Source organism: Thermosulfurimonas sp. F29, from assembly GCF_019688735.1.
Taxonomy (GTDB): Bacteria; Desulfobacterota; Thermodesulfobacteria; order Thermodesulfobacteriales; family Thermodesulfobacteriaceae; genus Thermosulfurimonas_A.
Window position 1 is genome coordinate 115,344 of record NZ_JAIFYA010000001.1, and the last position, 55,859, is coordinate 171,202.

At 61.8% G+C, this 55,859-nt stretch carries 56 protein-coding genes (2 of these 56 cut by a window edge); 26 read left to right on the forward strand and 30 right to left on the reverse strand.

Annotated features, from left to right (window positions below):
* The 9 genes from murD to mltG form a co-directional block, all read right to left on the reverse strand.
* Positions 1-142, reverse strand: partial view of a UDP-N-acetylmuramoyl-L-alanine--D-glutamate ligase gene (murD, locus tag K3767_RS00560; protein WP_221171616.1) — the start only. 1,265 nt of this gene lie to the left of the window's left edge; the window shows 142 of its 1,407 coding nt (coding positions 1-142); the start codon lies at positions 140-142; the stop codon falls past the left edge of the window.
* 3 nt (positions 143-145) lie between these two features.
* The gene (gene mraY / locus K3767_RS00565) at positions 146-1,225 is read right to left on the reverse strand and encodes a phospho-N-acetylmuramoyl-pentapeptide-transferase (RefSeq protein ID WP_221171617.1); all 1,080 of its coding nucleotides are present in this window, start codon (positions 1,223-1,225) and stop codon (positions 146-148) included.
* Positions 1,226-1,230: 5 nt separating this feature from the next.
* A complete protein-coding gene (gene murF, locus K3767_RS00570) occupies positions 1,231-2,610 on the reverse strand; it encodes a UDP-N-acetylmuramoyl-tripeptide--D-alanyl-D-alanine ligase (protein ID WP_221171618.1) in 1,380 nt (459 codons plus the stop codon).
* Positions 2,597-4,048, reverse strand: a complete 1,452-nt coding sequence (locus tag K3767_RS00575) for a UDP-N-acetylmuramoyl-L-alanyl-D-glutamate--2,6-diaminopimelate ligase (RefSeq protein ID WP_221171619.1) — start codon at positions 4,046-4,048, stop codon at positions 2,597-2,599. The genes murF and K3767_RS00575 overlap by 14 nt, the downstream gene beginning before the upstream one ends.
* Entirely contained in the window at positions 4,038-5,195 is a 1,158-nt protein-coding gene (locus K3767_RS00580) for a PASTA domain-containing protein (protein WP_221171620.1), read from the reverse strand. Before K3767_RS00580 ends, K3767_RS00575 begins: the two co-directional genes overlap by 11 nt.
* On the reverse strand, positions 5,192-5,515 hold the full coding sequence (locus tag K3767_RS00585; RefSeq protein ID WP_221171621.1) for a hypothetical protein: 324 nt from the start codon (positions 5,513-5,515) through the stop codon (positions 5,192-5,194). The genes K3767_RS00580 and K3767_RS00585 overlap by 4 nt, the downstream gene beginning before the upstream one ends.
* The gene (rsmH, locus tag K3767_RS00590) at positions 5,506-6,381 is read right to left on the reverse strand and encodes a 16S rRNA (cytosine(1402)-N(4))-methyltransferase RsmH (protein WP_221171622.1); all 876 of its coding nucleotides are present in this window, start codon (positions 6,379-6,381) and stop codon (positions 5,506-5,508) included. Before rsmH ends, K3767_RS00585 begins: the two co-directional genes overlap by 10 nt.
* A complete protein-coding gene (gene mraZ / locus K3767_RS00595; RefSeq protein WP_221171623.1) occupies positions 6,365-6,820 on the reverse strand; it encodes a division/cell wall cluster transcriptional repressor MraZ in 456 nt (151 codons plus the stop codon). Before mraZ ends, rsmH begins: the two co-directional genes overlap by 17 nt.
* A gap of 195 nt (positions 6,821-7,015) precedes the next feature.
* On the reverse strand, positions 7,016-7,996 hold the full coding sequence (mltG, locus tag K3767_RS00600; protein WP_221171624.1) for an endolytic transglycosylase MltG: 981 nt from the start codon (positions 7,994-7,996) through the stop codon (positions 7,016-7,018).
* 66 nt (positions 7,997-8,062) lie between these two features.
* Here mltG and K3767_RS00605 point away from each other — a divergent pair, with 66 nt between their 5' ends.
* The 3 genes from K3767_RS00605 to K3767_RS00615 are packed head-to-tail and all read left to right on the forward strand — an operon-like array spanning position 8,063 to position 10,343.
* The gene (locus tag K3767_RS00605) at positions 8,063-8,662 is read left to right on the forward strand and encodes a tetratricopeptide repeat protein (RefSeq protein ID WP_221171625.1); all 600 of its coding nucleotides are present in this window, start codon (positions 8,063-8,065) and stop codon (positions 8,660-8,662) included.
* A complete protein-coding gene (locus K3767_RS00610) occupies positions 8,659-9,726 on the forward strand; it encodes a DVU0298 family protein (RefSeq protein ID WP_221171626.1) in 1,068 nt (355 codons plus the stop codon). The genes K3767_RS00605 and K3767_RS00610 overlap by 4 nt, the downstream gene beginning before the upstream one ends.
* Positions 9,723-10,343 (forward strand): tetratricopeptide repeat protein, encoded by a 621-nt coding sequence (locus K3767_RS00615; RefSeq protein WP_221171627.1) that lies wholly within the window; start codon positions 9,723-9,725, stop codon positions 10,341-10,343. The genes K3767_RS00610 and K3767_RS00615 overlap by 4 nt, the downstream gene beginning before the upstream one ends.
* Here K3767_RS00615 and K3767_RS00620 read toward each other — a convergent pair.
* The 3 genes from K3767_RS00620 to K3767_RS00630 are packed head-to-tail and all read right to left on the reverse strand — an operon-like array spanning position 10,272 to position 11,762.
* The gene (locus tag K3767_RS00620; RefSeq protein WP_221171628.1) at positions 10,272-10,862 is read right to left on the reverse strand and encodes a YkgJ family cysteine cluster protein; all 591 of its coding nucleotides are present in this window, start codon (positions 10,860-10,862) and stop codon (positions 10,272-10,274) included. The two genes, K3767_RS00615 and K3767_RS00620, sit on opposite strands and share 72 nt — an antisense overlap.
* Positions 10,852-11,511: an HAD family hydrolase gene (locus K3767_RS00625; protein WP_221171629.1), complete on the reverse strand. Its 660-nt coding sequence runs from the start codon at positions 11,509-11,511 to the stop codon at positions 10,852-10,854. Before K3767_RS00625 ends, K3767_RS00620 begins: the two co-directional genes overlap by 11 nt.
* Entirely contained in the window at positions 11,511-11,762 is a 252-nt protein-coding gene (locus K3767_RS00630) for a zinc ribbon domain-containing protein (protein WP_221171630.1), read from the reverse strand. Before K3767_RS00630 ends, K3767_RS00625 begins: the two co-directional genes overlap by 1 nt.
* A 72-nt stretch (positions 11,763-11,834) precedes the next feature.
* Here K3767_RS00630 and K3767_RS00635 point away from each other — a divergent pair, with 72 nt between their 5' ends.
* The 3 genes from K3767_RS00635 to K3767_RS00645 are packed head-to-tail and all read left to right on the forward strand — an operon-like array spanning position 11,835 to position 13,989.
* Entirely contained in the window at positions 11,835-12,182 is a 348-nt protein-coding gene (locus tag K3767_RS00635) for a gamma-glutamylcyclotransferase (protein WP_221171631.1), read from the forward strand.
* The gene (locus tag K3767_RS00640) at positions 12,170-13,183 is read left to right on the forward strand and encodes a hypothetical protein (RefSeq protein WP_221171632.1); all 1,014 of its coding nucleotides are present in this window, start codon (positions 12,170-12,172) and stop codon (positions 13,181-13,183) included. Before K3767_RS00635 ends, K3767_RS00640 begins: the two co-directional genes overlap by 13 nt.
* Complete coding sequence (locus K3767_RS00645) at positions 13,180-13,989, forward strand: DUF72 domain-containing protein (protein ID WP_221171633.1); 810 nt, start codon at positions 13,180-13,182, stop codon at positions 13,987-13,989. The genes K3767_RS00640 and K3767_RS00645 overlap by 4 nt, the downstream gene beginning before the upstream one ends.
* On the opposite strand, the gene K3767_RS00650 is transcribed toward K3767_RS00645, so the two are convergent.
* From K3767_RS00650 to K3767_RS00670, 5 genes are all read right to left on the reverse strand, one after another.
* Positions 13,965-14,618 carry a hypothetical protein gene (locus K3767_RS00650; protein ID WP_221171634.1) on the reverse strand — a complete coding sequence of 218 codons (654 nt, stop codon included), beginning with the start codon at positions 14,616-14,618 and terminating at the stop codon, positions 13,965-13,967. The genes K3767_RS00645 and K3767_RS00650 overlap by 25 nt on opposite strands.
* Positions 14,591-16,183, reverse strand: coding sequence for a lipopolysaccharide assembly protein LapB (locus K3767_RS00655; protein WP_221171635.1), 1,593 nt, complete (start codon positions 16,181-16,183; stop codon positions 14,591-14,593). The genes K3767_RS00650 and K3767_RS00655 overlap by 28 nt, the downstream gene beginning before the upstream one ends.
* A complete protein-coding gene (locus K3767_RS00660; protein ID WP_255592105.1) occupies positions 16,140-17,072 on the reverse strand; it encodes an RNA polymerase factor sigma-32 in 933 nt (310 codons plus the stop codon). Before K3767_RS00660 ends, K3767_RS00655 begins: the two co-directional genes overlap by 44 nt.
* 75 nt (positions 17,073-17,147) lie before the next feature.
* Positions 17,148-19,034: a tRNA uridine-5-carboxymethylaminomethyl(34) synthesis enzyme MnmG gene (gene mnmG, locus K3767_RS00665; protein WP_221171637.1), complete on the reverse strand. Its 1,887-nt coding sequence runs from the start codon at positions 19,032-19,034 to the stop codon at positions 17,148-17,150.
* Positions 19,035-19,037: 3 nt separating this feature from the next.
* The gene (locus K3767_RS00670) at positions 19,038-19,610 is read right to left on the reverse strand and encodes a BON domain-containing protein (protein WP_221171638.1); all 573 of its coding nucleotides are present in this window, start codon (positions 19,608-19,610) and stop codon (positions 19,038-19,040) included.
* Positions 19,611-19,664: 54 nt separating this feature from the next.
* Here K3767_RS00670 and K3767_RS00675 point away from each other — a divergent pair, with 54 nt between their 5' ends.
* Positions 19,665-20,030 carry a hypothetical protein gene (locus K3767_RS00675; RefSeq protein ID WP_221171639.1) on the forward strand — a complete coding sequence of 122 codons (366 nt, stop codon included), beginning with the start codon at positions 19,665-19,667 and terminating at the stop codon, positions 20,028-20,030.
* Here K3767_RS00675 and K3767_RS00680 read toward each other — a convergent pair.
* Genes K3767_RS00680 through K3767_RS00690 form a run of 3 tightly spaced genes read right to left on the reverse strand, consistent with a single transcriptional unit; the run spans position 20,027 to position 25,953 of the window.
* Complete coding sequence (locus K3767_RS00680) at positions 20,027-22,870, reverse strand: PD-(D/E)XK nuclease family protein (RefSeq protein ID WP_221171640.1); 2,844 nt, start codon at positions 22,868-22,870, stop codon at positions 20,027-20,029. The two genes, K3767_RS00675 and K3767_RS00680, sit on opposite strands and share 4 nt — an antisense overlap.
* Entirely contained in the window at positions 22,857-23,402 is a 546-nt protein-coding gene (locus tag K3767_RS00685) for a PD-(D/E)XK nuclease family protein (RefSeq protein WP_221171641.1), read from the reverse strand. Before K3767_RS00685 ends, K3767_RS00680 begins: the two co-directional genes overlap by 14 nt.
* Positions 23,403-23,445: 43 nt before the next feature.
* The gene (locus K3767_RS00690) at positions 23,446-25,953 is read right to left on the reverse strand and encodes an exodeoxyribonuclease V subunit beta (protein WP_221171642.1); all 2,508 of its coding nucleotides are present in this window, start codon (positions 25,951-25,953) and stop codon (positions 23,446-23,448) included.
* A gap of 78 nt (positions 25,954-26,031) precedes the next feature.
* Between K3767_RS00690 and K3767_RS00695 the strand changes: the two genes are divergently transcribed.
* The gene (locus tag K3767_RS00695) at positions 26,032-26,445 is read left to right on the forward strand and encodes a hypothetical protein (RefSeq protein WP_221171643.1); all 414 of its coding nucleotides are present in this window, start codon (positions 26,032-26,034) and stop codon (positions 26,443-26,445) included.
* Here K3767_RS00695 and K3767_RS00700 read toward each other — a convergent pair.
* A complete protein-coding gene (locus tag K3767_RS00700; protein ID WP_221171644.1) occupies positions 26,442-27,704 on the reverse strand; it encodes a cation:proton antiporter in 1,263 nt (420 codons plus the stop codon). The genes K3767_RS00695 and K3767_RS00700 overlap by 4 nt on opposite strands.
* Before the next feature lie 67 nt (positions 27,705-27,771).
* Between K3767_RS00700 and K3767_RS00705 the strand changes: the two genes are divergently transcribed.
* Positions 27,772-28,572 carry a hypothetical protein gene (locus K3767_RS00705; protein ID WP_221171645.1) on the forward strand — a complete coding sequence of 267 codons (801 nt, stop codon included), beginning with the start codon at positions 27,772-27,774 and terminating at the stop codon, positions 28,570-28,572.
* 9 nt (positions 28,573-28,581) lie between these two features.
* Here K3767_RS00705 and K3767_RS00710 read toward each other — a convergent pair whose 3' ends face one another.
* The 3 genes from K3767_RS00710 to K3767_RS00720 are packed head-to-tail and all read right to left on the reverse strand — an operon-like array spanning position 28,582 to position 31,767.
* A complete protein-coding gene (locus K3767_RS00710) occupies positions 28,582-30,003 on the reverse strand; it encodes a cobyric acid synthase (RefSeq protein ID WP_221171646.1) in 1,422 nt (473 codons plus the stop codon).
* Between the two features lie 4 nt (positions 30,004-30,007).
* A complete protein-coding gene (locus K3767_RS00715; protein WP_221171647.1) occupies positions 30,008-30,520 on the reverse strand; it encodes a hypothetical protein in 513 nt (170 codons plus the stop codon).
* Complete coding sequence (locus K3767_RS00720; RefSeq protein ID WP_221171648.1) at positions 30,511-31,767, reverse strand: DUF1015 domain-containing protein; 1,257 nt, start codon at positions 31,765-31,767, stop codon at positions 30,511-30,513. Before K3767_RS00720 ends, K3767_RS00715 begins: the two co-directional genes overlap by 10 nt.
* 366 nt (positions 31,768-32,133) lie before the next feature.
* On the opposite strand from K3767_RS00720, the gene K3767_RS00725 reads away from it, so the two are divergent.
* Positions 32,134-32,547, forward strand: coding sequence for a phosphatidylglycerophosphatase A (locus tag K3767_RS00725; protein WP_255592231.1), 414 nt, complete (start codon positions 32,134-32,136; stop codon positions 32,545-32,547).
* Between the two features lie 43 nt (positions 32,548-32,590).
* Here K3767_RS00725 and K3767_RS00730 read toward each other — a convergent pair whose 3' ends face one another.
* The 3 genes from K3767_RS00730 to K3767_RS00740 are packed head-to-tail and all read right to left on the reverse strand — an operon-like array spanning position 32,591 to position 39,763.
* Positions 32,591-35,692, reverse strand: coding sequence for an efflux RND transporter permease subunit (locus tag K3767_RS00730; RefSeq protein WP_221171649.1), 3,102 nt, complete (start codon positions 35,690-35,692; stop codon positions 32,591-32,593).
* Complete coding sequence (locus K3767_RS00735; RefSeq protein WP_221171650.1) at positions 35,673-36,956, reverse strand: efflux RND transporter periplasmic adaptor subunit; 1,284 nt, start codon at positions 36,954-36,956, stop codon at positions 35,673-35,675. The genes K3767_RS00730 and K3767_RS00735 overlap by 20 nt, the downstream gene beginning before the upstream one ends.
* Positions 36,953-39,763 (reverse strand): UvrD-helicase domain-containing protein, encoded by a 2,811-nt coding sequence (locus K3767_RS00740; RefSeq protein WP_221171651.1) that lies wholly within the window; start codon positions 39,761-39,763, stop codon positions 36,953-36,955. The genes K3767_RS00735 and K3767_RS00740 overlap by 4 nt, the downstream gene beginning before the upstream one ends.
* Positions 39,764-39,895: 132 nt before the next feature.
* Between K3767_RS00740 and K3767_RS00745 the strand changes: the two genes are divergently transcribed.
* A complete protein-coding gene (locus tag K3767_RS00745; protein ID WP_221171652.1) occupies positions 39,896-40,639 on the forward strand; it encodes an ATP-binding protein in 744 nt (247 codons plus the stop codon).
* Here K3767_RS00745 and K3767_RS00750 read toward each other — a convergent pair.
* Positions 40,608-41,189, reverse strand: coding sequence for a TVP38/TMEM64 family protein (locus K3767_RS00750; protein WP_221171653.1), 582 nt, complete (start codon positions 41,187-41,189; stop codon positions 40,608-40,610). The genes K3767_RS00745 and K3767_RS00750 overlap by 32 nt on opposite strands.
* A gap of 214 nt (positions 41,190-41,403) precedes the next feature.
* On the opposite strand from K3767_RS00750, the gene K3767_RS00755 reads away from it, so the two are divergent.
* From K3767_RS00755 to K3767_RS00800, 10 genes are read left to right on the forward strand one after another with little or no spacing between them, the layout of a single operon-like run.
* Positions 41,404-41,766 (forward strand): zinc ribbon domain-containing protein, encoded by a 363-nt coding sequence (locus K3767_RS00755; RefSeq protein WP_221171654.1) that lies wholly within the window; start codon positions 41,404-41,406, stop codon positions 41,764-41,766.
* A 3-nt stretch (positions 41,767-41,769) separates the two neighbouring features.
* A complete protein-coding gene (locus K3767_RS00760) occupies positions 41,770-42,042 on the forward strand; it encodes a DUF1844 domain-containing protein (protein ID WP_221171655.1) in 273 nt (90 codons plus the stop codon).
* Between the two features lie 9 nt (positions 42,043-42,051).
* Positions 42,052-42,906: a 4-(cytidine 5'-diphospho)-2-C-methyl-D-erythritol kinase gene (gene ispE, locus K3767_RS00765; RefSeq protein WP_221171656.1), complete on the forward strand. Its 855-nt coding sequence runs from the start codon at positions 42,052-42,054 to the stop codon at positions 42,904-42,906.
* Complete coding sequence (locus tag K3767_RS00770) at positions 42,888-43,835, forward strand: ribose-phosphate pyrophosphokinase (RefSeq protein ID WP_255592108.1); 948 nt, start codon at positions 42,888-42,890, stop codon at positions 43,833-43,835. The genes ispE and K3767_RS00770 overlap by 19 nt, the downstream gene beginning before the upstream one ends.
* Positions 43,836-43,855: 20 nt before the next feature.
* Positions 43,856-44,467: a 50S ribosomal protein L25/general stress protein Ctc gene (locus K3767_RS00775; protein ID WP_221171657.1), complete on the forward strand. Its 612-nt coding sequence runs from the start codon at positions 43,856-43,858 to the stop codon at positions 44,465-44,467.
* A 1-nt stretch (position 44,468) separates the two neighbouring features.
* Positions 44,469-45,068, forward strand: a complete 600-nt coding sequence (gene pth / locus K3767_RS00780) for an aminoacyl-tRNA hydrolase (RefSeq protein ID WP_221171658.1) — start codon at positions 44,469-44,471, stop codon at positions 45,066-45,068.
* Positions 45,058-45,555 carry a phosphate-starvation-inducible PsiE family protein gene (locus K3767_RS00785; RefSeq protein ID WP_221171659.1) on the forward strand — a complete coding sequence of 166 codons (498 nt, stop codon included), beginning with the start codon at positions 45,058-45,060 and terminating at the stop codon, positions 45,553-45,555. The genes pth and K3767_RS00785 overlap by 11 nt, the downstream gene beginning before the upstream one ends.
* Positions 45,545-47,092: a glutamine-hydrolyzing GMP synthase gene (gene guaA / locus K3767_RS00790; RefSeq protein ID WP_221171660.1), complete on the forward strand. Its 1,548-nt coding sequence runs from the start codon at positions 45,545-45,547 to the stop codon at positions 47,090-47,092. Before K3767_RS00785 ends, guaA begins: the two co-directional genes overlap by 11 nt.
* A 4-nt stretch (positions 47,093-47,096) precedes the next feature.
* The gene (locus K3767_RS00795; RefSeq protein ID WP_221171661.1) at positions 47,097-47,648 is read left to right on the forward strand and encodes a Uma2 family endonuclease; all 552 of its coding nucleotides are present in this window, start codon (positions 47,097-47,099) and stop codon (positions 47,646-47,648) included.
* A complete protein-coding gene (locus K3767_RS00800; RefSeq protein ID WP_221171662.1) occupies positions 47,645-48,151 on the forward strand; it encodes a hypothetical protein in 507 nt (168 codons plus the stop codon). The genes K3767_RS00795 and K3767_RS00800 overlap by 4 nt, the downstream gene beginning before the upstream one ends.
* On the opposite strand, the gene K3767_RS00805 is transcribed toward K3767_RS00800, so the two are convergent.
* Together K3767_RS00805 and trmB are read right to left on the reverse strand one after the other, a co-directional pair.
* Positions 48,135-48,824, reverse strand: coding sequence for a DUF429 domain-containing protein (locus K3767_RS00805; protein ID WP_221171663.1), 690 nt, complete (start codon positions 48,822-48,824; stop codon positions 48,135-48,137). The genes K3767_RS00800 and K3767_RS00805 overlap by 17 nt on opposite strands.
* Positions 48,821-49,714 (reverse strand): tRNA (guanosine(46)-N7)-methyltransferase TrmB, encoded by an 894-nt coding sequence (trmB, locus tag K3767_RS00810; protein ID WP_221171664.1) that lies wholly within the window; start codon positions 49,712-49,714, stop codon positions 48,821-48,823. The genes K3767_RS00805 and trmB overlap by 4 nt, the downstream gene beginning before the upstream one ends.
* 104 nt (positions 49,715-49,818) lie before the next feature.
* Between trmB and K3767_RS00815 the strand changes: the two genes are divergently transcribed.
* The 5 genes in view from K3767_RS00815 to K3767_RS00835 are tightly spaced (at most 31 nt apart) and all read left to right on the forward strand, a layout consistent with a single transcriptional unit that may run on beyond the window.
* Positions 49,819-50,544 (forward strand): hypothetical protein, encoded by a 726-nt coding sequence (locus K3767_RS00815; RefSeq protein ID WP_221171665.1) that lies wholly within the window; start codon positions 49,819-49,821, stop codon positions 50,542-50,544.
* Positions 50,545-52,980, forward strand: a complete 2,436-nt coding sequence (locus tag K3767_RS00820; RefSeq protein WP_221171666.1) for a TIGR03960 family B12-binding radical SAM protein — start codon at positions 50,545-50,547, stop codon at positions 52,978-52,980.
* Positions 52,981-53,011: 31 nt separating this feature from the next.
* Positions 53,012-54,649: a GspE/PulE family protein gene (locus K3767_RS00825; RefSeq protein WP_221171667.1), complete on the forward strand. Its 1,638-nt coding sequence runs from the start codon at positions 53,012-53,014 to the stop codon at positions 54,647-54,649.
* Positions 54,649-55,854, forward strand: a complete 1,206-nt coding sequence (locus K3767_RS00830; RefSeq protein WP_221171668.1) for a type II secretion system F family protein — start codon at positions 54,649-54,651, stop codon at positions 55,852-55,854. The genes K3767_RS00825 and K3767_RS00830 overlap by 1 nt, the downstream gene beginning before the upstream one ends.
* Positions 55,829-55,859, forward strand: partial view of an ExeA family protein gene (locus K3767_RS00835; RefSeq protein ID WP_221171669.1) — the 5' end (the start) only. The gene runs 905 nt beyond the window's last position; only the first 31 of its 936 coding nucleotides appear in the window; it begins with the start codon at positions 55,829-55,831; its stop codon lies off the right edge, out of view. Before K3767_RS00830 ends, K3767_RS00835 begins: the two co-directional genes overlap by 26 nt.

Here is a 55,859-nt window from a genome sequence, read left to right on the forward strand (position 1 = left end):
CGCCCTGGGGAAGCTCCTCGGCGGGCCGGGACTCGGAAACCACCACCTCGGCCCCGAAAACGGCCAGCAGCCGCGCCGCAGCCCGGCCGCTTCGCCCGAATCCCAGAACCACCGCTCTGGCTCCCCGCAGTTCCTCAAGCATCCCTCACCTCAACTTCAGAGTGGAAAGGGCCAGAAGGCCGCAGACGACCGAAACGATCCAGAACCGAACCACCACCTTGTTTTCCGGCCAGCCGGAAAGTTCGAAGTGGTGGTGGAGCGGGGCCATGCGAAAGAGCCGCCGCCCCCCGGTGAGCTTAAAGTAACCCACCTGGAGCATCACCGAAAGGGCCTCGGCCACGAAGAGCCCTCCGGCGACGACCAGGAGCAACTCCTGACGGACCATGACCGCCACGGCCCCCAGGGCCGCACCCAGCGAAAGTGACCCCACATCGCCCATGAAGACCTCGGCGGGATGGGCGTTATACCACAGGAACCCGAGACCGGCCCCGAGAAGCGCCCCGCAGAAGACCGCAAGTTCCCCGGCCCCGGGCACATAGGGCACCTGCAGGTAGTGGGCGAACTTCACATGCCCGGCCACATAGGCGAGCAGCGCGTACACCCCGGCCACCACCATGAAGGGCACGATGGCCAGCCCGTCCAGACCGTCCGTGAGGTTCATGGCGTTCGAGGTGCCCACCACCACCAGATAGATAAAGGGAAGATAGAACCAGCCCAGTTCCGGACGAAAGTTTTTGAAGAAGGGGAAGGTGAGCCGCGGCTCGAGTCCGAGCCCCCGGAAGAGGGCCAGCCAGAGCAGGACCACCAGCACTCCCTGCACCAGAAGTTTCTCCCGGGCCCGGAGGCCCAGGTTCCTTCCCCGGGAAAGCTTGAGGTAATCGTCCGCAAGCCCCAGGGCCCCGAAGGAGAGAAGGGTTCCCAGGGCGAGCCAGAGGTAGGGATTGGTAAGATTCCCCCAGAGGAGGACCGAAAGGGTTACGGCCGCGAGCATCACCACCCCGCCCATGGTGGGGGTGCCGGCCTTGTCGCGATGGGTCTCGGGGCCCTCCTCCCGGATGACCTGCCCCAGCCGCCTCCGGCGCATGTATTCGATAAAGAAGGGCATGAAAAGAAACACGAAGAGACCGGCGGTAACCGTGGCGTAGAGGGCCCGAAAGGTGATGTAACGGAAGACATTGAGGGGCCCCAGCCATTCGTGAAGCGGATAGAGCAGATGGTAAAGCACCCTTCTCAGACCTCCCTGAGTTTCTCAACCACCCTTTCCAGGGCCAGCGCCCGCGACCCTTTGACCAGCACCGCCGCGCCCTCGGGGATCTCCAGCTCGGAAAGGAGTTCCTCCACCGTGGAATAGGCCCGGGTGCGGGCCCCGCTTCGACGGGCCGCCTCGGCCACCACCCCGGCCTTATCCCCCACGGCTATCACCAGATGGGCCACCTGCCCGGCCTGACGCCCCACGGCCTCGTGCCACCTCTCGGCCTCGGGACCCAGCTCCAGCATATCCCCCAGAACGACCACCCTCGGCGAAAACTCCTGCCCCGCTTCCCAGAAGACCCGCAGGGCCTCGTACACGGAACCGGGATTGGCGTTGTAGGTGTCGTCCAGGATAAGGTACCGGGGGGTGCGCACGGGACGCAGGCGCCCGGGCAGGGGGCGCAGCTCCGACAGCGCCGAAAACGCCTCCTCCGGGGGTACCCCGAAGACCAGCCCCGCGGCCACCGCGGCCAGCGCGTTGCGCACGAAGTGGTCCCCCAGAAAGTGAAGCCGCACCGGCTCCAGACGGCGTCCCTCCACCCAGGGGGTGAACACCGTGCCCTCCGGACGCACCCGAATGTCCTCGGCCCGCACCTCGGCCTCGATGTGCAGCCCGTAGGTGATGCGGGGATGAGGAAGGTCGCGGGTCCGCCGGTAGATCTCCTCCTCGTCCCGGTTCACGATGAGGTGGGCCGTTTCCGGAAGCTCCGCGTAGAGCCGGAACTTCTCCTCGAGAACCCTCTCGAGGGACCCCAGCCCCTCCAGATGCGCGGGACGCACATTGGTGAGAAGCGCCGCGTCCGGCTCCAGGATCTCCCGCAGGCGGCTCATCTCGCCGGGCACGCTCACCCCCAGCTCGAAGACCCCGGCCTCGGTGCCCTCGGGCACCGCAAGGAGCGAAAGGGGAAGTCCCACCAGGTTGTTGAAGTTTCCGGGGTTCCTGAAGACCCGAAAGCGCCTGGAAAGCACCGCGGCACACATCTCCTTGGTGGAGGTCTTCCCGCAGGAACCGGAGATGGCCAGCACCCTGAGACCGCGTTTGACGCGCAGGTAACGGGCCAGCTCCCCCAGCGCCAGCAGGGTGTCCCTGACCAGGATTACGGAGACGGTCCGGGGACAATCCTCGAGACGCATCCCCTCGGGTATGCGGGAGATCACCAGCCCTTTGGCCCCCCGATCCAGGGCCTCGCGCCAGAAATCGTGCCCGTCAAAGCGTTTTCCCTTAAGGGCCACGAAAAGCTCCCCGGGACGCAGGGTCCGGGTGTCGGTGGAGACCCCGGAAAAGGGAATCCCCATGTCCCCGTTCATGAGGATGCCCCCGCAGGCCTTTATCACCTCTTCGGTGTCAAGATAGCTCATGCACCAGCCTCCGAATCTCCTCGGCGTCGGAAAAGGGAATCCTCCGACCCCGGACCTCCTGATAATCCTCGTGGCCTTTTCCGGCCACCAGCAGCACATCCCCGGGCCCGAGGCTCCGCAGGGCCTCCCGCAGGGCCTCCCGCCGCTCGAGCACCACCCGCCGGGGAGCTCCCCCGTTCATGCCGGAAAGTATGTCCCGCACGATGGCCTCCGGGTCCTCGAAGCGGGGATTGTCCGAGGTGACGAAGACCAGGTCGGCCAGCCTCGAGGCCACCCGCCCCATTTCCGGCCGTTTTCCCCGGTCGCGATTGCCCCCGCAACCGAACACGCAGACGAGCCGCCCGGAGGTCAGGTGCCTGAGACTCCGAAGGGCCGCGGTGAGGGCCTCCGGAGTGTGCGCGTAGTCCACGAAGACCCGGGCCCCCCGGAACTCGGCCACCGGCTCGAGCCGTCCCGCCGGGGCCGAAACCCCGGAGAGGTGCTCCACCAGCTCCTCCGGCGAAAAACCCAGGCCCCGAAGCACCGCCCAGGCGGAAAGGAGGTTTTCCGCCTGAAAGTCCCCGAAAAGAGCGGTTCGGACCTCAAAGACCCCGGCGGGATCGAGGATCCGCACCAGAAGACCCTCCCTCCGGCGCGAAACCGCCTCGATCCGGAAGTCCTCCCCGACCCGGATAATCCGTCTCCCGGGAGGGATCTCCCCGGCGAGCCGGCGCCCCCAGGGACACCGGACATTCACCACGGCCACACCGTCTTCCCGGAGGTGATGGGTAAAGAGCCTTCTTTTGGCCGCGTAATAGGACTCCAGATCCCGGTGATAGTCCAGGTGATCGCGGGAGAGGTTGGTGAACACCGCCGCGAAAAACGCAAGCCCCGCTACCCGGCGCTGATCCAGGGCGTGCGAGGAGACCTCAAGCACCGCGGCCTCCGCGCCGTGTTCACGCATCTCGGAAAGCAATTCGTACAGACGGACCGGAGGAGGGGTGGTCTCCCGGGCCTTTTCCCGGCGCCGGCCGGTGTCGTAGAGCAGGGTTCCGACGAGTCCGGCGATTCGACCGGCCCGCCGAAGGGCCCGATGCACCATCCAGGTCACCGAACTCTTTCCGTTGGTTCCGGTGATTCCGATCAGGGTGAGGTCCCTTTCGGGGTGGCGGTAAAGGGCCGAAAGCAGGAGGCCCAGGGCCTCCCCGGACTCGGGCACCCGGATCTGGGGCACCGTAAGGGCCGGATCAGGGGGATCCTCGCGCACCACCGCCACGGCCCCGCGGCGCACCGCCTCGCCGATGTAGCGGTGTCCGTCGGTGCGCGTTCCCCGGCGGGCCACAAAAAGGGCCCCGGGACGCACCCGCCGCGAATCCTCCTCCACCGAGGAGACCTCCACCTCGATTTCCCCGCGCACCTCCAGGGCCTCTATTCCACAAAGAAGCTCTCTAAGTTTCATCGTCCAGGTAAAGCTTGCAGGTCTTGACCTCTTTCCACGGGGTGCCCGGGCGCGGCCACTGCCGCACCACCCGGCCCACCCCCTCGAATTCTATCCGGAGCCCCTTGCGGGGAAGCCTTTCCAGGGCCGCCCGAAGCGTTAAGCCCCTGAGATCCGGAAAGCCCCGGAACCTCTTCTCCCCCGGGGTCCCTCCGGGAAGCCAGCGATAAAGCACCCGATAAAGTGCCTCGAGAAATCCCTCCCGTGGAGGCGAGACATCCTCTCCGGCCAGGACGATGGCAAACCGCGGCCTCCGCTGCGGCCAGATCCTAAGCCATAACCACCGATTTCGGTCCCTATAAGTATACTCCGTCCTGAATTTCCTGTCTCCGGAGTAGCAGAAGGCGGAACGGGGGGTCTTGAAGAGGTGCAAACGCGGAGCCCGTCCGCAAACCCTTTCCGCGAGGGCCCGAACCAGCTGGAGAGGGGTGGCCAGGATCTCCCCGGAAGGCCAGTAAATCCCCGGGGAGTCCCGGAGCTCGATCCCGGTCCTTTCCCCGAAGACCTTCGCCCGGGAAAGATCCCGTACCGGAGGGTAAAGGGCGGTAAGGAGAAGGCCAGGGGCGTCGTCCGGAAGATTCACCAGCGCGTAAACCTCACCGGTGGCGAGATCCACCACCCCGCCCCCGAGTTTCCCTCCCCGTTTGAGATCCTTCCTGAGGGCCCGATAGAGGACCTCCTGGGCATCCCAGTCTAGGGCAAGGCGCGGAATCGCGGAGGGAGGGATGCGGGGTAAAATCCGCCTGAGAAGGGAGGCGAAGGCGGGTCCGGAGGTGAAACGCGGAGCCCAGTATTCCTCCGCAAGCACTCCGGAAAGACCGGCAAACCGGGTGACCTCCCCCGGGGAAAGGCCCTCGGCCAGAAGATAGGGAGGCCCGTCGGAGCTCTCTATCTTTCGGAGAAACGGCCTCAACGCTTCGGGAGGGGGCAGTTCTCCGGTGTAGTAAAGGCGATAGCGTCTTTCCATGCGAAAGATCACCCGCCCCTCGCGATCCCGGATCTCCTTGCGGAGGAAAAGGTGCTCCGGGCTTCCCGAACCCGCGATGGGTTGCCACACGATTCCTCCGAGAATCAGGCTGATCGGTAAGAGAAAAAACCATTTTCTCATGGCAACCTCAGGATCTCCCTTTCGGTGGGTTTAAAGAGCCCCATCGGGGCTACCACTTTACGCACCCGATCCTCGGCGGTGAGGCGGTTCCATTCGGAAAGAAGCCTTTCGTGCTCCCGGCGTGCCTTCATCAGAGCCGCGGAGGCCCCCCTCCACTTCATCAGACTGTAGGAGGCCCATGCCCAGGGAAGCACGAGAAGAAGCACGAGAATCAGCCAACGGATAGAGGTCGAGACGGGGAGGACCCGCTCCCGGTGCACGGTTCTTCTACGGGCCTCCCGGGCAGGTCGATAGGTGTATCCCGCGGTCATCACGCGCATCTCTCCGCCACCCTCAACCGGGCGCTTCGGGCCCGGGGATTTCTTCTCACCTCCTCCTCCGAGGGACGGATGGGTTTTTTGGTGAGGACCTTAAGCCGTGCGTCCTCTCGAAAGGCCTTCTTGACCAGGCGATCCTCCAGGGAATGAAAGGAGATCACCACCAGTCGTCCGCCGGGTTTGAGCACCTCCGGGGCTCCGGTGAGGAAACGCTTGAGGTTTTCGAGTTCGCGATTCACGGCGATGCGCAGGGCCTGGAAGGTAAGGGTGGCCGGGTGCTCGCCCCGTTTGCGTGGACGCACCGCCCGGGCCACTATCCCGGCAAGTTCGGCGCTGGTCTCGATCCTTTTCCTCCTGCGGGCCTCGACTATGGCCCGGGCGATTGCCGCGGCCCGGGGTTCCTCTCCGTAGGTGCGCAGGAGATCCACCAGCTGGGGATAGGAGAGTCGATTCACCAGATCGGCGGCTCGCATCGGAAGACGGGTGTCCATGCGCATGTCCAGAGGCTCCTCCCTCAGGAAACTGAACCCCCTTCCCGAGCCCTCCAGGAGAAAGGACGAAAGGCCCAGATCGAGGAGTATTCCGTCCACCCGTATCCCCTCCCGGGCGAGGATCTCCGGGGCCTCGGCGAAGTTGGCGCGGAAGAGTTTGAAGCGCCCGGAGAAGACCGAGAGCCTCCTTTCGGCCCGCCGGAGCGAGTCCTCATCCCACTCGAAACCGTAGAGGAAGCCGTCAGGGGCCGAGGCCCGAAGAAGGGCCTCGCTGTGGCCACCGAGCCCCACGGTGCCGTCCACATAAATCCCCCCCGGGCGCACGGAAAGCCCCTCCAGCACCTCCTCCAGCAGGACCGGTTCATGTCTGACTTCCAAGACCTATTTCCGCCACCTTGCGGGACAATTCGTCAAACTCGGCCTCCACCGAGGCCTGCTGGGCCTCGAAACGCTCGGGATTCCAGATCTCGAACCGATCCAGCAACCCCACCAGGATGGCCTCCCGGGTGATCCCCGCGACTTCGCGCAGGTGGGCGGGAAGGAGAATGCGCCCCTGGCGATCCAGGACGCACTCCTCCGCCGAGCCCAGCACGAAGCGCAGGTACCGGCGCACCTCCGGCATGTCCTGGGGAAGGGCAAGCAGTCGCTCCTCCAGCCTTCGCCATTCCTCCCAGGGGTAGGCCACCAGACACTCCGGAAGCCTGGTCACCACCAGGGCCGCTCCCCCGTAGCGCTCCCGCAGGAAGTCCCTGAACCGTCGCGGTACGCTCAACCGCCCCTTCTCGTCCAACGCATGCCGGAACTGACCCCGAAACATTCCCCACTTTCTCCCACTTTTTCCCACCCTGTAGGCTACTAGGAAGGGAATTCATCTGTCAAGTTTATATTTTTTGCGTAAAAATAGGAAGTTATACAATAAGGCCTTTTAGGCCCTTTAATAGGGAGGTTACGCATAACTTACTGATTTTTTGCCGAAAAATTGAGGTGGTTTACTAAAAAACAGGATCGGATCCTATTTTCTGGGGTGGCGGAAGCGGCGTACGGCCCGGAGGTGTTCCCGGTAGGTGGTGGAGAAGTAGTGGGAGCCGTCGCCCCGGGATACGAAGTAGAGATAGGGAACTTTGGCCGGATAGAGCACCGCCCGGATGCTTTCCTCCCCGGGATTGGCGATGGGGGTGGGGGGGAGTCCGGGGTAACGATAGGTGTTGTAGGGACTTCTCACCCGCAGGTGCTTGTAGTAAAGGCGTCCGTGAAAGCGCCGCAGGGCGTAGCGCACCGTGGGGTCGGCCTGAAGGGGCATCCCCCGGCGCAGGCGATTCCAGTACACCGCGGCAATGAGGGGTTTTTCCCGGGAAAGCACGGCCTCCTTTTCCACGATGGAGGCCAGCGTCACCACCTCGTAGACCGAAACCCCCAGTTCCTCGGCCCGCTTCTCGTATCTGGACCACACCTCCCAGAACCGGGAAACCATTTTCCGGATAATTTCCTCCGCCGAGAGCCCCTTCACGAAGTAGTAGGTATCCGGAAACAGGAATCCCTCCACCGAGGGACCGGGTATGCCCAGGGAGTGAACGAAGTTCTCGTCAAAGGCCTTTTTCAGGAATTCCTCTTTCTTCAAAAGTCCAGCCCTCTCGAGAAGGGCGGCCACCTCCCACACATTGTAACCCTCGGGGATGGTCACGATGTGGGTAATGACGCGACCCTCGGCGAGCATCCGCAGGATCTCCGCCGGACTCATGTCCGGTGAGAGTTCGTATTCACCGGCCTTGAGCCTGTCGAGAACCCCGAGCCGCCATCCCTCCAGAAAGAAGGCCCATTCGCTCCGGATGAGTCCCTCGGCCCTGAGGATTTCCGCCACCTCCTTTACCGGGGTTCCCGGGGGAATGAAGACCGCCCGGGGAGCAGGGAGGCGGGAGACCGGAGCCGTAGCCTCGAGATACCACCCCGCGAGATAGAGCACCCCTATAAAAAGGACCAAACAGGCCTTTTTCATCTTAGCGTCTGGACAAACCGGCAACCCACTTTAGAATAATTTAATCCCGAAAGGAAGGAGAATTCCATGGACGAAGGCATCCTGGAAACGCTGAAAAAGGAGGCGGAGGAAAACCCCCGCTCCATATTCGCACATCATCGTCTGGCTCTGGCCTATTTCCGGGCCGGGCGCCTCAAGGAGGCCAAGGAAACGCTCAAAAAGATCCTTGAACTCGATCCGCAGAACTTCGAGGCCCTTACCAATCTGGGAACGATCCTGGCCCGGGAGGGAGAGCTTGAGGAGGCCCGCAAGGCCTTTGCCCTGGCCCTCAAGATCTATCCCGCCTCTCCGGAGGCCCTCACCAACATGGGCCTCATTTCCTTCGAGATGGGGGATCTCGAGGCGGCGGAGAGGTACTATCGGGAGGCCCTGCGCGTGAAACCGGAACTTCCCGCGGTGTGGGTTAACCTCTCCACGGTGCTCATCGCCCGCGAGGCCTATCAGGAGGCCGAGAAGGCCTGTCGCCGGGCCCTGGAACACGACCCCGGCTTCTCCATGGCCTACAACAACCTGGCCGTGGCCCTCTTCTACCAGAACCGGAGGGAGGAGGCCCGGGAGGCCCTCCATCGGGCCAAAGAATTGGGCTACCCGGTAAATCCGGAATTCGAAAAAATGGTCCTTTCATGAACCGGATTCCCAGCTGTCCCTTTTGCGGACAACCCGTGGCTCCTCCCCGGAATCTGGGTTTCCAGTTCGCGGATCTTGACGCCGGGTTCTGTGGGTGTGGCGCGGTTTATGTAAGTGATGTCACCGGATACAACCGCGGAGCGGCCTTCGCCGAGGCCCTCTTCCTGGCCACCGGGGGACGATGGGAGCTGGCCTGGGACCTCATGCCCGGAGAGGACTACCAGGAGAGCGTGCTCGAAAGATACGATCAGGTAACGCATCAGATCGTCCCCGAGGGACACCTTGAGGGAAGAAGGGTCTCCGGAGTGCTTTATTTCGTGCGGCTGGCCGAGGACCTGCGGAATCTCGGAAACGAATCCCTGGAGGCTGTGCGCCGACGCCGAAGACAGAGCATACCCGCCGCCAGAGCCCGCAAGTTGCGTCGGCCGGAGGCGGAAACTCTCGTAGCGGAGGGACGCTTCGAGGAAATCCTGGAACTCTGTCGGGCTCAGCCCCTCAATCTGCGCGTCCTCCAGAAACTCCTCTACCATCCGGATCGGGCCCTGCGTCTTCGCACGGTAAAGTATCTGGGAGAGCTCGCCCGGAACCTGGCCGACGAAATTCCCGAGGCCCTAGCCGACCTGGTAAAGAGATTGCTTTACGCCAGCGCCGACTCCGCGGCCTCGGCCTGGGGGGCCCTTGAGGCGGTGGGGGAGATCGTGCGGGCTCTTCCCGAGCGCTTCGGTCTTTATGTGCGAAACCTCATGGCCTTCCTCCCTTATCCCGAATTTCGTCCCGCGGCCCTCTTCGCCCTGTGGCGCATAGGAGAAAAACATCCCGAACTCCTCCGCCGGGAAAAGGCCTTCGGGCTCCTTCGATATCTCTCCGACGAAAATCCCGAGGTGCGCGGCCTTACCCTGCTGATCCTTAGAGCCCTCGGCCTAAGAGAGGCGGCCCCGGAAATCCTTCCCCTTTCTCAGGACGAGTCCGAATTCGAGGTCTATCTCCCGGAAGAGGAGCGTTTCGTCACCCTTCAGGTAGGGAGGCTGGCCCAGGAAATATGTTCTTCAGGAGAAAAAAAATGATCAGGAAGGAAGCGATGGAGGAACATCTTCATCCCGAGGTGCAGGAAGCCCTCAAGTGGTATCAGGAGGCCAGGGTCATGTGGGCGCAGGGGCGCAGTCTCGACGCCCTTTCCCGCTACGAGGAGGCCTATCGGGTCTTCGTGAAACATCGACGGCACAGGGAAGCGGCCAATGCCGCCGAGAAGATGGGCGACATCTACTTTAATCGCGGAAACTTTCAGAAGGCCCTCAAGCCTTACCGGATAGCTCTGGACATATGCGAAGAGTACGAGGACGAGCTGGGTGCGGCCATCCTTTCGGAAAAGATCGTGTATGTGTACAAGGAGCTGCGGGAGCCGGAAAAGGCCCTGCCCTATCTTTACCGGGCCCTGGAGATCGCCGAGAAGTACAAGGATGCCCATCGGGCCGCGCGGATGCTCGCCGGCATCGGGGATGTCTACAGGGGACAGGGGCGTCATCAAGCCGCCCTCGAGGCCTACGAGCTTGCCGCCAGGATCTACCGGCGCATAGGTTCCAGGGAGCAGGCCCGGCTGGTGGAGGAAGCCTTAAAGACCCTCCGAGAGGAGGTAGGCGCCGGGGAACTCCCCCCGAATCACCCCGATGAGGGAAACCCTTAGGTTCCCGCCCCTGGGCATAATTCTTTCCGACATCCCGGCCAGCCGGCGCAGCACCTCGGAAAAAATCACCGTGGGATAGGCCCGCCCCGGCTCAAACCCGGAACGGGGGCACACATATGTTTCCCCCTCAATGGAAAGGGGAAGCCCGTAGATGCGACAGGTTACCGGGCGCCACTCGTACACCACGCAAAGCCCCCTATCGTCGAGGAAGGGACACCGCAGCCTCACGGTGGAAAGCACAAAGGGAGTTACGGGCTTGGGAACCTTCCTCTCCCAGTCCTTCTCGTACTTTGCAAGCCTTCTTTCCACCTCCCTACGCTCGCGGCGGGGAAGCCGGCGAAAGGCCCTTCCCAGATAAAGGGCCTCCACCAGCGAGAGGTCAAAGGGGGCGTAGCAACAGTCCGTACACCCCTTGCGGCATCGCACCTGCCGGGGATACCTCCGGCGCACCTCGGTAAAATTGCGGTCCACCTCGGAGAGAAGCTCCTCAAGCTCCCTAAATTCTCCCTTACGGGGCACCTTCGTCCACCTCCTCTTTTATAATCCGGAAAATATCCTCACCCCGATAAAGCCTGGCGCGCAGGCCGACCCGCAGAGCCGCCTCACAATCCAGCTCCGGATCGTCCCCGATCATGAGAGCCTCACCGGGCTGAACGGCCATTTCCGCACAGGCCAAAAGATAAAACTCCGGCTCGGGTTTGCCGAAACCCCTTTCACAGGCCACGAACACCCGCTCGAAGTATCGGTCGAGACCAAAGGCCTCAAGCACACGGAAAAGCCTTTCGTCCCAGTTGGAAAGAACAGCCGCCTTTACGCCTCGTTCCCGCAGAAATCTCAGCCCCTCTTCCGTGCCGGGGGCCAGGCGGAAGGAGTCCGGACGGGCAAAGGCCTCGTAGACCGCGGAAAACAGCTCTTCGCCCGGATCCGCCAGCCAGGGCTCTACGGCCTCCCGAAAGATCCGGCGCCAGGTTCGGCGGCAGATCTCCGGAGAAAAGTCCCGAAAATACCTTTTAAATTCCGGCCACCTCTTACGGACGCGCCGCTCCAGTTCCTCCTCGGGCACCGGATGACCAAACTCCGCAAGTACCCGTGCGTACACCGCTCCCACCGAGGGATAAATGTGGAGCAGGGTTCCCTCGGCATCGAAGAATACGGCCCTGATCCCCATCAGCGTCTATACCCCGGAAGCTCCAGGTGGGTACAGGTTCCGGTCTCGCACCGATGACTTTCAGCCACCCGGGGACGCTCCGTCCCCTCACCGCCTCCGGAGTCCACCAGCGGGGTAATGGTGCTCATGAGTCTCCGCACTCTGCCTCCGCCGCACTTCCTGCAGGTCACCCCATCCATCTCGTTCCGGCTCTTTAGGAGGACCTCGAATTCCTCCCCGCAATCCTCACAACGAAATTCGTAAATGGGCATCTTGTCGCCTCCCCGACAAAGCGTTTTATTTAGAACACGCTCAAAAAATAAAGGAATGGGGGCCGCCGGTCAATGGAGCGGCTTTTCGTATACGGAACGCTCAGACGGGGACAACCCCTGCATTACCTGCTGGAAGGAGCCCGCTTCTTGGGAGAGGGGACCGTTCGAGGCTTCACCCTCTACGATCTGGGGGAGTATCCCGCGGTGCGGCCGGGTGCGGAGGAATCCCGCGTCCGGGGTGAGGTATACGAGATCGATCCCGGACTTTTCGAGGTCCTCGACGAGGTGGAAGACGAATACGAGCGCCGCACCGTGCCGGTGGAGCTTTCCGACGGACGGGTGCTTGAGGCCTGGATGTACATCTACCGGAAACCGCTCCCCGAAAATCGACGTCTCAAGAGGGAGGAATGGGCAGGCTAACCGTAGGCCTTACTCCCCATCGGCTGGAATTCCTGCCCGCGAGCCTCCGGTTCATGAAAGACCACCACCTCATTATCCTGGAGGAACCCCCGCACCCTCACTTTGAGGAGATGCTTTCGGGGCAAAGGGACATAGAGGATTTCGTCCTGGAGAGCGAGGCCGGATTCCCGGAATATGCCCGCGAACTCTACCGGGCCCTGCGCAAACTTCACGCCGGAGGGAAAAGGATCCTCCAGGTGGAGCCCTATCTGGAGCGCTGGGTGAGGATTCAGGAGGCCCTGGCCGCAGGGGCAAGGCCCGAGGAATTGAGGAAAGACCCCGAACTCTCGCGGGTCTACGAGATCGAACACGAAACCTTCGGACGGCTCCTGGACTTTTACGGTGCCATGAAGGCTCCCTTTGAGGAACTGGTAACGAGGATAAAGGCCTTCGCCCGGGCCGATGCCCGTCGCCTGGCCTTCCGGGACGAACTCCGGGCTGAGGCCATCCTGAGGTTGCTGCGCGCACTCCCCCCTGAAACCGATGTCTATGTGGAGGCCGGCTACATCCACCTCAAACTGGTCCACCTCCTGGCCCGGGGTAGGCCGCCGGGGGTGAAGATCAGGGTGCGAAACCTGGTCCTTTGTGCGGCAGGATCCCCGGGCCTGAACGGCCTGTGGCCCTCCCCGGGAGACGGACTCACGGCCTACTACCTTTTCGGCGGAAGACATCGCCGGGTTCCGGAGGACCTGCTGGCTGCAAGGAGTCTGATTTACATTCGTCTCATCGAAAAGGAGGAACTGAGGCCTTCCCCAGCCGATCCCTTCCCCCATCTGAGAAACGAACTTTTCTGGCGGGCTTTCGTGAGGGCCCTTTCCTATAGCGCCTGCCGGGAGCTCGACGCCCGCATCCGTCTGCTTTCCACCCGGAAGGCCCGGCAGGTGGCCTGCAGCCTTTATCCCGAGCTCTGCCGGAAGGCCGCCCGTACGGTTCCCGCATGGCTCCGGGGGAATAGACCGTGAGGATCTACCTGGGCACCTGCGGCAACCGGGTGGGGCTGGAGAAATACCTGGAGCTTTTCAACGCTCTGGAGATAAACGCCACCTTCTACCGGTTCCCCCCGGAAAAAACCCTGCGCCGGTGGGAACGGGTCTTTCGTTCCCGTGAGGGCTTTGGCCTTTCCCTCAAGGTCTTTCAGGGCCTCACCCATCCGGTTTCCTCTCCCACCTGGCGGCGGGCCGGCCTGGCCCCGGAGGAAAGGGAACGGCTGCGGAACCTCGCGGGCTGTCTCCGTCTGAACCCCGCCACCGAGGAATTCCTGGAAAGGACCATCGCCCTAACCGGAAGACTCTCGGCCCGTTTCCTTCTCTTCCAGCTTCCCCGGGTTTGTGCCGGCGAGGCCGAGGGCTTCTTTGCCTTTTTCGTCCGTCTCAGGGAGCTCCTGCCTCCGGGAACTCGCGCCGGTCTCGAGATTCGCTGGGAGGACCCCGGACTTCTGGAGGATCTCTTCCACCGGTTCGGGGTGATCCCCGTCTTCGATCCCCTGCTCTTTCCGGGGCTCCTCGAACGCTTCCGGAACCTTCCCTTTCTCTACTTTCGTCTTCACGGTGAAAGAAAGGGCGGGCGCCTCGATTACCGGAAAAATTACACGAACGAGGAATTGAAAAGGCTTGCGGATCTGGTTTTCGGCCTCGAGGCGGAGGAGGTCTGGATCCTTTTCAACAACATCCCTATGCATGAAAACGCCCTGCGTTTCCGGGAAAAATTCGTGATAACCCGGGCCACATACGCCAAAAGGTCTTCTCAATCCCCCTCGGCGGACAGATAGCGATTCAGATCCAGAATTCTTTCAGGAAGCCGTGGCGGCGGGGGAAATATTTCACATATCGGCTCCAGTCGTTGCAAAGAAAGATCAATCCTCATCCGAAAGGGTTTTAAGTAAAGGAGGACCCTACCCCGGGAAAGTGAACGGATCCGCAGGAACTCCCTTCCCCGAAAGGAAAGCCTTATGACCCCGGGGGAGCCGGTAACGGAGAGCCGGTAACCATTCCCCAGGTTCGCTTTCCCGCGGGGGTCAAGCGACGGCCCGTTCCGGGGAAGACACCCCAGGAGGAGGTAGGGCCATAGCCCGTCCAGGAGACGACTTTCGGGAGCCAGCCGAAGGCGAAGACCCTGCCCCTCCAAGAAAGAGACCATGGTTAGGACCCCTTGGTTGACCCAGAGGGAAAAGAGAACCCCTCCGAAGGGAGAAAATCCCTCCGCGTAGAGACGGTGCCCCCGGACCAGTACCACGGCCCTTCCCCGTTGCCGCCTTCCGGGGGCCGAAAATTCGTATCTCACCAGTGCCCGATAACAGGAAAAGGCGGCGCGGGGGACCTCCGGCCGCTGGGAGGGAATCCTTACGGCACAGCTCGAAATTATTATCAGAATCAGGAGGAGGGCGCCTTTCCGGGACACTCCGAGACCTTTTCTTCCAGGCGTTTGCGGTCGCGCCGGTGTTTGACCAGCTCGAGAGCCCTCCGATAGATAGCGCAGGCCTCCCCCTTTCGCCCCAGGGCCCGCAGGATGTCCCCCTTGTGTTCCAGGATGACTCCGTCGTCCGGGGCGAGTTTTACCGCCCTTTCGATCTCACGCAGGGCCTCCTCGAAACGGCCTTTCTTATAAAGGACCCAGGCCAGACTGTCCACTATGTAGCCGGCCTCGGGCTGAGCCTTAAGGGCCTTGCGCACCAGCTTTTCGGCCTCGTCCAGGTGCTCCCCGAGTTCCGCATAGGTGTATCCCACGAAGTTGAGGATCACCGGATCGTCCGGGAACCGTTCCAGTAAGGGTTCCACCACCTTCAGGGCCTCGCGTAATCTTCCCTGACAGGAAAGAAGAAGCCCCTTGGTGAGAAGAAGATCCCGGTTGTCGGAAAAATGTTTGAGCCCCTCGTCCACGAAACGAAGCCCCTCCTCGCAACGGTCCATGTCCTCGGCGGCGGTGGCGGCGAAAAAATAGACCTGAGGATCCGGGGATTCCTTCCGGATCAGCTCCGCAAGGTAGTTCAGGGCGGCCTCGTCCCCCCTGAGCTCCCTGGTAAGGGCAAACACCCTCCGGAGAGCATCGGTGTAAAAAGGACTATCCGAAGGCACCTCCCGGTACACGGAAAGAGCCTTTTCCTTACGGCCTTCCTTCTCCAGAACCAATCCCAGGAAAAAGCGCACCCCTTTCCTCCGGGGGGACCTTTCCAGGGTTTCCCGCAGGAGCTTTTCGGCCTCGCTCCACCTCTTCTGGGCGAGCAGGATCTGAAGAAGGGCCTGGCGGGCGTGAAAGTCCTCCGGATTGCGTTCAAGATAGGTGCGATAGAGATTTTCGGCCTCGGAGAGGGCCCCTATCCGCCGCAGAAACTCCCCGGCCTCCATTACCACCTCGAGACGGTAGTCGGAGAGCTTCACCGCCCTGAGGTAGCTCTTCTTGGCCTCAAGGGGACGATCGGCCCTGGCCAGCAACCGGGCCCTGAAAAGCCAGAGCGAGACCGAATCCGGGTGAACCTTGAGAAGCCGATCCAGCGAATTCACCGCCCCGGAGAGATCCTTCTCCCCCAGATAGGCGTTGAGCAGGAGCCCCAGGGCCCGCTCGTTTTCGGGATCCTTTTCCAGGACCTCCTCCAGGGTGACCACCGCCCGGGCGAACCGCTTCTCCGAGAGGTAGACCCGGGCCAGAAGCAACTTCAGCTCCGGGTCCCCCGGGGCCAGCTCCAGGGCCTTGCGCACCACCGTCTCGGCCCTTTCGTACTTTCCCAGCCGTCCGTATATCTCGGCCAGAAGCTTGCGGGGATAAACGGCTCGGGGATCCTGGCGCAGAACGCGATAGAGCTCCTTGCGCGCCTCGGTCAACCGGCCCTCCTGATAGGCCCGCACCGCCACCAGAAAGTGGTAGTAAGCCTCGGCCCGGCGTCCGGCCCGGGCCGAAGACCCCAGCACCGCCAGAATCAGGAGACTAGGCAGTAGCCCCTTCCAGAGCCAGCGGATAGTTGTGCGCATCGGGCAGTCTCTCCTCCAGGTATTTGCGAAGCTTCCTGAGAAGCCTTTCCTCGATCTGCCGTACCCTCTCCCTGGAAATGCCGAAGCGTTTCCCGATCTCCTGAAGGGTCAGGGGCTCCTCGGCCAGCAACCGTTCGTAAAAGATGACCTTCTCCTTGTCCTTGAGGGTCTTTCCGAATTCGTGCAGGATCTGAGAAAATCGGGTGAGCACCTCGTCCCGGGCGATCCGATCCTCCACCGAAGGCCCCGGAGCCCGCAGAAAGTCCCGGTAGGTGTCCTCGGAGTCCTCCTTTATGGGGGCCTCCAGGCTCACATCCGAGCCCGAAAGCCGCTGTTCCATCTCGATGACATCCTTCTCCCTGACCTGCAGTCTTTCGGCCAGCATCCGGGCCGTGGGCTTGAAGCCCAGGGCCTCCAGGCGCTCCTTCTCCTTCTTAAGGTTGTAAAAGAGCTTGCGCTGGGCCTGGGTGGTGCCGATCTTCACCAGGCGCCAGTTGTCCATGATGTACTTGAGGATGTAAGCCTTGATCCAGAAAGAGGCGTAATAGGAAAACTTGACCCCCCGGTAAGGATCGAACTTCCGCACCGCCTGAAGGAGCCCCAGGTTGCCCTCCTGGATAAGGTCCAGGAAGTTGCGATTCCAGAACTGCTGGAACTCAAGAGCGATCTTCACCACCAGGCGAAGGTTGGAGGTTACCAGTTTGTAAGCCAGGCGGGGGTCCCTGGTCTCGTAGTACTCCTTGGCGATGCGTTCCTCCTCCTCCCGGGAAAGGAGCGGGAACTTGCTGATTTCCGCAAGATACCTCTGGAGGGGATCTACCGCCGAGGGCAACCCCCTCTCCTCCGGGGCGGGAACCGGAAGGGTCTCCCCGGAGGCCGCCGGTTTCAAATCCTCTCCTTCGCCGAAGGGGGGATCCTTGGGGGGATTCTTTTTTCTTGCGGCCATAGGGCTATTATACCCGAACTAGCCCCGGCTTCTATAACCGTGTTTGCGAAGGTAGACCTGGATGGCGGCGATGGCCGCCGGAGTAACCCCCGAGATACGCAGGGCCTGTCCGAAGGAACGGGGACGCACCCGGGAAAGCTTTTCCCGCACCTCCGTGGAAAGCCCCGGGATCTTCCAGTAGTCCAGATCCTCGGGAAGGGTCATGTTTTCCCAGCGGCGGAAGCGTTCCACCTCGGCCCTCTGGCGTTCGATGTAACCGGCGTACTTGGTCTCTATCTCGAGCTCCTCCAGCACCTCGTCCGGGAACTGGGAAAGTTCCGGGAAGGCCGGACGGACCTTCTCAAGCGGTACATCCGGGCGTCGGAGGAGGTCGTACAGCCGGACCGTCTCCCTGAGGGGGCTCGCCCCCAGGCTCTCGAGCAGTCCGTTCACCTCCTCGGGCCGGACCTTTCTTTCCCGGAGAAAACGCATTCCCTCCTCAAGCAGCGCCTTTTTCCGTTCGAAACGGGCCCAGTCCTCCTCGGAGACGAGCCCCAGACGCCGGGCCAGCGGCATTAGCCGGAGATCCGCGTTGTCTTCCCGGAGAAGCAGCCGATATTCCGCCCGCGAGGTGAACATGCGGTAGGGTTCCCGGGTCCCCTTGGTTACCAAGTCGTCTATGAGGACCCCGATGTAGGCCTGGGAGCGATCCAGAATGAAGGGTTCCTCCTCCCGCACACGGAGAGCGGCGTTGATCCCGGCCACGATCCCTTGAGCCGCGGCCTCCTCGTACCCCGAGGTTCCGTTTATCTGACCGGCCAGAAAAAGCCCCTCCACGAGTTTGGTCTCCAGGGTGTGCTTGAGCTGGATAGGATTCACATAGTCGTACTCTATGGCGTAGCCCGGCCGCAGAATCTCCGCCCGCTCGAGCCCCGGAATGCTCCTTACCATGCGCCACTGCACATCCACCGGAAGGCTGGTGCTGATCCCGTTGGGGTAAACCTCCACGGTGTCCAGCCCCTCGGGCTCCAGGAAGATCTGGTGCCGCTCCCGATCCGGGAACCGAAAGACCTTGTCCTCAATGGAGGGGCAGTACCGGGCCCCCACCCCTTTTATGATCCCGGTAAAGAGGGGAGACCGATCCACCGCCCCCCGGATGATCTCGTGGGTCTCCGGGGTGGTGTAGGTGATGAAGCAGGGCACCTGAGGGAGAGGGGGGCGTTTCCCCCGGTTGCGAAAGGAAAAGAGCGGCGGGGGATCGTCGCCCCACTGCACCTCGAGCCGGGAGTAGTCGATGGTGCGGCCGTCGAGCCGCGGACAGGTTCCGGTCTTGAGGCGTCCCATCTCAAAACCCAGTTCCCGCAGACACTCCGAGAGACGGTTTGAGGGAGGATCCCCCATGCGTCCGGCGGCAAAGTTGGTAAGGCCGATGTGAATGAGCCCGCGCAGGAAGGTCCCGGTGGTCACCACCACGGTCTTTCCGTGATAGACCTCTCCCACCCGGGTCTCCACCCCGTAGACGCGCCGGTCGCGAACCAGTATCCTGGAGACCAGGGCTTGTTTTACGGTGATCCGGGGAGCACGGGTGAGCACGCGATACATGCGGGCCTGATAACGCATGCGGTCGGCCTGGGCCCGGGTGGCCCGCACCGCCGGTCCCTTCCGGGTATTGAGCTTCCGGAACTGGATACCGCATTCGTCTATGGCCCGGGCCATCTCCCCTCCCAGGGCGTCTATCTCCTTTACCAGGTGCCCCTTGGCCAGGCCTCCTATGGCCGGATTACAGCTCATGGCCCCGATACGCTCCAGGTTCACGGTCAGGACCAGCACCCGGCAACCCAGGCGGGAGGCCGCAAGCGCCGCCTCTATCCCGGCATGGCCGGCCCCGATCACGATCACATCAAAGGTCTCCGGATACACACCCACGACTCACTCACCCTTCACGGTGAGGTTGTCCACCACCGCCTTTACCCCTTTGGTGGCACGCACGATCTCCAGCACCCGACGGCGCTGTTCCTCGTTTTTCACCACTCCCGTGAGGGTCACCACCCCGTTCACCGTGTCCACATCGATGGAAAGGGAACGGATACCCGGCTCGGCGATGAGCTTGGTCTTGATCCGGGCGGTTAGAAGCTTGTCGTCCAGGCTGCGCCCGAAACTGCGGTGCCCCACCCGGAGGTTGTTGCGCACCGCCCGAACCCCGGGCACCCCCCGGGCCACCTCCTCGGCCCGCCGCTTCTCCGCCTCGGTCTCCACCATCCCCGTGAGGGTCACCACCCCGTTCACCGTGTCCACATCGATCTTGCGGGCCTTGGTCACCGGATCCTTCACCAGGGCCATTTTGACCCTGGCGGTGATGGTGGCGTCGTCCACCTGCGTGCCCACCGAACGGGCATCGGTGGCCACCTTGTAGCCCGCGGTGGCCCCTCCGGCCAGGATCGCCGCCCCGCAACCCGCAAGGAGCGGCATCATCAAAAACAACAACCAGATCCGGACCCTCATGTTTTCTTGCCTCCTTCCGAAAAGTTATTTAGGATAGAAGTCAGGAGGTCCGGCATGAAGATCTTCTGGGATCCACGATTGCCCCTTGATTTTACTCCCGGCAGGGACACTCGCAAAGTAGAGAAGGGGTTTGAGGCTCATCTCCGGGAGGCCCTGGAGGGGGCCGGAAAGAGCCCGGAGCCCCTCAGCCGGGCCCTTGATCTGGTGGAGGAGGTCCTGCCTCTCATAGAGAAATTCGCGGAGGATCCCGTCTCCCGCACCCGGGCCGAGACCCTGGCCGATCTGCTGGAGGAACGGGCCAGAGAGCTGGAGAGCCTCCTCCGGGAGATCCCGCAGGGTCCCCTTCATCGAACCATTTCGGAGGCCGCACTCTTCTTCGGCGTGGAGGCGGAAAAACTCCGCCGCGGCTTCTACACCTAGATGTTCTTCCGGCCCGGACAGGCGTAGAGGTAGTCGCAGAAACGACATCCCGGCGGCCTTTCCGGGATGAAAAAGACCGGGGCCTCGAGCATGTGCTCCACCAGGCGGGAGAGCAGGGCCGGGAAGACGCGTTCCCTGAGGTGCCGGATCTCTTCCTCCCGCAGCAGGGGATCCCGGCGCGAATTGAAGGGGGGACGATAAAAAAGGGGTTTGAAGAGCTCCCGGCTCCGGCCGCTTCCCAGCTGCACATAAACGGCCTCCGTGGCCTCGGGTCTCAGAAACAGGTAAAGAAGCAGCTGAAGATCCGGAAGCCTTTCCCGGAGAAGTTCCAGGCCCTCGGCCGTGGGTTCGATTTTGAGAGAGTCCGTTTCCCCGGAAAGGATCTCCCTGAGGCGCCTGAGACTCAGGGAACGGAGCCCGGTTCCGGTCTTGTAGTCCACAATAACGGTCCCGGATTCGAACCGATCCACCCGATCCAGTTTTCCCCGGAAACGCAGACCCAGATCCGGGTGTTCCCGGCGCAGGTCCTCTTCGAGGGCCAGGATCCGGAAGGGAGGAAGGCCCTCCAGGCCTTTCAGATAACGCTCGAGGCGGTATTCGGTGGTCTTCTGGACGAAAAAGCGCCGTTCCGGCCCCAGCTGGCGCGAAAGAGGATCCCTCTCGAAACTCTCCCGGAAAAGGGCCAGAAGACGCGCCTGATCGTTGTGTTCCCGGGGGACATACTCCCGTCCCAGGAAGGGACGGAAGTAGTCCTCAAGCACCCGGTGCACCAGGGTCCCCAAGGCGGTGGCGTCGTAATCCTGGATGCGTTCCGGGGCCCGAAGTCCCAGGAGGTATCGAAAGTAAAAACGGGCCGGGCAATCCAGGTAGGTTTCGAACAGGGTGGCGCTGACCTCTCCGGAAAGGAGGCGTTCGATCTCCCGGCGTTCGGCCTCCCCTTTGGGGATACCCGCCCCGGGGGCCGGAGCCCTGAGACGGGGACTCAGATGGCGCACCGGCCCCTCGCCGGCGGAAAAGATCCTCCGCCGGCGGCGCTCCTCCTCCCAGAGAAGGACCTCCACATAGCGACTCCGCACCCGGGGGAGAAGCCTCGGGGAGGAATCGGTCACCGAAAGGTAGAAGATGTCCACCTCCCGGGCCGCGGCCACCAGACGCATGAAATAATAGCGTTCCAGGGCTTCCTGCCTGGAACGACGGGGAAGCCCCAGAGCCGGACGCAGGCCCTCGGGAAGCACCGGATTGATCTCCTCCGGGGAGGGAAGGGCCCCCTCGTTGGCATCGAGAACGATCACCCGGCGAAAGGAAAGCAACCTGGTCTCAAGCAGCCCCATCACCTGGAGGCCCCGCAGGGGGTCCCCCTCGAAGGGGGCCTTGACCGCCCCGAGAATCTCGCGAAACATGCGAAAAAGGCCTTCGGGGGACATCCTCTCCCCGGAAAAGGCGGTGGCCTCGAACACGGGGAGGATTTCGCTCTCAAAGGCGTATAGGAAGTGACGGGCCAGCAACTCCCGATGCCCTTCGGGGTCCCGAAGCCTTTCCCGGAGCGGAAGAAGGAGGCTTTCCAGGATCCGGTAAAGGGTCCGGGCGAAATCCCTGGGGGTGGAAATCCCGGAGAAGGGTTCGAGAAACTCCCGGTGGAATTTACGCAGGGGTTCAGGGGCTCCGGAAAGTTCCTCTATCTCCGAAAGGGTAAGGTAGGGGCTTCCGTGGGCCCGCAGACGGCTCTCGAGCTCCTGCACTTCCTCCGCGAAAGATCCCAGGACGCCCCGGCAGTAGGGATGTTTGAGCAGGGCCAGGTAGGTGAGCACCGGATAGCGTTCCTCCACCCGATTCTCGAGAAGCTCGAACAGGGTGAGGAGAAAGGTGGCCGGGAGGGATCTCTTTACCGGGAACCCCAGGGTGATGTTGACCGGAACCCCCTCGGGTAGGGCGTAGAGCAGGGGCAGGAGGTGCCCGGCCACGGGGAGGAGCACGAGGACCTCGTCCGGGGCCTCCGGACGGGCGGGAAGTAGCCGGGCCGCCTCCCGGACCTCCTGATGCACATCCGCGGCGGCCCAGAACCGCACCCGACTCCGCGGACGGTGCCCCGAACCGAGCGGCTCCGGGGAGAGTTCGAGTTCCCTCAAAACCTCCTCCAGAAACTCCGGCACCTCCCCCTCCGGATCAAACTCGAAAAAGATCTCTCCCCCGGCGGAAAGTATCTCCCGGAAGATCTTTCTTTCGGCGGCGGTAAGGGCGGCAAACCCCGCAAGATACACCGGTCCCTCCGGAGAGAAGACCTCGGAAAGGCCTTCGGCCACGGTTCGAAGTCTTTCCGCAGGGGTGGTTACCCCGGCCCTTCTAAGGGCCTCCCGATAACTCCGGCTGATCTCGGCCAGATGCCCCAGAAAGGCCCGGGCCTCCGGGGGGATCCCCTCCGGAGGCTCCAGGAGATCCCGGGGGGTTACGCCCTCCCGGAGGAATTCCTCAAGGACCTCCGCAAACTTTAGGCCCCAGGGAATGAATCGATCAAAGGAATCCCCGATCTTTTCGAAACCGGGGCGCCCGGAGGCGATGTGGAAGAGCCACCAGGCCCGTTCCGCCGGAAGGATCACCGGCCGGGGATCCAGGCGCACGGCCAGCTCGTTCACCCAGTCGGAGAAGGCCTGGATCCGGGGAAGCCAGAGGGGGCCCCGGGCCTCCCGAACGAGGTAATAACGGAGATAGTGGACGGATCTGCGGGTGGGAAGGAGCACGGTAACCCGGGAGAGATCCCTTCCGTGCCGGGCAAGCAGTTCCCGGGCCAGGGTGGGCAGGAACCCGGCGGACGGTGGGACGACCCACGCCCTAAGTCCTTTCAAGCTCCACCTCCCGCACCTCGGGGGGATCGAGGTAGATCAAGTAGCCCCGGGGAGGCCTCCCCTCAAGGCGCCGGATGACCGCGAGATAGGTGCGGAGTTGTTTCTCGTGGGCGGCGACTCCATCCGGCCCCCCCGGCCTCAACTTGTATTCCAGCACCACCGGTCCCTCGGGGGTAAAAAGGATCCGATCCGGACGGTGCACCTCCGCGGAAAGGCCTTCCGGATCGGGAAAAACCAGGGTGTGCTCCCGGAGGTCGGTGGTTCCGGGGGCAAAGAAACGGGCTATCCCGGGGTGAGAGAGGGCCCGAACCAGGATCTCGAGGAGCCTCTTCCGGAGGATCTCGCGGCGGGGAAGGGGTTCCGGGTAAAGAGCGAGAGCCCGATCCACCGCCTTCTCCACCTCCTCCCTCCGCCCGGTAAAGCCTTCCAGAAAATAAAGGGCCAGGTGGGCCATTTCCCCCAGCTGGCGTTCCTCGTCCCTTTCCCCGAGAAGGGCAAGGGCCCTCTTCTGCTGATAGATGCGCAACCTCACCGGAAAAGCCTCCTGAGCTTCCTCCGGGACGCCTCGAGGGTGCTCATCCGGAAAGCTCCCTCGCTATCTCCCGGGCCGAGAGGTCCTGGAGGACCGAGGCCACGGTGTAGTAGCGGGTTTTCCGGGGCAGAAAGAGGTACAGGGCCTCCCGGGGACGGGTCAGGGCCACATAGAGCAGGTTCAGGGTCTCGAAGACCTCCCGGGCCTTTTCCCGGAGTCTGGCCCGGGCCACCTCCTCGGCGGAGTCCCTCCTGGCGCGGATGAGCCCCCAGTCGGTAAGGACCACCTCGTTTCGTCCCCGCGGCCCCCAGGTGAGGAAGGGGAGCACCACCGCGTCGAACTCCAGCCCCTTGGCCGCGTGAATGGTGAGGACCCGCACGGCCTGAAGTTCCCCGGGAAGTCCGATCTTTTCCTCACCACCGGTTTCCTCCCACCGGGCCAGAAAGTCGGAAAGCCCCAGGGCTTCCTCCTCGTAGGCCAGAACCGCCGAAAGAAACCGCATGAGGTAGAGTTCCTCCTCCGGGAACCTCTCCCGGACCCCGAATTCCCGGACCATCTCTTGAACCAGCTCGTAAAGGGTGGCGCCCTCCCGGTGAAATTCCGAAAGTCTTTGCAGGCGACGATGAAGTCCCGGGGCCTCCCGGGCCAGAAGTCCGGCCAGCCCCGGGGTGCGTTCACGGAAGTAGCGGGTCAGGATTTCCGGCCCCGAAGGGGAAAGCGGACTCATGAGGAAACCGGCGAGTGCCGTCTCGTCCCCCGGATAGTCCAGATACCGGAGGAGGGAAAGAAGCCCCTTGACCAGGGGAGAATTTTCCAGGCGCAGGGCCCGCTCGGTCACCGCCGGGATACCGATCCCGAAAAGGAAGGTGGCTATCTCCTCGGCCTCCCCGTTTTCGCGCACGAGAATGGCCACGCTTTTGCCGGCCTCCACATACTCGCGAAAGAGCACCGGAACCAGATCCTCCAGCGCCCGCCACACCGCCTCCCGAAAAGCCTCCCGATCCTCGTCCGGGGGAAGATCGAGAAACTCCACCCTGCCCTCGGGATTACCGGAGAGGCTTTCCTGCTCCGCCTCCCGGTAAACCTCCGCGAGTTTTCGGGAAAGCTCCCGGCTGACCGGGCAATCCTTCATCCTGCGGGCCTCGCTCTCACCGTGAAGAAACTTCCGAACCACCTCCTCCAGGTCCTCACGAAGCCGGGCGAACAGGCGATTGTTAAAGAGGACGATTTTTTCCGCGGAGCGCCGGTTTACCGGAAGGTTTTCCGTCCTGAGCTCCCAGGGAAGGCTTTTCGGGACCTCGAAGAACAGTTCCGGATCCCCTCCGCGCCACATGTAGATGGCCTGTTTCACATCGCCCACATAAAAGAGGGAACCGCCGGTGGCCAGCACCTCCTCCACCAGGGGTTTCAGGGCCTCCCACTGTCGGCGGTCGGTATCCTGGAATTCGTCCAGGAGGAAGTGTCTGAGTCTGGTTCCGAGTTTCAGGTAGATTACCGGCAGAAATTCCCGGGCCCTCTCGGCCAGAAGATCCGTCCAGCTTCCCGCCTGGAGCACCCCCTCCTCCTCCCTGAGGAGTTTCATCTCCCGCAGGATCTCCCGGAAGAGCCGTTCGTAGGGGGCCACCTCCGCCCGGGCCTTGGCCCGGAGGTAAAGGGCCAGCAACTCCTTAAGCCGCCGGTATTCCTCCTCGAGGACCCCGGGGAGGTTCCGGACCCTTCCTTTGATTATCCCCTTCACCGAGTCCTTTCGGAAAAGAGCCCGCCAGTAGTGTGCGGGGGGATCGCGGAGATACTCGTCCCAGCCCGGGTAGGCGGGCTCAAGGCGCATTTCCTCGAAGAGCCTGCGGGAAAGATCCCGGCCCCGCTCCCGCAACTCCTCCTCCACCAGGGCCAGCTCCGCGCGATCAGGGGGATCGGCAAGCGGGGACGAAAGGGGCTTTCTGCGCAGGAGCCGGTGGAGTTCCTCCATCCGCCGGCGGAAGTGTTTTTCCGGGTTGAAGCCCCCCCGCTCCTCGAGTTCGAGGAAGGTGTAAAGGGCCTCCTCGAAGAGGCGGCGCAGGGAATCGCTTTCCCGCAGACGCAGGAGCAACCGGTCAAAGGCCCGGTTGAGGAAAAACTCCTCCCGGATCTCGGCGGAAAGATCCGGTCGCAGTCCCAGTTCCCAGGCGAGCCCCCGGATGAGGGTGAAGATCAGGCTGTCTATGGTGCGCACCTGAAAGGAGGGATAGGCCGAAAAGATGACGGCCAGCCAGCCCCCGGCCTCTTCCGGGGTGAGTCCGGTTTCGGCCGAGAGTCGGCGTCCCTCGGGGGTGGCCAGGGCCATGTGTTTGAGGAAGGCAAGGATGCGTTCCCGCATTTCCGCGGCGGCCTGATTGGTGAAGGTGAGGGCCACCACGGAAGAAAGCCCCCCTTCCGAGGGAGGGGAGAGGCTTTTGAGGAGTCTCAGGTAATGCAGGGCCAGGCGATAGGTCTTACCGGCTCCGGCGGAGGCCGAGACCCGGAAGATTCCCCGCGGTTCCGGATAAAGGGGCAGTTCCTGCACCCGCATCATTCCTCCATTTTAACACCCGGCCGGACCGATTTCCCGGGGCCCTTTTCCGTCCTCCACGGGCCCGTTATGATGAAAACCATGGCGAAACAGGAATCCTTCCGGGTACCCCATCGATTCCCCGCCTGGGTTTCCTGGGGGGCCTTTTTTCTGGGCCTCACCGGGTCCATCTCCCTCCGTCTCATCCTGGTGGCCAAGGCCTACCGTCCGCAACTCATAGATGTGTTCTGGTATGTGGGAGTGTGCGGGAACCTCGTCTTCTTCCTCTTCAGGGCCTACATTACCTCCCGCCGGAGGAAGACCATCGAGGAACTCCACCTCCTCGAAAAACTGGGGAGCCGGAGGCCTCTCTCCTCCACCGACCTTGAGGCCCTGCGGTACATCGTGGCCAGCGTACAGGTCTCCAAGGAACGCTGGAACTACCTGATCATCTCCCTCTGTTCCCTGGTGGCCATTCTCTGGGACCTGTGGTTTCGTTTTCTCCGTCAGGGCTAGCCCCCTACGGCCTCCCTGCGGGCCTCCTCAAGCAACCGGCAGAATTCGGCCCGTTCCTCCCTCCGACAGGCCCGCTGAGCCGTCCATCTCAGGGAGATCGGGGCCAGGACCGTGGTCACGAAGGCCATTACCACCAGGGCGGAAAATTGCGCTTCGGTAAGGAGAGGGGTAGAAATCTTGCCCTGAGCCAGGAGCTCCCGGCTCAGGCTCATGGCCACCGCGGCCACCACCATCTCCACCGCCCCGCGTCCGTTCATCCCGGAACCCACCACCAGACATTCCCAGAATCCGAAGCCGAAAAGCCTGAGCCCCAGGCCGGCACCGACGAATTTACCCACAAGAGCCACCGCAGTAATGGCCACGGTCAGGAGGAGGAACCCGGGATCGAGGCTCCAGTGCAGATGAAAGGCCAGGGTTACAAAAAATACGGGAAGAAGGAAACCGTAACTCAATCCGTAAAAACGATCCTCGATGATCTCGTACACCTCGGGGCGCATAATCTCCCGTCGCACGAACTGGCCGGCCAGAAAGGCCCCGATGACATGATGTAGCCCGGCCTCTTCGGCCAGAAAGGCCATCACCAGAGCCACCACCAGGGCGAAGGTCACGGCCTTGCCTCCCTCATCGGTAATCCGCCGCGTGAAGCGGGGAAGCACGACCTCCCCCAGAAATATGGTGACCCCGAAAAAGGCCAGGACCTTCAGGACGATGAAGCCGATACCCGCCACATCCACGCGTCCGCTGCGGGCCAGTCCCAGGAGCACGGAAAGGGTGACGAGGGCCAGGAGATCGTCCACCAGGGCCGCCCCGATGATGATGTGCCCCAGTTCGGTACGGTTTATGCGGAGGCTCTTGAGCACCACGGTCTGCACCGCGATGGCCGTTATGGAGGTACCCATCCCCACGAAGAGACTCTGGTAGAGGGTGCCCCCGAAGAGATAAGCCGTAAGGGCCCCGAGGACGAACGGCAACACAAAACCTCCCAGGGCCACCGCCAGGGAGGGCCTGAGGTGCTCCAGGAGTTCCCGGGGGTCCATCTCGAGCCCGGCGTAAAACATGGCGAAGAAGATCCCCAACTCCGCCAGGAGTTCCAGCGACTCGGAAGGGGATACGAGCCCCAGGACCGGGGGACCGAGAATAAGACCGGCCACCAGTTCACCCAGCATCACCGGAAGCCCCAGACGCTGAGCCACATAGCCCAGCGCCCAGGCCCCGCAGAGGACGAGGAGAAGGTCCAGCAAGAAGGCAGTATTGAGCATAGACCCTTACTCTTTATAGCAAATCTCTCCGGCTTGACCAGCCTTACATATGGGCTATCTTTCAGGTGTGAGGGCTCTTCTCTATCCACAGACCCACCTGCGGGGGGATCTCGCTGAGGTCCTCCTCCAGGTGGTGGAGGCACTGATTCTCCTGCGTCCGGCGGAGTATCCCCCCCGGGGGGTGGCCCGGGAGCTCGCCGAGGAGGGCCGGGTACACTTCCTTTATCCTCCCCCCCTGGGAGAAAAACTTTCCGTCTTTCTGGATCTCGTATCCGGATACGAGGAATGGGGGCGCCTTATGCGCAGTCCCGAGAATGTAGCCCTTTTTAAAGCCGCTCCGGAGACCCTGGAGGAAAGCGTATCGGACATAAAACGGGCCCTTCTGGGAGATTCCTCCCGCAGGGAGGATCCCTTGCTCACCGCACGGGTGAGGCTGGCCCTGGCCGAACGCCTGGACCACTATCTGGAGGAACTGGATAAGGAACTGCACGAACTCGAAGAAAAGAGTCGCTTTCTTTCCCGCATGATCGTGGGCGACACCACAGGGGTGCGTTTTCCCGAATGGGTTACCGAGATCCGGGAACCCGGCTGGGAACTCCCCGCCCTGAGGGAAAGACTGGCCGCCTGGAAGACCCTTCTCCCCCTCCTGCCGGAGCTTCCCGACACCCTGGTCGTGGATCAGCCGCTCCTTCTCGAGGAATGGCGGGACCTTTCTCCGGAGGAGGTCACGGTTCGTCCCCTGGGAAAGAACCTTCGTCTCCGGGAAATATTCTATCCCCTTTCCCCCCGCGAGCTCCTGGCCCTCCCCCACTCCCCGCCTCCCCAATCCCGCGGAAAGACCCGCGTGCTATTCCTGGAAAGAATTTAAAGGAATAGTCTAAACCAGTTCGGCCAGGCGTTTAAACAATCCGGCAAAGGCCGGAAGTCCCAGGGCGCGGTCCAGAACCGCGCCCACTCTTTCCCTATAGGGACGGGAAGGTTTTTCCGGAAGTCCCGCCTTTCGGCGGACATAGTTCAGAAAGGCCTCCCGAAAACGGTCCTCGAAGAAGATCCCGTGGAGGTAGGTCCCCATGATCCGCTCCTTAAAGACGCTCACCACCTCGTTGCCCCCGAGATAGCTTCGACCGTAGCGAATCTCAAACCCGGAAAGGGCCTCCTTCCAGAAGGGGAAGGGAGGATGATCCGTGAGGGGACCGGAGCGCTTGGGGGAGCGAAAGATCGTCTCGTGGGGGAGAAGGCCGAGTCCCGGCAGTTCCCCCCCGAACTCAAGCCCCTCGGGATCAATCAGGCGCCGCCCCAGGATCTGGAATCCCCCGCAGAGTCCCAGGATCACTCCCCGTTCGGCGATCCGACCCAGGACCTCGTCCAGACCGTTTTCCCTGATCCAGGCCAGGCTCTGCCCCACATTGCGGGATCCGGGGAGGATGACCAGGTGAGCCTCGGCCACCACCCGGGGGTTGCGGGTGAAGAGCAGCTCCACCCCCTCTTCGTAACGAAGCGGATCCAGGTCCAGGAAATTGGCCAGATAGGGATAGGCCAGTACCGCCACCCGAAGGCCCTCGGTCCGGAAGGACTGGTCCGAGAGTCTGAGTGAGGCGCTGTCCTCCTCCAGAAAATGATCGGAAAGATAGGGCAGAAGTCCCAGCGCGGGGCGACCAGTGCGTTCCTCGAGGAGGCGGAGCCCCTCCTCAAAAAGGGCCGGGTCCCCCCGGAACTTGTTTACCACGAACCCCAGGGACTGGGCCTTGAGCTCCGGAACCAGCTCGTAAGTCCCCCAGATCTGGGCGAAGATTCCACCCCGGTCTATTTCCCCCACCAGCACATAGGGAATTCCGTAGGTGCGCAGGAGCTCGTAATTGGCGATATCCCCCTCAAGGAGGTTCAATTCCGCCAGCCCCCCGGCTCCCTCTATTATCACCAGATCGTTTTCGTGAAGGAGTTCCTCGAAGACGGCGAAGACCCTTTCCCGGTAGCGCCGGCGGAAGGCCCTGAACTCCCCGGCCGGAAGTATCCCTTCCGGTTTTCCCAGGAAAATGATCTCCGCCCGGCGTTCGGCCAGGGGCTTCAGGAGAAGGGGATTCATACGCACCGAGGGACGCCTTCCCGCGGCCAGGGCCTGATAAGCCTGCGCCCAGGCCATCTCCCCCTCTTCGGTGGCCAGCGCGTTCAGGCTCATGTTCTGCGCCTTAAAGGGCACCACCCTCAGGCCCCGTCGGGAAAAATAACGACAGGCCAGGGCCGCAAGGAGGCTTTTGCCCACCGAGGACATCGTTCCCACGAAGGCCAGGGCCCTTCCCATGTCCTCACCTCAATTCCATAAAAAAGAGTTTCTCCTTCAGAAATACTTCCAGCTGAAACACGAGGGTCATTTCGTCTTCCTGTGCCTTTTGCAGAAAAATCAACTTTTCGTGAGGAAAATGTTCGCGAAACCACGCACAAAAAAAATTGCGACAGATAATAGGCCGGGCCTTTAGGGAGCACCCTTTCAGAGTGAGAAAGAAGCAACCCCGGGCAAATGTCCTCTTTTCGGGAAAAGTAACCCCCAGGAATAGGTTTAAAATAAGAAGCTCCCGGCTTACCGACAGTTCCATGTCTCTTCCGCAGCAGGTAGATCTTTCCCGAATCGCACAATCCGCACACAGTCGGTAGGCCCCGGTGGAATAATAGGCCTTTTCGGAAACACTCAGAGATTTCCGCAGTTCTCGCAAAAGAACATGAAAGTCGGGATCATCTCCCAGAAGTTCCCGGATACGCGGAAAAATCCGCAAAACCTCGGACAGAGTCCGGACAAAGAGGTCCTCGGCTTTTAAGGACAAGGAGGGGCGGCCTCCGGAGTTATACGGAATACCACCAGTCCGGTAAGAATTTTGGGGTGGAAGTAAGTGGACTTGTGTGGCATCACCTTTCCGCTTGAGGCTACCCTCTCGAGAGCTTCAATGGGAGTGGGCGGGAGGAGTATTCCCAGAGCGCCCTTGCTGGCTTCTTTATACACCTCTTCGGACCAGGGAGTATAGGAAAGGAGACCCTTTTCTTTCAGATCTTTCTCGGACTCTCCGAAAAGGGCTTTAATAAATCGGGCACACCAGGCTGCGGGAAGTTGCGTCTCCGGAAGTCCATTTTCCCGTTCCCAGCGGAGTAAAATCTCCGGTCTTAAACGCACCTCATAGGGACGGCCTTCAAAAAAGATAACAAAAACCCTTTTTTCCAGATCGGGACGCCCCGCATCAGGGGGAAAAGAAATCGATTCAGCCATTTCTCGGAGGACTTCCTCAAGTTTTCCCCTTTCCGGACTGCGCCGAACTATCCGGTGGGTAGGAAGAACAATGAGCCCGGGATCCTCAAAGGGACAAAGATAAGACATGATATAGTGAAAACAGCGGGGCTCCCCGGGTTTGAAGCGGGCCTCCATCTCCTCGGCATACCGCAACGCGGTAGTGTAACGATGATGGCCATCAGCAATATAAAAAACACGATCCCGGAAAAATTGCTGAAGCTTCCCTTGAACCCCCGGATCGTCAATTCGAACCAGTTCATGAACGGTACCATCCGAAATCTCCACCCGAAGAATCTCTTTCCCGGGAACGGTCTTTAAGGTTTCTCTCTCTGGATCCCGATAAAGGACAAAGATCTGGCTGAACTGGGCCGAGGTGGCCCGAAGAAGTCTAAGTCGGTCCTCGGTGATGCGGGAAAAGGTCTTCTCATGGGGAAGAATTTTTCCCTCACTAAAAGGACTGAGCCGAACCAACGCAATAAATCCGGTTCGAGTGTATCTCTGTCCATTATGACTAAAATGCAAACGATAAAGATAAAAACTGGGGTATTTCTCCCTTATGAGGATGCCTTCCTCCACCCACTTTTTCAACCTTTCGGCGGCCCGTTGATAGCGATCCGGTCCTTCGGGAGAAATCTCCAGATGGAAAATATTGTGAGGATCCTTCGCAAGATACTGAAAAACCTCCTCTGGACTGACCACATCATACGGAGGAGCCACTACCCGAGAAAGATTCACCCGTTCGGGATTGTAGCGCCATCCGTAAAAAGGACACACATCCGGCATGGGCATTTGGGTAATATAAAACCTCGCTTTCGTCAACTTGGGCAAATTCCGGGACTTGACATCCAGAGATCCACAGAGAAAAGATGTTATGCGATCTTCAGGTGAGGAAAAAAATGTGCGCAAGGTCTCTCGGCACCTTAGCAAAGAGGGCCTCACCGGAGGGGCCGAGGAATCCTTCACCCTGGCAATACAGATATGACCGCGCAGCCGTCCGAGCTGTGGTGCAAACGACCTCAGGTTATCATGGTACGGAACCTATCCCATACGGCTTGAGGATCCCAACGGACTCGACGAGTCCCTTACGATTATTACGATTTCACCACGAATGCCGGGTGTTCGAAGATTACTGACCGTCTAGCTTATATTCTGGCTATTTTTTTCGGTTTAGGGAAAATTCCCTGGGCCCCGGGCACCTGGGGCTCAGCAGCCGGAATCTTTCTTTACTGGATCACCTCCGGCTGGCCTTTATGGGGCCGGGGACTTTTTCTGGTGGTTCTTACGCTGATGGGGGTATGGGCCTCGGGACGAACCGAAGATATCCTGCGGAGTAAAGATCCCTCGTGCGTGATCATCGACGAGGTGGCCGGAGCCTACCTGGCCGTACTGGGACATGCGGCCGATCCTTTGCACCTTGCAATGGGATTCTTGCTCTTCAGAATCCTTGACATCGGAAAACCATGGCCTGTAAATCAGGGCGAAAAGTGGCCCGGAGGCCGGGGAATTATGGCTGACGATCTCCTGGCCGGAGGAATCGTTAACGGAATAATAACCATCTTCATCCGGTAGCACCCCGCAAATAAATCCGTATGTCGCTCTTCATATGTAAGGATCACTGTCTCTGATAGGATCTACCCTTCCACCACTCGTAGAGGACCGGGATGAGGAGCAGGGTGACCAGGGTGGAGGTGACGAGCCCTCCGATCATGGGGGCGGCGATGCGGCGCATCACATCCGCTCCGGTGCCCCGGGACCAGAGGAGCGGCAGGAGACCGGCAATGGTGGTGGCCACGGTCATAACCTTGGGGCGCAGGCGCATGACCGCTCCCTCCACCACCGCCTCTCTCAGGACGCGAGAATCAAGCGGACCGGCACTCTCCCTCTTGCGCCGGGCCGCGTCCAGATACACCAGCATCACCACTCCCGTCTCGGTGGCCACCCCCGCCAGCGCGATCATTCCCACCCCCACCGCCACCGAGAGATTGTAACCCAGAAACCAGAGAAGCCAAACCGAACCCACCAGGGCAAAGGGGATGGAAAGCATCACCAGGGTGACCTCCACCAGGTTGCGGAAGTGGAGGTAGAGCAGGAAGAAGATGAGAAAGACCGTAAAGGGTATGAGGAGGGTCAGGCGCCGTTTGACCCGCTCCATGTAGCGGTATTGACCGCTCCATTCCAGAAAGTATCCCGGGGGGAGCCTGAGTTTTTCCCGAACCACCCGCCTGGCCTCGCGGACATAGCTCCCGATGTCCCTCCCCACCACATCCACATAAACATACCCCACCCGGAAACCGTTTTCGTCCTTGATCATGGGAGGACCGTCGGTGAGCCTTACGCGAGCAAGCTCCCCCAGGGGGACCATGGCCCCGGAGGGGGTCTTTACCAGGATACCTTTCAGCCCGGGGAGATCCTCCCGGAATTCCCGGGCGTAGCGAACCTGGACGGGGTATCGCTCCCGCCCTTCTACGGTGTAGTCTATCACCAGGCCCCCTACCGCGGTGCGCACCAGATCCAGGACCTCGCCCACGGTCAAACCGTAGCGGGCACAGGCCCTTCGATCCGGCACTATGTCCACATAGTATCCCCCGCTGGTCCTTTCGGCATAAACGCTGCGGGTCCCCGGGAGACCGCGGAGCAGGGCCTCCAGTTCCTCACCGATCCGCTGGATGGTGGCCAGATCCTTTCCGTAGATCTTGATCCCGATGGGGGTGCGGATCCCGGTGGTGAGCATGTCTATGCGGGTCTTTATGGGCATGGTCCAGGCGTTGGTCCACCCCGGAATCTGCATGGCCCGATCCATCTCGGCGATGAGTTTGTCCCAGGTCATCCCCGGTCGCCACTTATCCCGGGGTTTGAGGAGCACCGTGGTCTCCACCATGGAGAGCGGAGCCGGATCGGTGGCGGTTTCCGCCCGGCCCACCTTGCCGAAAACGGTCTTCACCTCGGGGAAACTCTTGAGGATACGGTCCTGGATCTGGAGCACCCTCACGGCTTCGGTGACGGAGATCCCGGGAAGGGTGGTGGGCATGTAGAGGATGGATCCCTCGTTCAGCGGAGGCATGAACTCCGAGCCCAGGCGTTGCCATACCGGCACCGTGGCGGCGAGCGAGGCCAGGGAAAGGAGCACCACCAGCCATTTCCAGCGCAGGGCCAACCCCAGAACCGGACGATAGACGGCGATCAGGATCCGGGAGAGGGGATTCTTGCCCTCCGGGAAACCGCGGCGCACGAACCAGACCATTAGGGCCGGAGCCAGGGTGATGGAAAGAAGAGCGGCGAAGAACATGGAAAAGGTCTTGGTGTAGGCCAGCGGCTTGAACAGACGCCCCTCCTGGGCCTGAAGGGCGAAGACCGGCAGGAAGGAGACCGTGATCACCAGAAGGGAGAAGAAGATGGCCGGTCCCACCTCCCGGGCCGCCCGCAGGATCACCTCCCTGCGGGGGCCGGTGTCGTGTTCCAGGTGCTTGTGAGCGTTTTCCACCAGCACGATAACCGCGTCCACCATGGCCCCTATGGCGATGGCTATGCCCCCCAGAGACATGATGTTGGCGGTGATGCGAAGGTAGTACATGGGGATAAAGGAAAGGGCCACCGCCACCGGAAGGATCACCACCGCCACCAGGGCCGAGGGAGGGTGAAGCAGGAAGAGAAAGATCACCACCGAAACCACGATCATTTCCTCAAGGAGGGTCTTGCGGAGGGTGCCGATGGCCCGTTTGATGAGTTCGGAACGATCGTAGGTGGTGACGATCTTCACCCCTTCCGGGAGGGCGGGTTCTATTTCCTTCAGGCGCTCCTTCACCCGCCGGATCACATTGAGGGCGTTCTCCCCGTAACGCATGACCACGATGCCCCCCACCACCTCGCCCTCGCCGTTCAGTTCCGCCGCCCCTCGCCGCAACGCCGCCCCCAGACGCACCTCCGCCACATCCCTGAGCAGCACGGGCGTGCCGGTCACCGGATCGTTACGAAGCACGATGTTTTCGAGGTCGGAGATTCCCTTCACATACCCCCGGCCGCGAACAAAAAATTCCTTGCCGGAGAACTCCAGGATCCTTCCTCCCACCTCCTGATTGCTCCGCCGGATGGCCCTTATGACCTCGAGCACCGAGAGCCCGTGGGCATAGAGTTTCACCGGATCGAGGAGAACCTGGTATTCCTTTACGAATCCTCCCACGGTGGCCACCTCGGCCACGCCGGGCACGGCCTCCAGCCAGTACTTGAGGTAGAAGTCCTGAAAGGTGCGAAGCTCGGAAAGGTCGTGACGCCCGCTCTTGTCCACCAGGGCATACTCAAAGACCCAGCCCACCCCGGTGGCGTCCGGCCCCAGACTCACCCGCACCCCCCGGGGAAGCTTTCCCTTGATGCGGTCCAGATACTCGAGCACCCGACTCCTCGCCCAGTAGAGATCCGTGCCGTCCTTAAAGAGCACATAGATGAAGGCCTGGCCGAAATAGGAATAACCCCGGACCGTCTTCACCCGGGGAGCGGCCACCAGGGAGGAGACTATGGGATAGGTGACCTGGTCCTCCATGATGTCCGGACTCTGTCCCGGCCATTCCGCCACCACGATCACCTGGATGTCCGAGAGATCCGGAATGGCATCCAGGGGGACCCGGTGGACGGCGAACCAGGCCGCCAGGCACAGGAAGGCCACGGTGGTAAGCACCAGAAAGGGGTTGCGCCCGGAGGCCTCAATGACCCGCGTGACCACCGCCTCCCCCTCCGAAGGCCGAAAGGGCGGCTTTGAGACGCGACTCCGCGTCGATCAGGAAGTTGGCCGAGACCACCACCTCCTCGCCGTGCCTGAGACCGGAGAGCACGATGCGTTTGCCGTCCACCTTGCGGCCCACCCGGACCATGCGGGGTTCGAAGAGTCCCGGCCCTTTCTTTACGAAGACATAGTAGTGCCCTCCGCCGTAGATCAGGGCCTCGTCCGGGATCACCATCTTCATCCCCAGGGGAATGCGCACCCGCACCTCCGCCCACATCCCCGGCTTTAACCTTCCCCCGGGGTTGTCCAGGGTGAGTCTCGCCCGCATCACGCGAAGCCTGTCCTCCACCCAGGGATAGACCTCCTCTATCCGGGCCCTGAGGGAGCGAGGGACCCCAGGGACGAACACCTCCACCTCAAGACCGGGTTTGATCTCCGGTATCTCGGTCTCGTAAAAATCCGCCTCGATCCACACCCGGGAAAGATCCGCCAGGGTGTAAAGGGGTTCCGCGGGAGTGATCCTCTTTCCGGTGAAGACGGTCTTCTTTATCACGAAGCCCGAGACCGGAGCCACCACCGGGAAGGCCCGGAGGGGTTTGCGTTTGCTCTTCAGGAGCGCGAGAGCCGATTCCGGAAATCCCCACAGCCGGAGCCTCCTTTCCGCGGCCCGAAGGGCCTCTCTGGCGGTGGATAGGGCCTCGGGGGAAGCCCTCGTTTCTTTCAGTTCGTCGAGCCACCGGAGGGCGCGGAGCAGTTCCTCCTCCGTGGCCAGAACCCGGGGAGAGTAAAGGGTAAAGAGGGTTTCACCGCGGCGCACGAACCTTCCGGTCCAGTCCACCCGGACCTCCTCCACCCAGCCCGCCACCCGGGTGTGGACCTCGAAGATCCTGGTCTCGTCGTAGGCGACCCGGGCCGGGGCCCGCAGGGTTAACACCAGACGCTGGTGAGATACCGGAGCCGTACGCACCCCGATGAGCTGTTGCCTTTCCGGGGAAATCCTCACCGGAACCAGGGGAAAAGCACGCTCCCTCGGGGCCTTACGGGTTCCGGGAGCCTTTTCCCCTTTCCGCCTCTCGCCCTTGGCCGAAGGGACCGCAACCTGGCTGGCCGGCACCAGATCCATCCCGCAGATGGGACACTTTCCCGGCCGGTCGGACTTGTAGCTGGGATGCATGGGACAGATGTAAATGGTCTTCCTGGCGGAAAGACCCACCCCCGGAGAAAACAACAACCACAGGGTCAGCCACAGCACCGCCGGTCTCATGGCCCACCTCCTTCGGGCCCCGGAAGCTCCGGCGTAAGGGAGGCCCCCAGAAGGGTCTGCATCCTCACCAGAGCCAGGAGATAATTGATCCGGTGCCGTTCGAGGCCCAGCCGATATTCCAGAAGCCGTCGCCACCTTTCCAGGACATTAAGAAAATCCAGGGTCCCGGTCCCGTAATAGGACCGGGCCGACTCGAAATCGGCCTCGGCTCGCGGAAGGACCTCCTCCTGATAGAGACGAACGAGCTCGGCCTCGGTTTCCGCCCGAACGAGCCATTCCTCCAGCCGATAGCGAAGCTCGGACTTTATGTCCTCCAGGGTCTTTTTCGAGGACACCACCTCTTCCTTGGCGGCCTCCCATAGAGGTTCCTGTTTCCGGGAGATGAAGAGGGGCACACTTATCCCCACCCCGAACTCGTAAATTTCCGGATAGGGCCCCCGGGAATACCAGCCGGCAAAGACCTTGAGGTCGGGATAGCGGTTCAGTTCGGCTAGGTGCGCCGAAACCTCGCGCCGGCGCAGTCTTAGGCGATAAAGAACCACCCGGGGCGATTTATCCATGAGCGCAAGGAGCGTCTCCCTCCCGGGAAGCGGGGGAAGCCTCCGGGGAAGGGCGAGCTCGGGAAGCCGGGAAAAGGGGGTGAAGAGAAGGCGTTTTTCCAGACGCTCCCGGAGGATACGCCGTCTTTCCCGGTTGCGCCGGATCCTCTCCGTGAGAAGACTCCTTTCCGTGGCGGCCCGGAAGATGTCGGCCTGAAGTCCCTTCCCGGCCTCGTATCGGGCCCGGGCGCTTTCCTCAAGGCTCACCAGGGTGCCGGAGAGGTCGTCCAGGACCCGGGCCTCGGTTTCCAGATAAGCGGCCTCGAGCAGGGTCTCGGCCAGATCCCCCCAGAGGGACCAGACCCTCTGACGATAGCGCACCCTCAGGATCTTTTCCTCCAGGCTGACGAGATCCCGGCGGGCCCGCCGTTTGCCTCGCCAGGGAAGCCTCTCTTCAATGCGGAGACCCGTAAGGCTCATGGGTTCCTCTCCCAGGGTGTTGGCCGGCACGGGATCACCCACATTCCGCACCACGAAGGAGATCCGCGGATCCGGAAGGGCGCCGGCCGGAGCGATGCGTTTTTCCTGAGCCCTGATGCGCGCAGAGAGGGCGGAAAGCGCCGGGTGTCTTTTGAGAAGCACCGGGGTGAAGCGGTGAAGACACTCCCTGAGGGTCTCGGCCCGGCCGAGACCCGGGAGAAGCCCCAGGAGGAGAATCAACAGGAGGGTGAAGAGGGTGCCCTGGGCCGGGCGCCTTACCGGACGGGGTGCCCCTTCCGCAAGGGGGACGGTAGCGAGCCAGGGGGAAGGCCGGCCCGGAAGACGCTTCCCGAAGAGGGTCCTCGCCCGGGAAACGGTAAAAATAAAGGTCTCCCGGGCCCGGGTCAGGGCCACATAGAGGAGACGCTTCTCCTCGGAGGGATCGGTGTCCGGAAAGAGGGTGAGGGGCACGAGCCCCTCCTCCGCCCCCACCAGCACCACCGCCTCGGCCTCGAGGCCCTTGGCTCCGTGAATGGTGACCAGATTGACCCCCTCCCGGGAACCGGAGATCACATCCGCCAGCGAAAGGAGTTTCAATCGGGCCGAGATCCTCTCCCGTTCCAGATCCGGCTCCAGGACGAGTTCCGCCACATGGGGAGCGAGAGCCCGAACCTCCCGGGCCAGATCCCCGCGGGAGAGGGCCCCCGAGGAGAAGGACTCCGCCAGGGACCTGAGTCTCTCCAGGGTCTCGGCGGCCCTCTCCTCCGGCTCGGCCACCGGAACCCCCTCCCGCAAAAGGGCCTCGCGAACCCGGGAAAGCAGGGCCCGGAGGCGGGCCAGAACCAGGATGTCCCCCGGAGAGACCCGGCCGCCCCGGCCCGAACTCTCCAGATAAACCCCTCCCAGAAGGGCGGCCACCTCCTTGGCCACCCCCACGGCCTCGGACTTCTCCGTGGGAAAAACCAGACCTTTCAGCGTCCCCCCGGGACGCATCGCGGAAAGACGAACCTTGAGGCCGAAGGGATCCTCCCTCAGACCCTCCGCCATTCCGAGAAGCGCTTCCGGCACCCGGTAGCTTCTTTTCAGGGTAAGGAGACGAAGTTCCGGGACGATTTCCCGGAGGTGGGTCTGGAGGATCTCCGGACGGGCTCCCCGAAACCCGTAGATGGCCTGAGCCGGGTCTCCCACCAGAAAGAACTCCGCTCCGGAAAAGATTCTGAGGAAGGAGAGCATCTCCGGGGAAAGATCCTGGTACTCGTCGATGAGAAGCGCACAGTTCGAAAAGTCTGCCCGCACGATCTCCGGGGCGTAAAGGAGCAGGCGATAGTAATCGAAGAGCCCCCGGGCGGAGAGGTATTCGAGGTATTCCCTGCGGAGAGGCTCCAGAGTCTCGTCCCCGGCCCGGATCTTCTCCAGCACCCGACGGGGACTCCCCTTAAGGCCGTGTTTTTTGAGGAGTTTTCCCACCAGGGCCTCGGCCTCTTCCTCGGAGACGAGACGCGGGGGAGAGCCCGTGGCCTCCGCGATGAGGTCGTAGGCCAGGGCGTGGAAGGTCTCCACCCGTATCCCGGATATCCCCAGGGCGGAGAGTCTATCCCTCAGCTCCTGGCGGGTGCGCACCGTAAAAGTCAGGAGGAAAATCCTTTCCGTAGGCACCCCCTTTCCCAGGAGGTGAAGGGCGCGTCCCAGAAGCACCCTGGTCTTTCCGGCCCCGGGCCCGGCCACCACCAGCGCCGACCCCGAAACCGCGACCGCCTTCCTCTGATCCTCGTCCAGCTCCAGACCCATACCTCCTTTTTTAAATCACATTTAAACCATCCGCCAATACGAAATTTCGTTTTCCGATTTTCCCGGAAAAATAGGCTCGGATCCTATTTCCGGGGATTGCCCCGGGGAAAAGGGGCCTTTAAAGTTTAGGGCATGTCTCTTTACCTCAAACTGAAAAGGCTCATCGGGCGGGCACTGCACCGGTACGAAATGCTTTCTCCCGGTGATCGCATTCTCGTGGCCCTTTCCGGAGGGGCGGACAGCCTGGTCCTTACCTACTTTCTGGCCGAATGGCGGCGCAAGGTGCGTTTCGAGTACGAGCTCCGGGCCGTGCACCTGGACATGGGGTTTCCCCGGGGCCCCGAATACGAGGAAGGGCTCTCGAGGCTTGAGGAGTTCTGCCGGGGTCTCGGGGTGCCCTTCCAGCTCCTCCGAACCGACTGCGGATCGAGGGCCATGGAGGCCGCCGAACGGGGCAAACCATCCCCCTGTTTCGTGTGTTCCTGGTATCGTCGCAAACACCTCTTCCGGCTGGCCGGCGAGGAGGGCTTCAACAAGATCGCCTTCGGGCATCATCGGGACGACCTGGTGGTCACCTTCTTCCTGAACATGTGCTTTCAAGGGGAACTTTCCACCATTCTTCCGGTCCAGGAGATGTTCCAGGGCCGGATTTACCTGATAAGACCCCTCATTCTCGTGGAAAAGTCGGTGCTCAAGGCCTTTGCCCAGAAACGGGGCTTTCCCGTAGTGGAAAATCCCTGCCCCTTTTCCGGCGAGACCAGGCGCGTCTTCATGGAACGGTGGCTCGAGGAGCACCTCTACACCATCAATCCCAAGGTGCGGGGGTCGGTATTCCGGGCCATCTTTAACTGGCGACCGGAGTATCTTCCCCGGTAAGAAATGGCCTGAGGAGAAGCCAGAGGATCACCACGGGAAGGGTCGCCGCAAGGAGGGTCTTCCAGTGTCCCGTGAGAGCGGCGTCCCCCTGAACGGTAAGGACCAGGGTGGCCGGAGCCCTTCCCAGGAGCATGATCGGAAAAAACACCCGAAAGGGCATGGGGAGAAGGCCCAGGGCATAGCAGAGATAGTCCTTGGGGAACCCCGGAAAGAGAAACAGGAGAAAGGCCGCAGCGGGACCGCGTCGGCGGGTGAATTCCGTGATCCGCCGGTAGAACCTCTTTTCGGCCAGGTGCCGTTTCACCCTCTCCCGGAAGATCCTTCCCAGTCCGAAGGCCGCACTTGACCCCAGGGCCAGACCGACCATGGCCAGGACAAATCCCTTCCAGGGGCCGAAGAGTGCTCCGGCGAGAAATCCGGTCATCTCCCCGGGTACGGGGGCCAGAACCACCTGCCCGGCCTGAAGCATCACGAAGGCCAGCGGAGCCCATAAGCCCTGAGCCTCAACAAAAGTCCTGAGAACCTCTCGATTCCTCCACAGGTGCGCCAAAATCTCAAAAATAAATTTACCCCCACCGAGTCTGCTACTTGAAAATATCAAACACAAGTTACCTTATCCCCGCATCTCCGGTCATTTTAAACAACGGAGAGGAGAAAGGCCAAAAAAGGAGAACTAGACCATTTGGTGATAGTGACTTGGGGGAACTCCTTCATCCTGCTAAAATATCTTCGGCTGGCAGAAAAACTCTAACCGGGTTTCAAGGATGCCCATCTACGAGTTTCGGTGTGAGGTGTGCGGGGAGATTTTCGAGAAGCTCATGAAAATGGGGGAGGAGTTTCCGCCCTGTCCCCGGTGTGGGGAAAAGCGCGTGATGAAGTTGCCCTCCCTGTTTGGGTTCCAGGACGCCTCGGGATGGCGTTCCGAAAGGGAGAGAGCGGTTCTCAAGCGGGCCCGGGACTACCTGGTGGACGGTAAGGTGGGGGAGGCCCGTCGTTTCCTCTCCATGGCCAAGGAATATGTAAAGACCGACGCGGTGAAGAAACTGCACGACACTCTAAGCGAGAAAAAACCCCTCAAAGGGGGGTACATAAGCCGCACGGAAGTGGTGATCAAAAAACGGGGGTAAATCATGGGTAAGGATAAGACCGAAGCTCCGCTTCCTCCGGTGACCTTCAGCACCTTTATTCTTTCCCTGAATACCGCAGCGCTCATTCATCTGGGGGAGCTTCCCAATCCGGAAACCAACGAAAAGAGCGTGAACCTGGAGCTGGCCCGCCACACCATCGACACCCTGGACATGCTCCGGGAAAAGACCCGGGGGAATCTTACCCCCGACGAGGAGCGGCTGCTCGAAAGCATTCTCTACGAACTGCGTATCCGGTATGTAAAGTTGACCTCCTGAAGATTGGTAATGCGGCTTGTGGCTCCCGCCAAAATCAACCTCTTTCTTAGGATCTTGCGCCGGCGCAGGGACGGCTATCACGAGATAGAGACCTGTTTTCAGAAGATCACCCTGTGCGACGAGGTCTTCGTGGAAAGGGCCACGGACATAACCCTTGAGGTGGAGGGCGAGGCCCCTCCGGGACGGGAGAACCTCTGTTTCCGGGCGGCGGAGGGGTTTCTCAACCGGGCCGCGGTGGAGGCCGGGGTCTTCATCCGTTTGCGCAAGAGGATTCCTCCGGGAACGGGTCTCGGCGGGGCCTCGAGCGACGCCGCGGCGGTGCTCAGGGGGCTGGCCCGGCTCTATCCCGGCCACCTTTCCCGGGAGGACCTTTTCCGTCTGGCCCGGGAGCTGGGAGCGGATGTGCCCTTCTTTCTCTCCGAACACTCCACGGCCCTTGGACGGGGAATCGGCGACGAGCTTACGCCCTGGCCGGCCAGACCGGCCTGGTATGTAGTGGCGGTGCCCCCCTTCCGGATCTCCACCGCCTGGGCCTACCGCAACCTGAGATTGACAAAGGAAAAAACCCCGCTTAATTATGGGCCGGAAAATTTTTCGCCGGAGAAAGACCTGAGCAACGACTTTCGGGAGCTGGTTTTTGCCCGACATCCGGAGCTCAGGGGGCTCGAAGAGGAGATGAAGAAGGTGCAGGCCCGGGGAGTGGGACTTTCCGGAAGCGGCTCGGCCCTCTTTGCGATCTTTGAGGCGGAGGGCGAGGCCCGAGGGGCCGCGGAGGCCCTGAGAAACCGCTTCCCGGAATACCGATTTTTCGTGGCCACCAATTACGCAGAGGAGGAGGCCTTCCCATGTTCATCAATCACCTGAAGATCTTCAGCGGCACCTCCAATCCGGAGCTGGCCCGCAAGATCTGCGAGTATCTGGCCGTGCCCCTGGGAGCCATGGAGATCCGGCGTTTCAGCGATGGGGAGATCTTCGTGGAGATAAAGGAAAATGTGCGGGGAGCGGATGTCTTCGTGGTGCAGTCCACCTGCACGCCGGTGAACGAGCACCTCATGGAGCTTCTCATCATCATCGACGCCCTGCGCCGGGCCTCGGCTCGCCGCATAACCGCGGTTATTCCCTACTACGGATACGCCCGGCAGGATCGGAAGACCGCCCCGCGCACGCCCATCACCGCCAAACTGGTGGCCAATCTGCTTACCGTGGCCGGGGCGCGCCGGGTGCTCACCATGGACCTTCACGCCGGCCAGATTCAAGGCTTTTTCGACATCCCGGTGGATCATCTCTTCGCCGCCCCGGTGCTCCTGGACTACCTGCGGGACACCTTCCGGGGCGAGGAGCTGGTGATCGTATCGCCGGATGCCGGCGGGGTGGAGAGGGCCCGGGCCTACGCCAAACGGCTGGATGCCGGGATAGCCATCGTGGACAAGCGCCGCCCCGGACCGAATCAGAGCGAGGTGATGCATGTGGTGGGCGAGGTGAAAGGCAAGGTGGCCATCATCCTGGACGACATGGTGGACACCGCGGGGACCATGTGCAAGGCCGCCGAGGCCATAAAGGAACGCGGCGCCAAGGAGGTTCACGGCATGGCCACCCATCCCGTGCTCTCCGGGCCGGCGGTGGAGCGCATAAGAAAATCGTCCCTGAAGTCCCTGGTGGTCACCGACACCATCCCCTTGCGCGAGGAGGCAAAAGAGATTAAAAAGATCAAGGTTCTCTCGGTGGCCCGGCTTCTGGGGGAGGCCATCCGCAGGATCCATGCGGATGATTCGGTAAGTTCTCTCTTCGTCTAATTCGGAAGGAGGGTTAAGGAATGAGGCAGGTAGCCTTTACGGTGGAGGTTAGAAAGAAGACCGGAAAAGAGGTGGCCAAGAAGCTGCGCAGGCAGGGGCTCATCCCGGCCATTCTTTACGGTCCGCAGACCGAACCGATCCCGCTTACGGCGCGTCTGAACGAGCTCAAAAAGATCCTTCTGCGTCACCGGGGGGAACAGCTCATTTTCAACCTCACCATTCAGGACAACGGGCAGAGCACCCAGAAGATGGCCTTGATCAAGGAGTTACAATATCATCCGGTCACCGACGAGATCATTCACGCCGACTTCTACGAGGTGCGGATGGATCGTCCGGTGGAGGTGGATGTGCCCGTGGTGGTGGTGGGCAAGGCCAAAGGGGTGGAGCGCGGAGGGTTGCTGGAGGTGCTCATGCACGAGCTCACGGTTTCCTGTCTCCCGGACCGCATCCCGGACAGAATTGAGATCGATGTATCGGATCTCGATGTGGGCGACACCCTCCATGTGCGGGATCTTACTCCTCCGGAGGGGGTGAGGTTTGCGGAGGATCCGGAGGCACCGGTGGTGACCATCGTGGAGGTGGAGGAGGAAGGAGCCGCCGAGGAGGAGACCGAGGGCGGCGAAGCAGCCTAACATGTGGCTGGTGGTGGGGCTGGGGAACCCCGGCCCGCGCTACGCCCGCACCCGACACAACTTCGGCTGGATGGCGGTGGAGGCCCTGGCCCGGAGCCAGGGCCTTGTCTTTAGGGAGACCCCCGAGGGGCGGGCCCTTGCGGCGGAATGGCCGGAAAGAGCGGTGTTCCTCCTGCCCCTTACCTACATGAATCTTTCGGGAGAGGCCGTGGCCTCGGCTCTCAGGAGATGGCCGGTCCCACGGGAAAGGGTGCTCGTGGTCTACGACGACCTGGATCTTCCCCTGGGCCGTCTCAAACTGGCCCCCCGCGGAGGAAGCGGGGGGCACCGCGGGATGGCCTCAGTGCTCGCAAGCCTCGGCACCGAGGAGATTCCCCGTCTGCGGATGGGGATAGGACGGCCGGCCCGGGGGATTCCGGTGCCGGATTATGTGCTTTCGGAGTTCGCGCCGGAGGAATGGCCCCTTGCGGAACGGATCCTTACCCTGGCCGGGGAGGCCGTAAGGACCGTGCTTGAAGAGGGACTGGCCAGGGCCATGACCCTTTACAACCGCCGCGACCTTCTCCAAAATGTGAAGGAAGGGGTGAAAGATGGCCGATAAAAAAAGACCGGGCCGGCGTTCCTCGATGGACATATGGCTTCAGGACACCTTCCTCAAGGTGGAACGCCTCCTCTACATCCTGGTGGCCCTGGGTATCGTCCTGGCCACCGTTGAGGTAATCTACGACGGCTATCACGCCCTCATCCGGGCCTTCGGATACAAGGACTTCGCCCTGGGGGTACTCAAGGTCATCGACCGGTTCCTGATCGCCCTCATGTTCTTGGAGATCCTCTACACGGTGCAGATCATCTTCGGGGAGGAGTATCACCTGCAGTGCGTGGAACCCTTCCTGATGGTGGCCATCATTGCCCTGGTGCGGCGGCTCCTGATTCTGGCCTTCGAGGTTTCCCACGGGGAAGTAACCATGGATAGGCTGCGCTTTTACCTCATGGAGATGATCGTCGTAGGGGTGCTCATTCTGGCCCTGGTTGGAGCGGTCATTCTTCTCCGAAGAGTACGGTGGAGGGAAAAGGATCATGGTGCATGAGGATTCCATTCTCGTTCTGGATTTTGGCTCCCAGACCACCCAGCTCATAGCCCGGCGGGTGCGGGAACTCCGTGTTTACAGCGAGATAAAACCCTGCACGGTTCCTCCGGAGGAAATTCGTTCCTTTCGGCCCCGGGGGATCATCCTCTCCGGAGGTCCGGCCAGCGTTTACGATCCCGGAGCCCCCACCGTTTCGCCGGAGATCTTCGAACTGGAAGTACCGGTTCTGGGGATCTGCTACGGAATGCAGCTCATAGCCCACCTTCTGGGGGGACGGGTGGAACGCTCCCCCCGAAGGGAATACGGTCCGGCGGAACTCAGGATCCTTTCCACGGAGGACCTTTTCGCGGGGCTCGAGCCTTCCCGCACCTTCCGGGTCTGGATGAGCCACGGGGATCGCATAGAGGTTCTTCCCCCGGGTTTCGTGACGCTGGCCGAAAGTGAAAATTCCCCCTACGCGGCCATGCGCCATCGGGAAAAGCCCCTTTTCGGCGTGCAGTTTCATCCGGAGGTGGCCCACACCGAGATAGGCCGCGAGGTGCTGGCCAACTTCGTTTTCCGGATCTGCGGTTGCCAGCCCACCTGGACCATGGAGTCCTTCATCGAGTCCGCGGTGCGGGAGATCCGGGAGATGGTCCCCCCGGAGGACCGGGTGGTCTGTGCGCTTTCCGGGGGCATCGATTCCACGGTTACGGCCCTTCTGGTGCACCGGGCCATAGGGGATCGTCTCATCCCCATCTTCGTCAACAACGGAGTCCTGCGCAAGAACGAGCCCGAAGAAGTTCTGGAGCTCATGAGCTCCCTGGGGCTTCGGGTCCACTATGTGGACGCCTCGGAGAGGTTTCTGGAGAGACTCCGCGGGGTTACCGATCCCGAGGAAAAACGGCGGATAATCGGACACACCTTCATCGAGGTCTTTGAGGAGGAGGCCCGGCGGATAGGCGGGGTGCGCTGGCTGGCTCAGGGCACGCTTTATCCGGATGTGATCGAAAGCGTGTCCTTCAGGGGCCCCTCGGCCACCATAAAGACCCACCACAATGTGGGAGGGCTTCCGGAACGGATGAACCTGAAACTCATCGAACCCCTCCGGGAACTCTTCAAGGACGAGGTACGGGAGATCGCCCGGGAGCTGGGGCTTCCAAAAAAGGTGGTCTGGCGCCAGCCCTTCCCCGGTCCTGGCCTGGCCATCCGGATCCTGGGGGAGGTCACCGAGGAACGGCTGCGCATCCTCCGGGAGGCCGACGCCATCGTTACCGAGGAGATGCTGGAAAGCGGCTGGTATTATCGGGTGTGGCAGAGCTTCGCCGTGCTGGTTCCGGTCAAAACCGTGGGGGTTATGGGGGATTACCGCACCTACGAGTATGTGATCGCGGTGCGCTGCGTGGAAAGCCAGGACGCCATGACCGCCGACTGGGTCAGACTCCCTTACGATCTTCTGGCCCGGATCTCAAACCGCATCATCAACGAGGTCAAAGGGGTAAACCGGGTGGTCTACGACATCTCCTCCAAGCCCCCGGCCACCATTGAATGGGAGTAGGGACATGGGAGAGCCGGCCCGAGTCCCCGTTCATTACACCGTTTCCGACTGGGAGACCTGGGAGGGAAACTGGGAGCTCGTCTACGGGCAGCCGGTGGCCATGGTGGCCCCGGCCCTGCGTCATCAATGGATTAGTTATCGATTGACCCGGCAGTTGATGGATCAGTTCGAGACCTGCGAGAAAGCCCGGTGTCTGGCCCTGCAGGAGGTGGCCTGGGAGGTGGCCGAGGACACGGTTCTGGTACCGGATCTGGTGGTGGTCTGCGACGAGGACTTGGATCAGAGGCGCCTGGTGCGGACACCGGAGATGGTCGTGGAGATCGTCTCGCCTAATACGGCCCGGCTCGACGAGACCGTAAAGTTCGAGATCTGCGCCCGGGAGGGGGTCCGCTACTTCGTGCTCGTCTATCCGGAAAAGAGGCTGGCCAAGATCTGGCACCTGCGGGAGGGGCGTTACCACAAGGAGGGAGACTTTCGAGAGGGAGGTTTCCTTTTTCGGGAGCTGACCTGTCCGGCGCGACTTGACTTCGAAAACCTCTGGGTTGATCCTCGTTGAGGGAGGTTTACCGGAAACTACTTCACCTTTCCGGACTGATTCTCCATCCCCTGGTCCTCTGGCTGGGAGCAAGATCCGTTCTTCTCTGGGGGCCGCTTCTCGTCGGAGTAACGGCTTTTGAGATCCTGCGTCTTTGCGGGAGGGGATGGTTTCCCCCGGGCCTCGGGAAACTCCTTCGCCCGGAGGAAAAACGGCGCCCCACCGGAACTTTCTATTACCTGTGGGGGGTGGGACTCGCCTTCCTCCTCTTTCCCGTGCGGGCGGCTCTGGCGGGGCTCTGGGTGCTGGCCCTGGCCGACGCCCTGGCCGGCCTTTCCGGACGGGGTCTCAGGCATCACCTGGTCTTCTTCCTCACGGCTCTGCTGGTGGCCCTGGGATGGGGACACCCCCCTTCCCTCCCCCTGATCCTAAAGGTCCTCCTCTGGACCCTGATCGAGGCCCTTCCGGGCTTAAACGACAACCTCACCCTTCCCCTGGCGGTGGCGGTTACCTGGAGCCGGTGAAAAACCGGGAGGGGATCTTCCTTCTGAGGACCACGAAGGGACCGAAACCGCGCGCCGTGGGGGCACCGGGGAGGAAAAGGAGGGTCTGCGGACAGAGGTGATAGGCGGCCGCAGAAAGGGCGCAGGAAAGGGCATCCACCAGACCATCGGTGGGAGGCACCGGAGGGTCCGCCGGCACCAGGGCCCTCCACAGAGAAAGGACCGCCTTTGCCCTTTCCTCCGCCGGGCTGCGGGGATCCTTGTAAAGGCGAACCGCCTCCCTGAGCCCGGGAAAGGTGAAATAAAGCCCGGCCCGGGGATGGGTCTCCAGAATCGTTCCCACGAAGGGACTCAGGGCCTCGGCCAGGAGCAGCCCTCTTACCGGGGCCGCCTGAAGAGCGTGGTAGGAAAGGACCCAGCCGGGCTGCCCTCCCTCCCGCGCGAGACTTTCGCGAAGGGCGGTATCCGCTTCGCGAAACCCGCGCCGATCCTTCAGGGAAAAGGAAAGGGGAGCGTCCAGGGCCACCGCAAGCACCCTCTCCTTCCGGACGAATTCCGTGATCTCCTCAAGGCCCACCGGCCTTGCCCCCGAGAGGGAAAGCACCGGAAGCGGCCTGAGCCCCTCCCTCTCCACCGCCACCGCCCAGGTGTTCTCCTCCCCTCCCACATCCACCCCCAGGAAACAAAAGCTCATCCCTTCACCCTTTCGGCCAGGAATTCCAGCATTTCCTGAATCCCCCGCGTCTTGAGCACCTCACTGAAACCGGAAACATCCAGCTGATACCCGTCGGGCCTCCTCCGGATGAAGACGAAAAACTTCTGCACATACCCCTCCTCTGAGAGAAGCACCTCCAGAAGCCGATCCTCGCCGTGTTCCCAGACCCGAAAGGTCCGAAGGATCAGGCCTTCTCTCAGGCGAAAGGTCTTCTGGAGCACCATGGGAAGGCCGGTGATATCGGGAACCCTTACCGGAAACACCTCCTGCACCTCCTCTATCCGGGGATGGGGAATTTCCCGCGGGGGGCGGATCTTTTTCAGGACCAGGGCCCAGAGGGTCTTCCCCCGGGCGAGCCACTTGGCCTCGTATTTGGTTAAGGGGGAGGTGGGCCTCAGGGTCTCGACGGACACCTCGAAGGCCTCCACCTCCCGGGCCGCCTCCAGAGTGTAGTCCAGAAAAGGCCGGTCGTCGGTGCGCAGCCTTATCTCACCCCCGGTCCGCAACCTCCGGGCAAAGAGGTAAAGGTTTTCGGGTCTGGTAAGGCGCCGCTTGTGATGTCTCTTCTTAAACCAGGGATCCGGATAGTTCATGTAGATAGTTTCCACGCTCTCGTCCGCAAAAAGGAGGTAAAAGGCCCAGTAGGCGTCGAGCCTAACGCAATATACATTCCGGAGGTCCCTTCGACGGATCTCCCGCAGGAGCTTTTCGATGGAGATCCCCGACAGTTCTATCCCCAAGAAGTGGCGTTCGGGATGCTCCAGGGCCATCCGCGTCAGAAACTCCCCGTTTCCGAACCCGATCTCCACCGTGAGGTTCGGTAAAAGAAGGGGTTTTTTCAGGCGCTTGTAGTTGAGATAACCCTGCAAGGCCTGTCGGGCCTCCTGAGATTCATGCTTATAAATTCCAAAAGTTTGGCAAAGATTTCAGATGATAGTAATATAATGACAGAAAAATTCCACAGGGAAGGGATATGAGCGCCGTAAAGAGAGAGTGGGATCCGGAAATTCTGGTCGAAGTTTTCAGGAAGTATCTGGAGGAACATCCGGAGGTGGTCTCCCGAATTCTCGGTTCCTCGGCAATCCTGGAAAAACTGGTTACTAAGGAGGACCTCAAACTCCTCCTGGAGCTTTTGAACTCCCGCTTCGAGGCCATGGAAAGACGCTTCGAGGCGCTCCAGCGGGAAATGGACAAGCGCTTCGAAGCCATGGACAAACGCTTCGAGGCCATGGAAAAAGCCAATCAGCAACGCTTCGAAGCCATGGACAAACGCTTCGAGGCCATGGAAAAAGCCAATCAGCAACGCTTCGAAGCCATGGACAAACGCTTCGAGGCCATGGAAAAAGCCAATCAGCAACGCTTCGAAGCCATGGACAAACGCTTCGAGGCGCTCCAGCGGGAAATGGACAAGCGCTTCGAAGCCATGGACAAACGCTTCGAGGCCATGGAGAAGACCAATCAACAACGCTTCGAGGCCATAAACGGACGCTTCGAGGCGCTCCAGCGGGAAATGGACAAGCGCTTCGAGGCCATGGAAAAACGCTTCGAGGCCATGGAAAAAGCCAATCAGCAACGCTTCGAGGCCATGAGCAAACGCTTCGAGGCGCTTGAAAAGCGTCTTTCTTTTCTCCAGTGGTTCACCGGGCTGGGTTTTACCTTCGTCAGCATCCTTCTCGTGCTTCTCAAATTTTTCGGCTAGATGTATCCCGCGGAGCTTCTTCCCCGCGTCCGCAAGCCCGCTCGCTATCTGGACGGCGAGGTCAACGCCTTCCGCAAGCCCTGGGAGGAGGCGGAGGTCCGTTTCTGTCTGGTTTATCCGGATCTTTACGAAATCGGTATGTCCCACATAGGGCTCCTCATCCTTTACCTCATTCTGAACAGCCGGGAGGGCTTCCTGGCGGACCGGGCTTATGTTCCGGCCCGGGATCTGGAACGACTCCTGCGGGAAAGGGGGCTAACCCTTCTTTCCTGGGAGCACTCTCGTCCGCTTCGGGATTTCGATGTGGTGGGAATTTCCTATCCTTACGAGCTCTGCGCCACCAACATTGTGACCGTGCTCGAGCTTTCCGGCATTCCGATTCTGGCCGGGGAGCGTGGTGAGGGGGATCCCCTCGTTCTCGGCGGGGGCTCGGCCATGGCCAATCCGGAACCGGTGGCGGACTTTTACGACGCCATCGTGTTCGGGGACGGAGAGGAGGCCATCGTCGAGGTGGCCGAGGTGGTCAGGGAATGGAAGGCCGCCCGGGGCACGCGAAGGGAGCTTCTCGAGGCCCTTACGAGGCTTCCGGGGCTTTATGTGCCGGCCTACTTCCGTCCGGTTTACGATGAAGGACGGCTCGCGGCGGTAGAACCCTTAAAGCCCGGTTACGAAAGGGTACGCCGGCGCGTGGTGGCGGATCTCGACGCCGTGGTCTATCCCTTTCGCCCCCCGGTGCCCTGGTTTGCCGCCCACGATCGGCTCTCCGTAGAAATCTCCCGGGGCTGCACCAGGGGATGCCGCTTCTGTCAGGCGAGCTCCATTTACCGTCCGGTGAGGGAACGAAGCCCGGAGAGGGTGCTGGCCCTGGCCGAGGAGGGGCTTTCCGCCACCGGCTACGAGGAACTCTCCCTCCTTTCCCTTTCCGCCGGAGATTACACGGCGCTGGAGAGCCTGGTAAGGGCCCTCTATCGCCGTTTCGGAGAAAAACGGGTCTCCCTGTCCCTCCCCTCTTTGAGGGTGGGAAGCCTCACGCCGGGCCTTCTGGAGGTCCTCTCCCGGGGACGCCGCACTGGGCTGACCCTGGCCCCCGAGGCCGGGACCGAACGCCTCCGCCGGGTCATCAACAAGGACATTTCCGAAGAGGAGCTGCTGCGGGGGGCTGAACTCGCCCGGGAGCTGGGCTGGCGCGACCTCAAGCTTTACTTCATGATCGGGCTTCCCACCGAGACCGAGGAGGATCTCGAGGCCATACCGGCTCTCGCCCGCAGGGTTCGCAAGGCCGGCCGCGGCCTCGAGGTCACCGTCTCCGTGTCCACCTTCGTGCCCAAACCCCACACCCCCTTTCAGTGGGAGCGCCAGATAGACCTAGAGGCGACGCGGGAGAGACTGCGTTTCCTGAAACGGCGGACGCGCGGCCGCGGGCTGCGGCTCAAGTGGCACCTCCCGGAGCAGAGTTTCCTCGAGGGCGTGCTCTCCCGGGGAGACCGGCGGCTTTCCACCCTCATTCTGGAGGCCCATCGGCTCGGAGCCCGCCTTGACGGGTGGAGCGAGGAGTTCCGTCTGGAACGCTGGCTCGCCGCCGCCCGCAACTTAGGCCTGGATCTTTCCGCCTACCTTCGGGAACGCGACCCGGCGGAGGTCCTCCCCTGGGAGCACCTGGAAAGCGGTCTTGCCCGGGAGTTCCTCCTTGCCGAAAGGGAGAGGGCCCTGCGCGGAGAGGTCTCCCCCGATTGCCGTTTCGAAAAGTGTCTCCGATGCGGGGTCTGCGGAAAGGAGATCCGCAATCGCCTCTTCTCCCCGGTGGAAGACCGCGAGCCCCTTCCGGACCTTCCCGCAAGCGAATCCCTTTTCTGGTACCGGGTGATTTACGCCAGGGAGGGGACCGCCAGTTTTCTTTCTCAGATCGAGGTCCAGAGGGTCCTGGAGCGGGCTCTGCGAAGGGCCGGTGTGCCGCTGGCCTTCACCCGGGGGTTCAATCCCCGCCCGAAACTCTCCTTCGGCCGAGCCCTTCCGGTGGGAGTGGCCTCCCAACGGGAGGTCTTCTTCGTGGCCCTTTCCGCGGAGATCCCCGCGGAGGTCTTCCGGAACGCGTTTTCCCGGCAGTTGCCGGAGGGATTTTCGGTGCGCGAGGTAAGCAGGGTGCCCGAACCGGAAAGGGAACCGGGAGAGGCCCTCTTTGAGGCCGTTCTTCCGGGCGGGGTATCCCCGGAAGGCGTAGAAAGACGCCTCCGCACGCCGCTTACGGTGAAACGGTCCGGAGGATCCCGGACCCTGAATCTCGAAGAATGGATAGGAGAGTGGCGGGTGGAGGGAGACCGACTTCGATTCACCCTGAGGCTGGCCTCCGGAGGCCCACGTCCCGAGGAGGTGGCCGCTCACCTCCTGGGAGAATCCCCCGAGGAAATCCTGGCCCGGGGCCTGAAAAAGCTTGCCTAAATCGGCCTAATTTTCTATAAAGAAGAAGATCATGGAAAGAAAACCCATAGGTCAGCTTCTCAAGGAGCGGGGGCTTCTCACCGAGGAACACATCCGTTTCGCCCTTCTGGAGCAGAAGGCCACCCGGGAGCGCCTGGGGGAGATCCTGGTGCGGCTCGGGATGGTCACGGACTTCGAGGTGGCTCAGGTTCTGGCCGAGCAGGCGGGACTTCCCTTCGAGGACATTTCCGCCCTATCCCCCGAGCCGCAGGCCCTGCTCAAGGTCTCCCCGGCCTTTGCCCGTCAGCGGGAGGTGCTTCCCCTGCGGATCTCCGGGGGTGCCCTGGTGGTGGCCCTGCACGATCCCTTCGATCCGATCCTCCAGGAGGCGGTGTCCCGGGTCTCCGGCATGAGGATTCAGCCCCTGGTGGCCCCCCGTTCCCAGATCACCCGGGCCCTGGAACGCTATTACTACTTTCTGGAAAATCCCCCGGAAAAGGACCTCGAGGCGGTTACCGAAAGGCTCCGCGAGAACCCCAACGCCGAGGTCCAGATGGAGGACCTCATCGAAAAACTCCTCATCGTGGCCACCGGTCGAAGGGTCACGGACATCCACATTACCCCCTCGGAGAAGACCACCCAGATCTTCTTTCGCATCGACGGGGTGCTGGAACCCTTCTGGGTCTTTCCCCGGGCCATCCACAACCGGCTCATCGGGGCCATAAAGGTGCGGGCGGGGATGGACATAGCCGAGACCCGGCTGCCTCAGGACGGACGCATGCCCTTTCGATTCCTGGGGGAGGAATACGATCTCCGCATCTCCACCGTGCGCACCCCGGCGGGGGAAAACATGGTCCTCCGCGTCCTGTCTCTGGGGGGCACGGTGTATCACCTGAGCAGCCTGGGGTTTACCGAGGAGGAGGTGGCCGTCATCCGGGATCTCTTTGAAAAACCCTACGGAATGTTTCTGGTCACCGGTCCCACCGGCTCGGGGAAGACCACTACCCTTTACGCCGGGCTGAGGCTGCTCAACCTTCTCGAAAAAAATGTGCTTACCGCGGAGGACCCCATAGAGTATCGTCTGCCCCTGGCCCGCCAGACCCAGGTGAACGAGGAGGCCGGTTACACCTTCGCCCGGGCCATCCGGCACTTCCTGCGTCAGGATCCGGATGTGATCCTGGTGGGAGAGGTCCGGGACGAGGAGACCGCGGAAATGGCCATAAGAAGCGCTCTTACCGGGCACCTGTTTCTCTCCACCCTGCACACCAACGACGCCCTTTCCGCCCTTTATCGCCTGAAGGACCTGGGGGTGAGCGCGGACCTCCTGGCCTCCTCCCTCCTGGGGGTGCTGGCCCAGCGGCTGGTGAGAAAGATCTGTCCCTACTGCCGCGAGGAATATCGTCCCCCGGAATCCCTGCTCAAGCATTACGATCTGCCGCCGGATCGTGCGTATTACCGGGGCAAGGGGTGCGAGCAGTGTCAGGGTCGGGGGTATCTGGGACGAACCGTGGTGGCGGAGATCTTTCGCCTGGACGAGAGAATCAAGACCCTGGTAGCCGAGGACGCGCCGCTGGTTAAGATCGCCGAGGCGGCCCTAAAGGCCGGCATGCGCACCCTCCGCGACTCCGCCAGACAGAAGGTCCTTCAGGGAATTACCACCGTGGAAGAGATTCGCAGGGTGGTGGGGTAATGCCTCTTTATCGGTTTAAGGCCCTGACCCGGGACGGAAGTATAGTCAAGGATCAAGTGGAGTTCCCGGACCTGCGGGCCCTCTATCAGTACATCCAGCAGGAAGGTCTGGTGCTCATCAAGTACTCCTCCCGTCCGGTCTTCCCCTGGGATCGCCTCACCTTCAAGGGGGTTTCCCGGCCCGAGCTCGCGGAACTGTGCCACAACCTGGCCCTGCTGGTGCGGGGAGGGGTGCCACTTTTTCAGGCCCTGCGCGACCTGAGGGAGGCCACCCCCAATCCCCGGCTCAAAAAGGCCCTGGGAGTGCTCCTTCAGGAGATTCGGGCCGGAAATCCCCTTTCCGCGGGCATGGAAAGGGAAAAGGGCGTCTTCCCCGGGATCGTGCGCTCGCTCGCGGCGCTGGGGGAGGAGACCGGTCGCCTGGATCACACCCTGGAGGAGGCTGCCCAGCATCTCTACCGCATTCACACCATCATCACCCAGACCAAGCGGGCCATGCTCTACCCGGCCTTCGTCCTGGTGGCCATGACCGGAGCCCTCCTCTTCTGGCTGCTTTTCGTCCTGCCCAAGATCCTGGGACTCTTCGCCCAGATGCAGGTGGCCCTCCCGGCCCCCACCCGCTTCCTCATGGTCACGGTGTCCTTCCTGCAGTCCTACATACCGTACCTTGCGGGAGCCGCAATGGTTCTGCTGGTAACCTCGCTGATCCTTTACCGCAGGTTCCCCTGGTTTAGACTACACATAGAAAAAATTCTCCTTAAACTTCCCGTCGTATCCCGCGTTAAGCGTAGTTCTATACTTGCTTTCTTTTTTGAGTATCTGGCTTTACTCCTTGGTGCAGGAATTGATATCCTACGCAGTTTTGATATCATGGCCATGAACATCCAGAGTGAACTGTGTAAGAGAATTATCAGGGAAATGAGAGAAGGGGTGCTGAGAGGTGAAGGTTTCCGGGATGTAGCCTCCCGCTCGGGTCTGTTTTCGCCTCTGGACCTCAGGATGATCGCGGTGGGGGAGGAGACGGGACGACTGGTGGACCAGCTGCGTTATCTGGCCAGACATTATTACGAAATCATTCAGGGACTGGTGGAGACCCTGAGCAAGATTCTGGAGCCGGTGCTTATCGTCGTCACCGGTTTGATCTTTCTCCTGATCGTAATAGCGTTAATAGGGCCCATCTATGAGCTCATCTCCCAGATACACTGAAGTTC

Coding starts and splice junctions, on each gene's coding strand:
- murF (WP_221171618.1), bottom strand. CDS start 2,610: ATGAGCTATCTTGACACCGAAGAGGTGATAAAGGCCTGCGGGGGCATC.
- K3767_RS00575 (WP_221171619.1), bottom strand. CDS start 4,048: ATGAAACTTAGAGAGCTTCTTTGTGGAATAGAGGCCCTGGAGGTGCGC.
- K3767_RS00580 (WP_221171620.1), bottom strand. CDS start 5,195: ATGAGAAAATGGTTTTTTCTCTTACCGATCAGCCTGATTCTCGGAGGA.
- K3767_RS00585 (WP_221171621.1), bottom strand. CDS start 5,515: ATGCGCGTGATGACCGCGGGATACACCTATCGACCTGCCCGGGAGGCC.
- mraZ (WP_221171623.1), bottom strand. CDS start 6,820: ATGTTTCGGGGTCAGTTCCGGCATGCGTTGGACGAGAAGGGGCGGTTG.
- mltG (WP_221171624.1), bottom strand. CDS start 7,996: ATGAAAAAGGCCTGTTTGGTCCTTTTTATAGGGGTGCTCTATCTCGCG.
- K3767_RS00605 (WP_221171625.1), top strand. CDS start 8,063: ATGGACGAAGGCATCCTGGAAACGCTGAAAAAGGAGGCGGAGGAAAAC.
- K3767_RS00610 (WP_221171626.1), top strand. CDS start 8,659: ATGAACCGGATTCCCAGCTGTCCCTTTTGCGGACAACCCGTGGCTCCT.
- K3767_RS00615 (WP_221171627.1), top strand. CDS start 9,723: ATGATCAGGAAGGAAGCGATGGAGGAACATCTTCATCCCGAGGTGCAG.
- K3767_RS00625 (WP_221171629.1), bottom strand. CDS start 11,511: ATGGGGATCAGGGCCGTATTCTTCGATGCCGAGGGAACCCTGCTCCAC.
- K3767_RS00630 (WP_221171630.1), bottom strand. CDS start 11,762: ATGCCCATTTACGAATTTCGTTGTGAGGATTGCGGGGAGGAATTCGAG.
- K3767_RS00635 (WP_221171631.1), top strand. CDS start 11,835: ATGGAGCGGCTTTTCGTATACGGAACGCTCAGACGGGGACAACCCCTG.
- K3767_RS00640 (WP_221171632.1), top strand. CDS start 12,170: ATGGGCAGGCTAACCGTAGGCCTTACTCCCCATCGGCTGGAATTCCTG.
- K3767_RS00655 (WP_221171635.1), bottom strand. CDS start 16,183: ATGCGCACAACTATCCGCTGGCTCTGGAAGGGGCTACTGCCTAGTCTC.
- K3767_RS00670 (WP_221171638.1), bottom strand. CDS start 19,610: ATGAGGGTCCGGATCTGGTTGTTGTTTTTGATGATGCCGCTCCTTGCG.
- K3767_RS00675 (WP_221171639.1), top strand. CDS start 19,665: ATGAAGATCTTCTGGGATCCACGATTGCCCCTTGATTTTACTCCCGGC.
- K3767_RS00690 (WP_221171642.1), bottom strand. CDS start 25,953: ATGATGCGGGTGCAGGAACTGCCCCTTTATCCGGAACCGCGGGGAATC.
- K3767_RS00695 (WP_221171643.1), top strand. CDS start 26,032: ATGGCGAAACAGGAATCCTTCCGGGTACCCCATCGATTCCCCGCCTGG.
- K3767_RS00700 (WP_221171644.1), bottom strand. CDS start 27,704: ATGCTCAATACTGCCTTCTTGCTGGACCTTCTCCTCGTCCTCTGCGGG.
- K3767_RS00710 (WP_221171646.1), bottom strand. CDS start 30,003: ATGGGAAGGGCCCTGGCCTTCGTGGGAACGATGTCCTCGGTGGGCAAA.
- K3767_RS00720 (WP_221171648.1), bottom strand. CDS start 31,767: ATGCCCATGCCGGATGTGTGTCCTTTTTACGGATGGCGCTACAATCCC.
- K3767_RS00735 (WP_221171650.1), bottom strand. CDS start 36,956: ATGAGACCGGCGGTGCTGTGGCTGACCCTGTGGTTGTTGTTTTCTCCG.
- K3767_RS00740 (WP_221171651.1), bottom strand. CDS start 39,763: ATGGGTCTGGAGCTGGACGAGGATCAGAGGAAGGCGGTCGCGGTTTCG.
- K3767_RS00745 (WP_221171652.1), top strand. CDS start 39,896: ATGTCTCTTTACCTCAAACTGAAAAGGCTCATCGGGCGGGCACTGCAC.
- K3767_RS00755 (WP_221171654.1), top strand. CDS start 41,404: ATGCCCATCTACGAGTTTCGGTGTGAGGTGTGCGGGGAGATTTTCGAG.
- K3767_RS00760 (WP_221171655.1), top strand. CDS start 41,770: ATGGGTAAGGATAAGACCGAAGCTCCGCTTCCTCCGGTGACCTTCAGC.
- ispE (WP_221171656.1), top strand. CDS start 42,052: ATGCGGCTTGTGGCTCCCGCCAAAATCAACCTCTTTCTTAGGATCTTG.
- K3767_RS00770 (WP_255592108.1), top strand. CDS start 42,888: ATGTTCATCAATCACCTGAAGATCTTCAGCGGCACCTCCAATCCGGAG.
- K3767_RS00775 (WP_221171657.1), top strand. CDS start 43,856: ATGAGGCAGGTAGCCTTTACGGTGGAGGTTAGAAAGAAGACCGGAAAA.
- pth (WP_221171658.1), top strand. CDS start 44,469: ATGTGGCTGGTGGTGGGGCTGGGGAACCCCGGCCCGCGCTACGCCCGC.
- K3767_RS00785 (WP_221171659.1), top strand. CDS start 45,058: ATGGCCGATAAAAAAAGACCGGGCCGGCGTTCCTCGATGGACATATGG.
- guaA (WP_221171660.1), top strand. CDS start 45,545: ATGGTGCATGAGGATTCCATTCTCGTTCTGGATTTTGGCTCCCAGACC.
- K3767_RS00795 (WP_221171661.1), top strand. CDS start 47,097: ATGGGAGAGCCGGCCCGAGTCCCCGTTCATTACACCGTTTCCGACTGG.
- K3767_RS00805 (WP_221171663.1), bottom strand. CDS start 48,824: ATGAGCTTTTGTTTCCTGGGGGTGGATGTGGGAGGGGAGGAGAACACC.
- K3767_RS00815 (WP_221171665.1), top strand. CDS start 49,819: ATGAGCGCCGTAAAGAGAGAGTGGGATCCGGAAATTCTGGTCGAAGTT.
- K3767_RS00820 (WP_221171666.1), top strand. CDS start 50,545: ATGTATCCCGCGGAGCTTCTTCCCCGCGTCCGCAAGCCCGCTCGCTAT.
- K3767_RS00825 (WP_221171667.1), top strand. CDS start 53,012: ATGGAAAGAAAACCCATAGGTCAGCTTCTCAAGGAGCGGGGGCTTCTC.
- K3767_RS00830 (WP_221171668.1), top strand. CDS start 54,649: ATGCCTCTTTATCGGTTTAAGGCCCTGACCCGGGACGGAAGTATAGTC.